The sequence below is a fragment of the Paenibacillus woosongensis genome (genome assembly GCF_009725165.1).
GTDB classification, from domain to species: Bacteria; Bacillota; Bacilli; order Paenibacillales; family Paenibacillaceae; genus Fontibacillus; species Fontibacillus woosongensis.
Genome location: NZ_WNZW01000009.1, coordinates 115,343 through 166,078 on the forward strand (window position 1 = coordinate 115,343; position 50,736 = coordinate 166,078).

Sequence of the window (50,736 nt, forward strand, 5' to 3'; positions counted from 1 at the left end):
GAGTGCTACAGGTCTTGGAGCTGCCATTTATTGCGCCCCCTCGACCAGTTGAATATACGAAGCAGGCTGCAGGCTGGCACCGCCGACAAGCGCGCCGTCGATGTCGCTTTCGCCCATATATTCCTTCACATTCTCAGGTTTTACGCTGCCGCCGTATTGAATACGGATTTTGCCGGCAACCTCTTCATTGTACAAATCTTTAATAAGGCTGCGGATGTAGGAAATCACTTCATTCGCAGCCTGAGCCGTAGAAGATTTGCCCGTTCCGATCGCCCAGATTGGCTCGTAAGCGATAACCACTTGTGCGGCCTGCTCTGCGGACAATCCTCCCAGCGCCGCTTCGGTCTGCACCTTAACGACTTCCTTCGTTTGGCCAGCCTCGCGCTCTTCCAGCTTCTCGCCGACGCAAGGAATCGGAGTCAAGCCATGCTTGAATGCAGCATGAACTTTCTTATTCACGATTTCATCCGTCTCCCCGAAGTAAGCCCGGCGTTCGGAATGCCCGATAATGACATAATCGACGCCCAGATCCTTCAGCATTCCACCGCTGATTTCACCGGTAAATGCACCTTCATCTTCGAAATGCAGGTTTTGAGCACCAATTTTGATTTTCGTTCCTTTAGCCGCTTCGACCAAAGCTGGCAGATTCGTAAAAGGAGCGCAAATTACGCTCTCAACGCCGTCTACCTCCGCTTTGCCTTTCACCGCTTCGAAGAAAGCTTTTGCTTCAGGAACGGTTTTGAACATCTTCCAGTTCCCTGCAATGATCGGTGTTCTCATGCGGTTCACTCCTTATCTTTCACTGATAGTGTTACTTGTCGTTCAGAGCCACAACGCCTGGAAGCGCCTTGCCTTCCATGAATTCCAAGGAAGCGCCGCCGCCCGTGGAGATGTGGTCCATTTTATCCGCCAGGTTGAATTTCTCAGTTGCCGCTGCCGAGTCGCCACCGCCGATAATCGTGTAGCCTTCCGTCGAAGCGCAAGCTTCTGCTACCTCACGAGTACCGTTTGCGAAAATATCAATTTCAAATACGCCCATCGGTCCGTTCCATACAACCAGCTTGGAGTTTTTGATAATTTCCGCATATTTGGCGCGCGTCTTCGGCCCGATGTCCACGCCTTCCCAATCTGCAGGAATGCTGTCGATATCGACGACTTTATGGTTGGCATCCGCGCTGAAGTCATCCGCAACAACGATGTCTACCGGAAGCTCGAAGTTTTTACCCAGCTTTTTGGCTTTCTCGATGAATTCGAGGGAAACATCCAGCTTGCTCTCATCCAGCAGGGATTTACCGATTTCATAACCTTGCGCTTTGAAGAAGGTATAAGTCAGTCCTCCGCCGATCAATACGTTGTCGGCAATGTTAAGCAGGTTGTCGATCACATCGATTTTGTCCTTAACCTTAGAACCGCCAATAATCGCTGTGAAAGGACGATCCGGATTGGACAATGCTTTGCCAAGAACAGCAAGCTCTTTCTCCATCAGCAGGCCGGATACGGCTGGCAGATGATGAGCGATGCCTTCCGTCGAAGCATGGGCACGGTGAGCCGCGCCAAACGCGTCATTGACGAATAGATCAGCCAGCTCGGCGAATTGCTTTGCAAGCTCAGGATCGTTTTTCTCTTCGCCTGGATAGAAGCGCACATTCTCCAGTACAAGTACATCGCCATTGTTCAGGGCAGCTACTTGTGCTTTAACTGCTTCGCCGACAGCTTCGTCAGCTTTCGCTACTTTTTTGCCGAGCAATTCGGACAGGCGTTCCGCAGCCAGGTTCAGGCGCAGCGATTCAACCACTTGGCCTTTCGGGCGTCCCATATGGCTGGCAAGGATTACTTTCGCGCCTTTCTCCACCAAATAGTTAATGGTAGGCAGCGTCTCACGAATACGAGTATCATCAGAAATTTTACCATCCTGAACTGGGACGTTAAAATCGACGCGGACAAACACGCGTTTGCCAGTTACTTCCACATCACGTACACTTTTCTTGTTCATCTCCACGTTCCTCCTAAGGTATGCGGCTATGGCTTCTAGGCCACTATACGCCACGGGTTCTCTTGAATGATTTCTCTCCTAAGCGGTGCTTGTATCTCTATAATTTGTGTGTGTGAATGTCGATTCTATAACTTCATGAACCAAAGAGGAGTCCTGCAGCCAGGTCGCTCCTCTTTGGTATATAAGCTGTTATATAACGGGATTACTGAGCTTTTTTAGCGAAGTACTCCAGCGTACGAACAAGTTGTGCTGTGTAGGACATTTCGTTGTCATACCAAGCTACAGTTTTAACCAGCTGCTTGTCGCCAACGGTAAGAACTTTAGTTTGCGTAGCATCGAACAGGGAACCGAAAGTGATTCCTTGGATGTCGGAAGATACGATTTCATCTTCAGTGTAGCCATAAGTTTCTGGATCAGAAGCAGCTTTCATTGCTTCGTTGATCTCTGCAGCTGTTACGCTCTTCTCAAGAACAGTTACAAGCTCAGTCAGGGAACCTGTAGCTACAGGCACGCGTTGTGCTGCGCCGTCAAGTTTGCCTTGCAGTTCAGGGATAACCAGACCGATAGCTTTAGCCGCACCAGTCGTGTTAGGAATGATGTTCTCAGCAGCTGCGCGAGCACGACGGAAGTCGCCTTTCGCATGAGGAGCATCAAGTGTGTTTTGGTCGCCTGTGTAAGCGTGGATTGTCGTCATCAAGCCTTCAACGATACCGAACTTGTCATTCAGAACCTTAGCCATTGGAGCCAAGCAGTTCGTCGTACAGGAAGCGCCGGAAATAACCGTCTCGGAGCCGTCAAGGATTTCATGGTTAACGTTGTAAACAACAGTTTTCATGTCGCCTGTAGCTGGAGCGGAGATAACAACTTTCTTCGCGCCGCCTTTCAAGTGAAGCTCAGCTTTTTCTTTCGTTGTGAAGAAGCCAGTGCACTCCAGAACGATGTCCACGCCAAGCTCGCCCCAAGGAAGCTCTTCAGGGTTGCGGTTAGCCAGAACTTTAACTTCTTTGCCGTTCACTTTGAAGAAGCCGTCGTGAACTTCTACATCGCCTTCGAATCTGCCTTGAGTTGTATCATATTTCAACAGATGAGCCAACATTTTAGCGTCGGTCAAGTCATTAATCGCTACTACTTCGATGCCTTCTACGTTTTGAATACGACGGAAAGCAAGACGTCCAATACGTCCAAAACCGTTAATACCTACTTTTACACTCATTGATAGTTCCTCCCAGTGTGTTTGTTTTTTATTATTCAAGACTGGCCTGATAAGGCAGTCATGAGTAAATAAGGTTAAACGATCAAATAACGCTGTTCTGCTGTTTTTCTTTTTGCTCCAGTTCGCTCACGATGTCCATTGCCGCGGCTTCGTCCGTGACAAGAATGTCTTCATGTCCGAACTGCAGCACCGCGTGTATAGCTTTGGCCTTGCTTTTGCCGCCCGCGATTCCAATCACCGTGTCCGTCTTCCTGATGTCTTCCAGACGGAGTCCCAGGGTCAGCATTTTGTGAACAACTACGCCTTCTTTATCGAAATAGTATCCAAATGATTCTGCAACCGCGCCATCCTTCTGCAAGTCCTCGATCATTGCTGTATCGAGCTTGCGGCGGCGGGCCATCTCCGTAGCATCCCCGATGCCGTGCACCACAATCCGCGCCTGGCGAATCGTGCTTACGATATCCTGAATATTCGGGTCGTGCACCAGTGACTGATACGCCTCCTTGCCGAGCAAATCGGGCACATGCAGCAGCCGGTAACCTGCTCCAACCCGCTTAGCCATGCCGGAAGCAATCGTATTCGCCTGGATTTCCAGGCTCTCGCCGAGCCCACCTCGCGCCGGAACGAACCAGTTCTGCTTGAACGCTGCATTCGCCGGCGGATTCAGCTGCTCCGCTACCTCGGCCATCGTTGTACCGCCTGTGACCGCTACGACGTCTCCGCCGCGCATGGCCCCTAGCAGCGCTTTGGCACCTGCCAGACCGAGCTCCCGCTTCGTCAGCGGAGAGGTCTCCCAGTCTCCAGGAATGACCACAACCTTGCGCAATCCAAAGGCTTTGCGAATCTTCTCCTCCAAATTAGCGAGGCCGAATATTTCCTTTACGATCGGCTCCATATCTTCTAGCAGTTTCCTGCCCGAATCGCTAATCCTCATGCCTATATTCTCGATTTCAATCAGGCCTTGAGCCTTCAGGAGATCTGTTTCGGCACGCAGTACACGTTCCGTCATGTTTAGCGAAAGCGCCAAGGTTCTGCGACCAATCACATCCGATAACATGATCTGGTGAAGTATGGTATGCCTTTTCTTGAGAATTTCCATGAGATCTGGAAGAAGCTGCTTCTGCATTTCTAAAATATTTCGCATGCTTTCCACTCCTGCAAGCTTCGTCTTCCTCTCCATCTCCCTTGGCCTTAAAATGTCCCGGGTTAACGTTTTAAGTCCCACTGATATTTTAACCAATTTTGGTCCCTGTTGCAAGTGTGATGTCCCTATATTTCTCTATCTTCTGAAGGCTTATTCAATAATCTTCGATGAAATTCGCCAAGACATGAAAAACGGCGTTTTTATGACTTTTCCCGCCATTCCGGCAGCAACATGCTAGACAATCTAGTTTGATGATTTACAAATAGTAGAGACGGGGGTATACTCAAATTGGCATCTAATTACATTTTTGGGAAATGTGGTGTAATCATTGCGTGTTCGGACAACATATATTCTTATCATTTGCCTGTTTTTTATAACCGGATGTACGGGTCAGCCCTCCCCTTCCGAATTGAACGACAGCGAACTCACCCTAAACATCGGCTACTTCTCAGAGAAACAGTTTGAGAATAGATATTCATCCTTGCTGTCGATTGAATATCCGAAACTAAATTACAATGTAATACCGACAAGCGACTTAATAACGGAGAGGATATCCGTACAAGAATGGACTGCTGAGAACGCTGTGGACCTAATCTACCTTCCGCCGGCTTATCTGCAATCTTTGGCAAATAACGGACTGCTCCAGGAGCTTGATCCATACATACAAAAAACCTCCTTCTCTCTGGATGCTTTCGTACCGAGCGCCGTAGAGCTCATGAAGCAATATGGAGATGGCAAGCTGTACGGGCTGGCTCCAACCTTCTATAGCCGGGCACTTGTATACAACTCTCGTTTATTTGACCAATATGGCGTTCCATATCCCAAGGATCAAATGACGTGGGAAGAAATTATTGATTTAGCCCATCAATTCCCCAAAGGGCTGACGCATTCTTACCCGTCGAACGCCCACTTTTTAATTAACATAGGGCAAACCGAGAACCTCCAAGCCTACAATGAGGATACGAAGCAAATCACTTTGGACAGCTCCTCATGGGCAGATTTGCTGGAGCTTACCCTTGAGCCGCTAAGAACAGGCAACATTGCCCTTCATGATTTAAATGACAATTTATTTTTAACAGGCGAATATGCCCTGGGCATTATCACTTACGAAGAATTGATTCAGCTGGAGCAGCAAGGCTCGGATCTGGAATGGAAGCTGGTAACCATGCCAACCCATCCAGCGGAGCCGGATTTAAGCCACCACTATGTGTTAGACGGCATGTGGGCGATCCCTGCCAGTTCGACCGAAAGCGATGCAGCCTGGGAATTAATCCGTTTCTTTATGTCAGATCAAACTGCCAAGTGGTCGTATCGTTCCGTTTATGGCTTTTCTTCACTCAATGCTTACACTTCCATGGGGCAGAGCACGTCAGATATAGAGGCCTTCTACAAGCTTAGACCTGCATATCGTACAAGCCCGGTTCCAAGCACCATTTATGAGCTTCTAAATGAAGCGATAGAACAGGCCATCTCCGGTAATGCAAGCGCAGAACAGGCTTTAGCTGAAATCGCGAAGAAAGAAATTCAATAACTGTATCCACTCTGCAATTAGGTTGATGTAATCGGGGCAATCCTGTTCCGTTTACATATAAGCATCCAGACTCGCACTTCAGCATTATGCCGAGAGAGGAGGGTTTGGTTCTTACCTTTTTACAGGATTCGTGTTGACTTTCAATAATAATAAAATGAAGCAGGGAGCGTGTTTAAATGAAAAAGGTAACATTAGCTGCTGCAGCCACTTCGCTTTTTTTGGCAATCGCTATCCCAACATTTGCTGCGGACATCGATACGCCAGATCCAAATGTAACAACGGATGCCTTCATCGGTACGAGCCAGTATTACGCCAACACGGTTAGGGGTAAGTCTTATGCACTTACTTCGAATACTAAAATGACCAGTCTAAATGTTCAAGGAACCTTTTATCAATCTTCAACCCAGAAAGAAACCGGCACTGCTACTACGACCAGCAGAAATACCGAAGCCGCCTGGTTTACAAAAGACGGCGTATACTCCAGCAATGGATCCTACACTTTAAATACGGCATCAAGAACTTATTTCTCTGGAGGCAAATACGCCCAGGATTATGCGTCGGATAGCTGGTAATAAATAGGGCGGGTCAATCCCGCCCTATTCTTCACTTACAAGGAGGAACATACATATGCCCATAAGACGCGGACTGCTCATGATCTTACTTCTTATCATCGTCTTTCCGTCACTTGCAGGATGCCAGAGGCCCCAGCAGGTTAAACCGGTTACGATCAAAGTCAGCTATCCGTCAGCACAACAGTTCTATAAAATGTTCGGCTTTGCTTTTCAGAAATCGCACCCCCATATTGAAATCCAGGTCATCCAGGATGAACCCGGAACGGACGCTGGCAGCTTCGATACAGAGGCTGATGTAATCTATATAAACGGAATGGATCAATACAAAGCAGCAATAGAACAAGGTAAGCTTCGACAGATCCCTCCGCCCCTATTAAATCCATCAACGAACGAAGGAGATCTCTCGCCAATCGTTACCGCACTACTTAGCTCAGCTTCCGAGGACGGCCGCTACTATGCGCTAGCTCCTACTTTTCATAGCGAAGCGCTATATTTCAACAAGAAGCTGTTTGATGAATATAACATCACTTATCCGTACGACGGAATGAGCTGGAGCGATGTATTTGCTCTGGCGCAGCGATTTCCTGCGGAAGATAAAGAAGGCAACCGTTTGTACGGCATCCAAATGAATTATTACAAGAACGTGACGATGAACTATATCCTTAAAGCCGGGGAGACTGAGAACTTGTCTTATTTCGATCCCCATACCATGAAAGTGACAATGAATACCGAACACTGGAAATCGATCTGGTCCGACGCGGTTCAGGCTTTCCGTGCAGGTGTCGTTTATGACCTAGGAGAAGAGCTTGATTCAATGAAGCATCCGGCATTCTTGACAGAGGATGCGGCAATGACTGTGAGCTCCAATGTTCTCGCTTATAACTTCGAGCCCTTTTCCCATTTTGAAGGCGGTACAATGCTTGACTGGGGAGTGGTTAGCGCGCCTATAGACCCGTTGAATCCTGATACCTCCAACTTTTATGAGATCTTTGACTTTTTTGGCGTCTCTTCAATTTCAGAGCATCCGGAAGAAGCGCTTGAACTCGTCAAATTCATTGCTGGCGATGCTCTTAACAGCCGTCTGCTGGCTCAGAAACAGCCCAATTACGGCTTGCCGGCCGTAACTGAATATGTCCACCCGGTAGGCGAGCGTGATCTCTCTCCCCTTTATTCGCTTCAGGCCAACCCCGATTACATCGACCCGTATACCCAGGTCGACGCCAATGTGCTGGATGCTTTTCAATCTGCCGCGCAATCCGTGCTGGATCGGCTCCTGCAAAATGAGCTGACGCTGGAAGAAGCACTCGCGGAGGCGGAGCTGCGTGGCCAAGAAGCGGTCGATACGACACTTGCTGAGCTTGAGCTGAAGCAGTAATGCTCAAAATAAATTACAGGCCGCCAACACGTTTCGGCCGGTTTGTCCCAAGGTTGTTTTTCAGCCCGCAGTATGGTTCTCGGGGGCAGACGGACATGCCGTCCATACACGTGTTGGCGCATAATAAAATTTGCCACTTGAAATTTGCCCCCCGATGCCATATAATCATTTTTGTTACGCTAAATTTGCGCCCGTGGTCCAATGGATATGACGTAGGCCTCCGGAGCCTGAGATCGAGGTTCGATTCCTCGCGGGCGCGCCATCTAAATTTCAACCTTCAAACGCACAAAGCCTTATATAAGGCTTTTTTTATTTTTCGACACGCAAGCAGCGTTCTTGTTACTGTCAGAACCGGAACGGATCATGGATGCACCAGACCAAGTGGTGCTTTTTCTTTTTTTATAGTTTGACCATCTTTGACTTTCTGCTTAAAATTGTTTATGATGAGGTTAATAATTCTCGATTTCGTCAATTATGAGATTGATTGAATCGATACATGAATCTATATTACAATGGAGGCTATACTGCTCGCTTCGCGATTGGCCCGGCCTTTATCGAAGAGACGCTAGTAGGAGCTCGAACCAATCTAAGGAGGTTTTATCGGTGAGTTATATTCCAATGGTCGTTGAACAAAGCAACCGCGGAGAACGCGCATACGACATTTATTCCAGACTGCTGAAAGACCGTATTATCTTCCTTGGTAGCGGAGTGAATGACGTCGTTGCCAACTCCATCATCGCGCAAATGCTGTTCCTGGATGCAGAAGACCCAGGCAAAGATATTCATTTGTACATTAATAGCCCTGGCGGCTCAATTACCGCAGGCATGGCGATTTATGATACGATGCAATTTATCAAATCGGACGTATCGACGATTTGTGTCGGACTGGCTGCTTCCATGGGCGCATTCCTGCTGAACGCAGGCACCAAAGGCAAGCGTTATGCGCTGCCTAACAGCGAGATCATGATCCATCAGCCGCTAGGCGGTGCGGAAGGACAAGCGACGGACATCGAAATCCGGGCTCGCCGCATCCTGAAAATGCGCGATAAACTGAATCATATTCTTGCGGAGCGTACTGGACAGCCGCTGGAGCGGATTGAGAAGGATACGGACCGCGATTACTTTATGAGCGCTGCCGAAGCAATGGAATATGGCATCGTGGACAAAGTAATTGAGAAAGTCACTCCTGCTGGAGTGTAACGATTGTAAATAAGGCTGTCCTCCAAGCATTGTTTGGAGGACAGTCTTTCTTGCAATTAGGGTGCTAGGTGTAAAGGAGACCAGAGAAATGAGCCATAACCGAACGAACAAACAATATGACGTCAGCCACAGTCTGGGCCAGGTTGCCATGGGGGCAGAGCCTGCCGATCTGGTCGTCACTAACGGTACGCTGGTGAACGTATACACCGGCGAACTGATCGAGAACACGGATGTAGCCATCAAGCATGGCCGCATTGCTTATGTAGGCCATGCCTTACATACAATAGGAGCTAGTACGCAGGTGATCGACGCTGCTGGAAGGTATATTTCACCAGGTCTGCTGGATGGACATATGCACGTAGAAAGTACGATGCTGTCTGTCACCGAATTCTCCAAAGCGGCGCTAGCCAAAGGAACCACTGCAATATTTATGGATCCGCATGAAATCGCCAACGTATTCGGAACGGAAGGGGTCCGCCTCATGCATGAAGAAGGCCGCGGTCTGCCGCTGAAGGTATACACCACCTTCCCTTCCTGTGTTCCGTCCACGACGGATTTGGAGGATGCCGGCGCCGAGCTGCATGTCGGCGATATCGCAGAGGGCATGACCTGGGACGGTGTTGCAGGCTTGGGCGAGGTGATGAATTTCCCCGGCGTTGTGCATGGGGAACCGAAAATGACCGGGGAAATCAAAGCCACAATGGAAGCCGGCAAAGCGGTCACCGGCCACTTCCCTAGCGATGACCAGCAGCAGCTTCAGGCCTACATTGCCGCGGGTGTGACCTCCTGTCACGAGACGGTTACAAGAGAGCAAGGCTTGGCCAAGCTAAGACTCGGCATGCATCTGATGATCCGCGAGGGCTCCGCCTGGCATGACGTCAAAGAAGTTATCAAAGTTGTCACTGAAGATCGTGTAAGAACCGACAACATTATGCTTGTTACCGATGACGTCTACCCCGAGACGCTGGTTGAGAAGGGACATCTCAACCATGTTGTCCGCCGCGCTATAGAGGAAGGTGTCGACCCGGTTACCGCTATTCAGATGGGGACGATCAACACAGCTCGCTACTTCAAGCTCGATGGCGATATCGGCGGAATCGCCCCGGGCAAATGCGCCGATCTGCTGCTTATCGATGATTTGCGGCAAATGGAGCCTTCCAGCGTTATTACGAACGGCGAACTGGTCTATGATCGCGGCAGACTGTTAGCTCAGTTCCCCAGCTATGTCTATCCGGAGAAAATACGGCAATCGGTTCATTTAGCCCGCCCGCTTACTGCAGCGGACTTCCTGCTGAGCAGCCGAAGCCAGGGAACAAGCACCAAGGTGCATCTCATCCAAGCAATTGAGAACAGCGCCCGCACAGCGAAGGCAACAGCGACGCTGCAGGTCTCCGGCGGCATTATCCAGCCTAACCCTAAGCAGGATATCGTTCAGCTGGCGTGCATTGAGCGTCATCATGGCACCGGACAAATCTCTCTGGCTTTCGCCCAGGGCTTCCAATTGAGAAGCGGAGCAGTTGCTTCTACAGTGGCCCATGACAGCCACAACCTGCTCGTCATGGGAACGAATGCAGAAGATATGGCTCTCGCAGCCAATGAGCTAGCCCGGCTAGGCGGCGGCATGATAGCTGTGGAGAACGGCCAAGTTCTCGCCACGGTGCCTATGGTCATCGCCGGCTTGATGTCCGATCAGCCGCTGGAGACTGTAACCAGGGAAGTGAAGCAGCTTGCTGCGGCCTGGCAGCAGTTGGGCTGTCGATTGAACGCACCATTCATGACCTTCTCGCTGATCGCCCTGCCGGTCATTCCAGAGATTCGCATTTCAAATCGCGGTCTGGTTGACGTCACCGAGTTCAAGCTCATTCCTGTAGAAATCATCGAATGATAGAAGAATAAACTTAAGGAGGCAATCCCATGAAAGTAGATATATGGTCAGACTTTGCTTGCCCATTCTGCTATATCGGCAAACGCAAATTCGAAGCAGCCTTGAAGCAATTCCCTCATGGCGATCAAGTCCAAGTTGGCTTTCGCAGCTTCGAGCTCGCGCCCGATGCCGAGAAGAAGACCGGCAAGGATATTAACACGGTGCTAGCCGAGAAATACGGCATGCCCTACGAACGAGCCAAACAAATGAATGAGCAAGTCACTATGCAAGCCGCTGAAGTCGGGCTGGAGTACCACATGGATAACGTCATCCCAACGAACACCCATGATGCCCATCAATTGACGCAGTTCGCCAAACAGCATGGCAAAGGAAACGAGCTGGCCGAACGGTTGTTCAAAGCTTATTTCACGGAAGGGCTTGATCTCAGCGACCATCCTACGCTTGCCCGGCTATCGGCCGAAGTAGGCCTCAACGAACAGGAGGCTCTTCGCGTTCTTGAGGAAGGCGCCTTCGATTCCGCGGTGATCGGCGAACTCCAGCAGGGCGCACGCCTTGGAATTACCGGCGTTCCTTTTTTTGTCTTCAACGATAAATACGCCGTATCCGGTGCGCAGCCAAGCGGAACATTCCTGGAAGTGCTTGAGCAGGTGTGGCAGGAAGAACAGCAGCAGCCATTGCAAGTGATTTCGGGCCAGGCTGGCGGAAATTCGGACACAGGCCCGAATTCCGACCCCTCCTGCTCGGACGGATCTTGCTCCGTTTAGGAGCTCACCCAGAACTGACGATAGCTCCCCTCATCGAAGGCAGGTTAAAAACCCGTCCTTATGAGGGGAGCTATTTTGTAACCTTAGAATTGTTCCACTATCGCAAAGCATAAACAATATTATTTGTGTCTCGTAAAATCAAACGGATTCGCACCCGCTGGCAGCAGCTGCGAGAAAGGAAAGTAGAACTCCGGAAATCCGTTCACATAAGGCAGATACTCATACAACGGGAAAAAGATGACGACACCCTCGTCCTTGACATAATACGACGGATTCGGGCCAATCGTCTTGAAATTGCCAAAATAGCCCTGCGTCTGCTGCATTTGCTGAGCAATGGCAGGATCAACGATTTCGCGATAATTCGGATTCGCCCGCAGCAGCTCGTCAAGCGTTAGCAGCTTGCCGTCCTTCAGCCGAAAGGTCAGACCTTCCCGGTAGCTGTTCCCATGTGCTCCCCCGGTGTAAGCATAGGTCTGTTCATAGAGGCTCAGAATGCAATTCTTGTTATAGGTGACCGTATAGCTGCCCAAAAATTCATACTTATGCCCGCTTGGGGAAGGTTGGTTCTGCTTTGCTTCCTTGACGGATTTCTTCACGAAATCCTCCGCGCGGGCTTTGAAGTGCGAATTAAGCTTCCGTTGGACGGATTTGCTCTTCAAACCGCTTATATGGGGATATTCCGCTTTAATCGATGCCCCTGGCAAGGACTTCGTTATCGTTCGCGTCTCGACTTTAACCCCTTGTTCAGCAGCTGCTGTTGCTTGGGCTGTCCCGGCGAATGATGCCTGCTCGGCTTGAACTCCACTTCCCAGAGCTGCATCCTCTGCACTAACGTTTCCCTCAAGCATTATTCCCGCCGATAACAATACGGCCGCGAGCAGGCATAACCCAATCCGGCAAATCCTCCACATCATCATCTTTGCCTCACCTCTTTCCTTGGATAGTCGAATTATGTCCCTCTTCCAGCAAAATCATGCCAACATTCGATCAAAGCGTCCGAGGCAAAAAAAAGCGAAGCGCAAATGCGCCTCGCTGTTGTAAATTATTGTTGCCATCGATGGCAGTTATTCCCGTCCGCTCTTCAGCTCTGTCCAGTAACGGTCATAGAGCTGCAGCTTATCCCCAACGTCGCCAAGCCATTCTGTGCGGGACAGTTCATCCGCAGAAAGGTTGATCATCGTATCGGCATTATATTCGTCGCTATGGAACTCCTTCGCCTTGATATTCGGATCGCTATAGCCGATCGACTCGTAGTTCTTCGCGCTAACCTCAGGCTCCAGCATGTAGTTGATGAACTTCTCTGCCAGCTCCTTGTTCTTCGCATCCTGCGGAATCGCATAATTATCGGCCCAGATCGTACCACCTTCTTTAGGCACAACATATGCAACGTCTGGATTGTCACTGGCAATCACGGAAGCATCGCCCGACCAGACTGTGCCGATCCAGCCCTCTTCCTGGATCATTTTATTCTTAATATTATCTGTATCAAAAGCAAGAACGCTTGGCAGCAGCTGCTTCAAGTCGTCCACCGCAGCGCCGATTTCCGCTTCGTCTGTCGAACTGTTCGATTTGCCGGCTTTTTTCAGAGCCATCCCGATCACTTCGCGGTTATCGTCCAGCAGCAGCACCTTTCCTTTGTAAGCCGGGTTCCACAGATCTTCCCAGCTGTCGATCTCGTCCTTGATGTACTTCTTATTGTACGCAATTCCCGTCACGCCAGTCATATAAACGATGGAATACTTGTTGCCCGGATCGAACACAGGGTCCTTAAACGCAGGATCGATGTTCTCAAAGTTCGGGATGTTCTCCATGTTCAGCGGCGCCAGCAGCCCCTCTTTAATCATAGTGTCGACCATATAGTCGGAGGGCTGAATCAAGTCGTAACCGCTGCCTCCCGTTTTGATCTTAGCAAGCAGATCCTCGTTGTTGGCAAACACGTCATATACGATTTTTACGTTATATTCTTTTTCAAAATCAGCGAGTACGTCGGCGTCAAAGTTATCCGCCCAGCTGTATATGTTCAACGTTTCCTTGCCAGATGATCCGCATCCGGATAATAGGGAAATAACTAACATGCTCGCCAGCAGCACGCCGGCCCATCTCATTTTTTTCAATTCTTTGATCTCCTCTCTTGGTAATGGATGTAGGGCAAGTACGTAAAATGTTCCTGCGATCGCTGTTGTTCCCGGATTTCTTGGATTATATAAATTCATATATGGCAGAAATCCGATCATAAAGGCGACCACAAGCTTATGCTTCCGAGGCAGCTTTCCTTCAGAAAGCTTTCATTTCTTCGGAATCATCTTCCTCCCTTGCCTGCATCCCATTCTTTAATTAATCTTATTTACTTTAATCATGTTCAAAAATCAACTTTTCAGCGCACTACTTATTTTAGAATGGGAGGAGGGATTTTTTCTTTTGCCCTTTCCCCCGATTCAGCGCATATTGCGCCAGAAGAATCAATGTGACGCTGACGATGATCAGAATCGTACACAACGCATTAATTTCCGGGGAAATACCCCGTTTTACTTGCCCGTAAATATAGATCGGTAGCGTCGTCGAGCTAGGCCCGCTGACGAAGAAGCTCACCATAAAATCATCCAAGGACAACGTAAAGGCGATAAGCGCCCCAGCCACGATACCAGGCATGATTTGCGGAAATGTGACATAACGGAACGTCTGCCACGCATCCGCCCCCAGGTCGTTCGCCGCTTCCTCCAGCTGCTTGCCCATGTCCGCCAGCCTCGTGCTGACCACAACGTAAACATAGGACATGCTAAACGTAATATGGGCTAGAATAATCGTTAGCTTGCCCATCGGAATATGGAACTGAGTGAACAGAACAAGCAAGGATAATCCCATAATAATATCCGGAATGATGATTGGCAGGTAGAGCAGTCCCCCCATCCCGGCCCGCATCTTGCGGTTCAACTTTCTCATCGACAGCGCGGCCATCGTTCCCAGGATGGTAGATGCTGCGGTCGATACCGCGGCAACGATTAAGCTGTTGCTCAGCGCCTCGATGACCCGGCGGTTTTTAAACAAAGAGAAGTACCAGTCCAGCGTGAAGCCGCTCCAGTCGGCAGCTAGACGCGAACTATTAAAGGAATATGCAATTATAAAAGCGATCGGCACATAAATAAACACCATCATCAGCAGCGAATGAAAGCCGAGCAATGGATGCGTCTTCGTCTTCATCAGCGCCCCTCCTTTACTTTGAGGTGCCTGGAAGTCATTGCTTTGTTAAACAGCGCAATCATAATCAATGAAGTGATCACAAAAATGATCGACAGCGCCGAACCGAACGGCCAATCCCTCGCTCCCGAGAATTGCGCCTGAATGACGTTGCTGATCATCGCCGATTTCGCGCCGCCCAGAATGTCCGTTACGACGAACATTCCCGTGGTGGAGACATAGACCAGCACCGAACCTGTCATGATGCCGGATCTGGTCTGCGGCACCGTAATGTGCCAGAACGACTTCCATGGTGATGCGCCGAGGTCGCTAGCCGCCTCCAGCAGCTTTTTGTCCATTTGTTCCAGCGCAACATAGATCGGCAGCACCATAAAGGGAATAAACGTATAGACCATGCCAAGCAGAACGGCTCCCCGCGTATACAGCAGCTGCAGCGGCTCGTGAATCAGGCCGATATCGATCAGCAAATTGTTGACGACGCCCTGCGTGCGAAGCAGCAGAACCCAGGCATAGGTGCGAATCAGGAAGTTGATCCAGAACGGAATTGTCACCAGAATCAGTCCCCAGGTCTGTCTCTTCGGTCCAGCATTGGCGATATAATAAGCTAGCGGATAGCTCAGCAGCAGACAGATCACCGTCGTCATGACGGACAGCACGATCGTATCCCAATAAATCCCCAAATACAGCGGATCGAAAAAGCGGGCATAAGAGTCCAAGCTGAAACCGGCTACGACGCCGCCAACCTGGTCACGGCCCATAAACGACATGCCGACGACAATAAGCATCGGAATGAGCATAAAAACACCCAGCCATAACACCACCGGCAGTACCGACAGGCTCGATTTCCTCATGGCCCGATTACCACCTCGTCCTCGGAGTTCCAGTCCACTCCTACCTTGTCGCCAATGCTCCAAGGACGATCATCCGTAATATCAAATATGATGGACACCGTCATCGGCTCGTTGTCTAACTGAACGATCAGCTTGTGTATGCTGCCCAGGTAGAGAACATCCATGACCTCTCCGCTGCGCTTCGAACCTTCCACCTGCCTGCTCGCCCGCAATTTCTCCGGACGCACAGCAAATAGCCGCCCATCGCTGGAGAAAATGTTATTCTCTCCTACAAAGGTGGCGGAGAACAGGGTGGCTGGCTTAGCATAAATTTCACGCGGCGTGCCGATTTGTTCCACTTGTCCGTTATTCATAATCACGATCCGGTCGGACAGCATCATCGCTTCCTCCTGGTCGTGGGTGACGTATACAAACGTAATCCCCAAACTGCGCTGCAATTGCTTCAGCTCGGATTGCAGATTCTTGCGAAGCTGCAAATCAAGGGCGCTCAGCGGCTCGTCCAGCAGCAGGACCTTCGGCTTGTTCGCAATCGCCCGGGCGATTGCTACGCGCTGCTGCTGTCCGCCGGACAGCTGATGCGGATAACGCTTGATCAGCGGAGTCAGCTGGGTCATCGTGACCGCTTCCTCTACCCGCTGGCGCTGCTCCTTGGACGGTATTTTCTTCATTTTCAATCCAAATGCGATATTATCCTCTACCGTCATATGCGGGAATAATGCATAGTGCTGGAAGACCAGGTTCAAATCCCGGCGGTTCGGAGGCAGATTGGTCAAATCCTTGCCGTCCAGCATAATTTTGCCGCTTGTCGGATGCTCGAACCCGGCGATCATGCGTAAAATCGTCGTCTTGCCGCAGCCGCTCGGGCCCAGCAGGGTTAAGAACTCCCCCTCTTGTATGGTGAGCGAAAGCGGATGCACAACGACTTGTCCTGCAAAGCTTTTCTCAACTTCAGACAGTTCAATCATGTATGCACCAACTCCTTTAAGTCTACTAAGAAAAAAAAGCCATATCCATTGGTATGGCTTTTAACAGGTCAGTCGATTCATTTTTTGCATATTCACTATACCTTGTTTTGTCCCTAGATACAACACTTTTCTAGGCCGTTTGGCAGAACCAAAGGAAGTTTTGTGAAGGTTTTGCGTGAATTCGGCTCATCAAAAAAGCCGCGATGCCCCTGTCCTTGGACAGATTCCCGCATCACGGCCCTGGTACAAGGCCCTAGAGGCTTCCAGATTATTTCATCTCGTACATAACAGAGAGTGTTGTCTTTACACTGATTTCGCCCGGCTCGATGGCGGTTCCCTGATCCATGGATGCCTTCTCCGCTACGGCGAAGCTCATATTCATATAAGGCGCGTAATCGTTGCTGGCCTGAGTGACGCTCAGCACAACGCCGACCTGACGTTTGGCGGCCTTGGCAATTGCGGCGGCTTTCATGTCGGCATTAGCCATCGCCTTCGCGATCACCTGCTCCTGATATTGATCGGGATTTTCGGTAGAGAAACGGACATTGTCAATGCGGTTAGCCCCTGCCTTTGTAATCTCGTCCAGCAGCTGGCCTACCTTCTCCAGATCGCGGTAAGTAATCGACAATGTATGGTATGCGGAATAGCCCTTGACCTTCTGGCCTTCCTTCTCGGAATAACTGTAGTTCGGCTGGACGGAGAACTGGCCTGTCTTCATATCCTTTGCATCCAGCTTCCACGTATCCTTGAGCAGCGCATTCACCTTGGCCATCTTGGCTGCATTTTGGCTTTGCGCTTCCTTTGCCGTAGCCGCCTGTGTCTCTACCCCTACCGAAATATACGCTACGTCCGGCTTAATCATGATTTCACCACTGCCAGTGACATTGATGACATTGCGCTGCGCCTCATTGTCAGCGTATACAGGCTGCGCCATATCCAGTCCCCCGCCAATCCAAGTTCCTCCAACCACTAATGCACTTGCGATCACAACTGCGCCAATCGGCTTGAACCATTTTTTCATTAGTAATGACCTCCAATATAGGGTGAGTTTAACTACTAAACGACGGTTCATATACAAATGTTGCAGCAATGGATTCATTCTTTAGGAAAAATATGTCCTAGTCCATTTCAAATTTAAAAAGGGATGACTTCGCGGGAGGAACCCCGAAATCATCCCTTCAAGAACACTGGCATAAACCATATTACTGGTTTTCCAGCTCCTCTTTGCTAACCAGATTAATTAAAGCGTTTGCGGCTTGCTCCGCGTCTGCGCCATCCGCACTGATATAGATTTCCGTTCCGGTGCTAATGGCAAGGCTCATAATACCCATGATACTTTTAGCATTTACTTTTTTATCGTCTTTCTCAACAAATATTTCAGATGAGTATTTATTCGCTTCCTGGACGAAAAGCGCTGCCGGCCGAGCGTGTAGACCCGTTTTCAATCGAACAGTTACCGGGTGTTTGATCATGAAACCTTACCCCCTATTACGAATTCAATAGCATGTTGTAGAACTATGTGATCATGGTAAATTTATATCATTATATCATATACAGACTGTAACAGACTAGCTATAGGCCTGTACCCCCGCGAATTTTTTCCGCCAGCTCGTCGATTTTCCGCAGTCTGTGGTTAACGCCTGACTTGCTGACCTTGCCTTTGAGCAGCTCTCCGACCTCTTTGAGGTTCATATCGGGATGAGCGAGACGCACTTCCGCAACCTCGCGCAGCTTCTCCGGAAGGTTCTCAAGTCCCACTTCCTTCTCCAAGAGCCTAATATTTTCGATCTGCCTGACAGCCGCTCCGATCGTTTTATTCAAGTTCGCCGTTTCGCAGTTCACGATCCGGTTGACCGAGTTGCGCATATCGCGCATGATACGCACATCCTCGAATTTGAATAACGCCTGGTGAGCACCAATAATGTTCAGCAGCTCGATAATCTTCTCGCCCTCTTTGATGTAGAAAATAAAACCCTTCTTGCGTTCGATGCATCGCGCATTCAGATAAAATTCATTAGCGAGCTCCACCAGGGCCTTGCAGTGCTCCTCATACATGGAGGCGATCTCCAGATGATACGAGGAGCCCTCCGGGTTATTGACGGAGCCTCCCGCCATGAACGCCCCACGAAGGTAGGCCCGTTTACAACAGTTTTTCCGGGTCAACTCTGGATTAATCCCCGGCGTAAAAATAAAACCTTCAGACACGATGTTCAACGTCTCCAGTATTTCCTGAACCTTGGCCGGAATTCGTACGATATAGACGTTATTTTTCTTTAGCCGCATTTTCTTGCGTACAAGCAGTTCCGTATGAACCTGAAAGTGCTTCTTCAGTAAGGAATAAATTCGCCTTGCTATCGCGGCGTTTTCCGTAGAGATGTCCAGAACAACCTTCTTGTTCGAAACCTGTACCGAGCCATTCATCCGGATTAACGCGGACAGCTCGGCCTGCTCGCAGCAGGGTTCAGCCTCGACCATCGTTAGTTCCTTTTTGGTTTGCGCCGCAAACGACAAGGATCTCACCTCTTTCGTAAATTCCAGTTTTGCACCAATTGGTAAATATGCTGACTCAATTTGTCGGCATCATGGCGCAAATAGCGACGGAACAATACGAGCGTGTCGGCAATGACTTTGTAGCCACGGCCTGTAACCACATCCCAATCGACCTCGACCGGCTTGGCGCCTTGCTCGGCATAGAAATCCTGAACCTGAGTCGGAATTTCGCCGTCATTGACGATGACATAATCAAATAAATGATGGCCTACGTGATCGTAAATGGCCTGGAGATGGTCGCTTACCGTATAATTATCCGTCTCGCCAGGCTGGGTCATGACGTTGCAGACAAAAATTTTGATCGCGCTCTTGTTGGACAAAACCGCTTCCGTCAGCTTCGGAACAAGCAGGTTTGGAATAATGCTCGTGTATAGGCTGCCTGGGCCGATCAGAATGGCATCAGCCTCACGAATCGCCTCGCACGCCTCCGGCAGCGGCTCGACCTCCTCCGGCTCCAGGAAAATTCGCTTGATCTTCCCCCGGGCCTCGGGAATTTTCGATTCCCCGGTTACGATCGTCCCGTCCTCCATCTCCGCATGCAGCACCACCGCCTGATCGGCGGCGGGAAGCACGCGGCCGCGTACCGCGAACACGCGGCTCAGCTCCCGGACGGCCGTGACGAAATCTCCGGATATATCCGTAATTGCCGCTAGTATTAAATTGCCCAAACTATGCCCTGCTAGTCCAGAACCGTTGGAAAAACGGTAGCTAAGCATATTCGACAGCAACGGTTCTACGTCCGCAAGCGCGGTCAATACGTTACGAATGTCGCCGGGAGGCGGCATATGCAGCTCATTCCGGAGAATTCCGGAGCTCCCCCCATCATCGGCGACGGTAACAATGGCCGTGATATCGAGCGGTTTTTCCTTCAATCCGCGAAGCATGACGGATAGGCCGGTTCCACCGCCCATCACTACGATTCGCGGAACTTTTGTATCGTTAGCTCGATTCATCGTCTTGATTCACCCTCTTAATGCCGGTCTCGGCCCTCATCCCTATGGCTTACGCGAACCGTCTCCGTTTCACTAGTTCCGAGCATCCGGCCCAAATATTCGGCAATGGCGACCGAACGGTGCTTCCCTCCGGTACAGCCAATGGCGATAATGACCTGGCTTTTTCCCTCTTTATGATATTGAGGCAGCAGAAAATGCAGCATGTCTAACAGTTTTGTCAGGAAGGACTGTGTCTCCGGCCACTTCATAACATAATCATATACATCACTGTCTTGTCCGGTGTGTGGACGAAGCTGCTCAATATAATGAGGGTTTGGCAGAAACCGGACGTCGAAGACCAAATCGGCGTCGATCGGTATGCCGTATTTAAATCCGAAGGAAGTGATGTTTACGGATAAATGATTGCTCTCCAAATGAGAAAAGCGGGAAATGATCTTCTCTTTAAGCTGGGCAGGCTTGATATTGCTCGTATCAATGACCTGGGTGGCAGAAAGTTTCAACTCCTCTAGCATTTTTCGCTCTAGCCGGATGCCGTCGAGCGGCATGCCGTCCGGTGCAAGCGGGTGGCGGCGGCGGCTTTCCTTATAGCGCTGCACCAACACGGAATCAGTCGCATCCAGGAATAAAATTTCAGAATTAATTGTAAAATGATCTTTTACATAGCCAAGCGACTCAGATAGAGCAGTAAAAAACTCGCGGCCCCGCAGGTCGATGACCAGTGCCACCTTGGCGATTTTCCCATTCGATTGCTCGATCAGCTCAGCGAATTTGGGGATGAGTACTGGAGGCAAATTGTCCACGCAGAAGAATCCTAGATCTTCCAGGCTCCTAACGGCGAGCGACTTCCCTGCGCCCGACATGCCTGTAATGATAATCAAATTGGCTACTGAAGCTTTCTCCTTCTCTGACATGCATTTCCCTCCTCGTATAGTTCTCCTGTCTTCTTCTATCTATTATATATCTAAAATCGACACTATATATCGACAGAATTTAATAACAGACCCCCGATTGCCTACGAGCTTGCGAGCGTGACTTGTCGAACCCGAGTGTACACTATAGCCCGAAGGCTGCTGCCCCTGCAAGCATATCAGCTTGCCGTGATTTCTTAGGAACGCGTGAACAGGCCTGCTGCGCCAACCATTCCGGCATCATTGCCGAGCGTTGCAGGTACAATGCTTACCCCTCTTGCCGCTACTTCCGGCGTCAGTTTCTGGAACACGCTGCGCACCTCATTGAACAGGATGTCCCCCGCCTTGGACACGCCGCCGCCGATAATGAACACTTCCGGATTCAGCACGACAGCTACAGCCGCCAGCGCTTTGCCCAAATAGAATGCGGCGCGGTTCACGATGCGAATCGCTACTTCGTCCCCGGCTTTCGCCGCATCGAATACGTCCTTCGCCATAATTTTCTCTACTTGCGACAAGGCCGTGCGCTCTCCTCTGGATACTGCATCATTGGCCATCCGGATAATGCCCGTTGCCGAGGATACGGTCTCCAGGCAGCCGGTCTCGCCGCAGCCGCATTGAATCGCTTCCAGATCGGGAACGACAGACATATGACCTAGTTCGCCCGCAAATCCGGCGAAGCCTTGATAGATTTTACCATGAATAATAATGCCGGCGCCTACTCCCGTACCCAGCGTAGCGCAGACGCAATGATCGATGCCCTTGCCCGCGCCGCCCCAGGCTTCGCCCAGCGCTGCAACGTTGGCATCATTGTCTATTTTGACAGGCTTGCCAAGGCGGGCCTCCAGAATCTCGCGAATCGGAAGATCCCTCAAACCTACATTCGGTGCTAGAATGATGATTCCTTCGCGAACGTCCGTAAATCCGGCAACTCCAGCTCCGACGCCTGCTACCTGTTCCCAGTCAAAAGGAGATTGCTCCACGATATGACGGACATACTGCTCGATATTGCTTACAACGGCATCGGCACCTTTATCAGCTTCGGTTGGCCCCTCATAAGTATGAAGAAGCTGCCCCTCCTCATTACAGATGCCGACTTTGATCGCAGTCCCGCCAAGATCAACACCAATGTAGATTTTTTCAGACATTGTACAAGCCACCTTTTTCTTCAAATAAAATTGTTTATCCTACGTACCAACTATAAGCGAACCACACCGTTCGGTCAAGAGAAGCGAACAGCAGGAAATCCAGTAAATACAAGGCTTTCAGCGCAAATGATGAAATTCACAAGCGGTGTTTATATAGAGAATGCACCCGCTGCGGCAGCCCTCCTAATGCTGCCCAATCCTACAATTTCCCAGCAAAAAACCCCGTCGTAGACGGGGTTGCATATTATAGGCGATCATACCATATATACCAAGTTTAAGACATTATTCGCTTCTGACCCTCGAGTGCTTGTATCGGCGCGATATTTTGCGTGAATTCCAAGGTGCCCATGTATTGTCCCTCAGCGCTGCGAACCGCGAAATACCGGATATAAACGAACTTATCCTTAAACGGAATCCAGAAGTCCTCTGAGTCCTTCCGCCCGGCCTTGAAATCCGCCAGCAGCTCATTCACGACATGCACGCTTTGCGGAGGATGGCAGTTTTGCACCGTACGGCCGATGACGGCCTTGGTCCGGGCGAAAATGCGCTCCTTCCCATGCGAGAAATACCGGACAACATCCTGCTCATCAATGAACGTAAGATCGACAGGCAGATGATTCATAATCGCTTCCAGCTGCGCGGCGGTCAGAATTCCTGTCTCGAACCGGATCAGCCCCTCTGGAAGCTGGCCGTTCTCCGCTCCCTCCGTACCTTCGTTGTACGGGAGCGGCACACGCTCGGGAACCCACTTCTGTTCCGGGGCAGTCAGGCAATAGCCGATCTCATCGCTCTCGGCAGCTATTTTTACCCATTCGTCCTCCGTCAGCTTCCCCAAGGCCATCGGCAGCAAAATATTCTCTTCTTTAAAAATCATCTCGTTTACCTCAGTAATCACGCGCTCCAGATCGATGATGAGTATATCCTTATAGGCGCGGCCACCGTTGTAACTTAGCAGCTTCTCTTTCACTTCCTTGATCATTGCACGAATTGCATCGTCTACACCCCACATCACCTTGGTCGGGCCATAGATGCCGTATTTCTCTAAATACGGGAACAGCAAATTTTCCTTGCGGCTATAGTGCTTATCGAGATCCAGCAGCAGATTTAAATCCTCCACCAGCTTATAGACGATTTCCGTGCTGTCCTCCCGGCGGAATTTGTCCTTATGCAGCTCCAGTCTGAAATTGACATGCCGCTCAATCTCGCGATTCTCCAGCTTAAAGGTATGAACAGGATGCCCCGGCTGCTCCTCCGGCTTGGACGAACGGTGAATTTCCTCAATCGAGCCTTTAAAAATAGCCGTGTGCACAGAGCACAGGCGCTGCACCTCGGAGACCGGAATGCCCTCCTCCTCCATCAAGGCTTGCTCCATCGCTGATATTTCCGCTACTGTCACGCCCCCGACTGCTTCCTCAAACCGGGCCTTGACCTCCTCCACGCTCTTGCCTTCATGCAGCTCCTTAATGATCTCCTTCAACAGTTCTTGCCGGCGTCCTTGCTCCGGTACCGCACGCTCGCGATTGTTGATCATTTCGCTCATCCCCGTATCCTCCCTTTTATGATTAGAATCCTGCTATTCTATAAATATCCTAAGGACCCAAGCCGCTCGCGGCCTGAGCTCACTCCGTGATTTCATAGCCCCTGGCGCGGAACGCGTCCTTGATCGCATCGAGCTCCACCTTGCGCAGCCTGGCTCCCTGGGGGATCGTCATAAAGCGCCCCGCGCTCTGCAGCATCCCCGGCTTGGCCAGCTGCTCGAAGCCCAAGCCCACCATGATATCGATAATCTCAGGATCGGCCGTGCATAACTCGTAGACTGTTTTATGCAAATCGATCTTTTTCCCCATGAGTCCTCACCGCATTTCTTCAAATTTGAATGAAAACCATTCTCATATCCAAAGTAGCACAGGCCGGCCTGACAACTTGTGATTACAATCACAAGGTTGCAGGTGCTTTGCCGGCACAGTTTATTTTTTTATGCAGATTTGTCACAATAGGAGCTAAAGGAGGTATATTGACGATGAATTCCATTCATTTGCTATATATTGAAGACGATCCCGAGATCGGTAAGTGGGTACATGCCAATCTGCAGGACCGCGGCTACCGCATAACCTGGCTGACGAGCGGAGAGCAAGCCTTGGAACACGCCGAATCCTGCCGGCTTGCCATTCTCGATGTCATGCTGCCCGGCTTGGACGGCTTCACGGTCGGTCAGCGGCTCAAGAAGCAGTACCCAAAATTGCCCATATTGATGCTGTCGGCCAGAACCTCAATCGATGATAAGCTGCAAGGACTAGAATTCGCGGATGACTACCTGACGAAGCCTTTTCATCCGGATGAGCTCGCCGCCCGAATTGAAGTGCTGCTCCGCCGCAGCGGCAATGCTTCCCCCGAACCGCTCAGACTTCGGCATCTGCTCGTCCATGAACGCGAGAACCTCATTATCGACCAGGATACTGGAGAAGAGATTCTGCTTACGGGGAAGCAGTTCCACATCTTCCATTACCTGCTGCGCCACCTCGGTCAAATTATGACAAAGGAGCAAATTTATGAAGCCGTATGGGGAGAACCCTACCTGGAAGGCGATAAGACTCTGATGGTACATATTCGGCATTTGCGTGAAAAAATCGAGCGCGATCCCGCCGCCCCAGAAATTATTGAAACAATCCGCGGCATCGGATACAGGGTGCGGGCATGAGATTTATAAAACAAAGCCCTTTGCAGCGCCTTCGCACTTCCCTTTTATCGCGATATGTACTGATCATCGTCACGGCTCTCGTATTTATCCCCGTGCTGATTCCAGCCAGCTTCATGGCCTCCTGGGCCGTTAACCGGATGCTGATGCTGGGCGGGCAGGAAACTTATCAGCTGCCTTACGGCTCTGCCTATGAGCTGGAGAAAATGTGGCATAAGCACGCCAAGGCGCTGGCCGCAGCCTCCCCGGCGGAAATCGACGCCAGGCTCTCCGCGCTGAAGGAGAAATACCCCGATGCTGCACTGTTCTGGGTTGACGGTGCTGGGATCACGCAGCTTCAGCTGCCTGTACAGGCAACGCTGCCCAAGCAGTGGTCTGCGGAGGATACAATTGCCTTCATGAAGGCGGGAATCAATGCCGACCCTTACACCGTCGTGGCTTTAATTGGAGGAGACGAGCAGGCGAAGCAGGGATTCATGGTCTTTGAGCTGCCGCGCTCCTATCTGACGCCCCAAGGCCGTCCTAGCGATTCCCGGTTCTATGGCTTGTTCATGGCGCTGATCTTCGGCATCTTCATATTGCTGTCCTATTTGTTCTTCCGGGACATCCGCAAACGTCTTCTCCGGCTGGAAGCCGCCATGACACGTGTCGGAGAGAACGGGCTTCCGTCGCCTACGGAAGAAGGGCGCCCGGATGAAATCGGCAGGCTGGAGCAGGCCTTTAATCATATGGTGAACCAATTGGAAGAGGGCCGCAGGCGAGAGCGCAAGGAGGAGGAGCTGCGCAAGAATCTGATCGCCAACCTGTCCCATGATCTGCGTACGCCGCTGACCGTACTCGCCGGGCATCTCTTTTCCATGGGTAAAGAGCCTTTATCCGCGCAAGGACGGCAATCCTTGGCTTTGATGGAAACCAAGCTGGACGACCTCGACCACCTGATCGATCATTTATTGTCCTATAATTTGCTGACCAGCGGGAAATACGCCTTGTCCATGGAGCAGCAGGACGTACATCGCATCGTCAGGGAGAGCGCTGCCGCTTGGTACCCCATCTGGGAAAAGGCCGGCATGACCGTGGACATCGATCTGCCGGATGAACCCCTGAGGTGGGCGGTCGACATGCAGGGCTTTCGCCGCGTCCTGGATAACCTATTCCAGAACGTCGTCCGCCACGCCGGTTCAGGCAAGTATGTAGGCATCCATACAGCCCGCTGGAAGGGACGGCCAGCTCTTATTATTTCGGATCGCGGTCCAGGCCTTGATGCCGCCTCAGCAGCCAAAGGCGCAGGTCTGGGCCTGGCCATCGTAGAGCTGCTGCTGCGGGAGATGGGTCTTCGCCTCGACGCGGAATCCTCGGCCAGAGGTACCAGGTTCGTCATCTGTCCCGCTTCTTAACCTAAATTTAAACTTCATCCTCCGCTGCATTTAAACTTCGGAAGCTATGCTGGTTACCGAGGTGATTTATAGTGAGCGAACTGATTATTCAAACCAAGGGATTAACGAAGAAATACCGTGGCCGCCCGGCCGTTGATCAATTGAACCTGGAAATCTCCAAGGGAGATATTTACGGCTTCCTCGGACCCAACGGAGCGGGCAAGACGACGACGATCCGCATGCTGCTCGGACTAATTCAGCCGACGAGCGGTTCGATCTCCATTTTTGGACGAGAGCTCAAGCGGGACAAACTGAACATTCTGCGCCGGATCGGATCGCTTGTAGAATATCCGTCCTATTACGGACATTTAAGCGCCATCGACAATTTGGAAGCGATTCGCCGTATTCTGGATGTGCCGAAATCGCGAATCGCCGAGGTGCTGGAAATCGTCTCCTTAACGAAGGAAGCCAAGCGCCCGGTCAAGGGCTTCTCCCTCGGTATGAAGCAGCGGCTGGGCATTGCCGCTTCACTCCTCGGGAGTCCCGAGCTCCTGATTCTGGATGAACCAACCAACGGGCTCGACCCTTCCGGAATTCATGAAATGCGCGAGCTGATCAAGAATATGCCGCAGCAATACGGCATTACCGTGCTCGTCTCCAGTCACCTGCTAGGCGAAGTCGAGCAGATGGCCCATAAGGTCGGCATTATCCGCGAAGGGCAGCTGGTCTTTCAGGATACGATCGATCATTTGCGCCTCCAGGCGCAGCATGACATCGAGCTGGTCGTATCCGAGCCGGATTCCGCCATTTGGATCGCCCGCGACATGGGCCAAACGGGTATCCTCCAGGGTGGGATTATGACCTTCCCTGGCATGAAGGATGCTCAAGTCGCCCATCTCGTCAAGCGGCTCGTCGAGAACGGGCACGCCATTTACCGGGTTGAACAGAAGAAAAAATCTCTGGAGGATATCTTCATGCAAGTGATCGGGGAGGGAGCGCTATGATGATGCTGCGCTCGCTTCGCGCCGATTTCCTCAAAATCCGCCGCAAGGGCATCTGGTTTCTGGTGTTCCTCGCACCGACCGGCCTTGTCGCAATGCAGGGGCTCAATTTCGGACTGCGATTCGATTATTTATCCAAAGTATACAAAGACGATCTCTGGGGCGGATTAATCCACAATATCGAATTGTTCGTCCCGATGGCGCTGTTCCTCGGCTGTACCTTGATCAGCTCTCTGGTCGCCAACATAGAGCATCAGATGAGCTCGTGGAAGCAGCTTCTGGCCTTGCCGGTGTCGCGCAGCTCCGTATTCCTGGCCAAATTCACCCTGTGCGTAATCGTGTTGAGCATTTCCTGCCTGCTGCTCCCGGTCTTTACCGCAGGACTCGGCCTCCTGCTCGGATTTCAAACGCCGCTGCCGATAAGGGAATTATTAACCATGGGCTTCTACCCTTATTTGGCCGCTTGGCCGCTGCTGGCTCTGCAGCTCTGGCTGTCGCTGACGTTCCGCAATCAGGCCCTTCCGGTTTCGATCGGCATAGCCGCCGCGATACTCTCGCCTTTTACGCTGGATTTATCCGTATGGCTGCCGCTGAATTGGGCTACTTTGGCCATAAGTGACAATAGCCCGCTGGCCTATCTCCTTGGCGGCGTTTCACTGGGCCTCTTCATGCTAATGATCAGCCTGCTGCATTTTAACCGAAAGGATGTGGACTGACGATGCGAAATTTCCTGCGAATCCTGTCGGCGGAAACGCTGAAAATGTCCAGATCCGGCATTTGGCTGATTATTCTGGCCAGCCCGCTTCTCTCGCTGCTAATCGGCGCACTGGTGTCGATTCCCGCGGGCGCTGACCCATGGCCGATCATGCTCGGCAGCATGGTCATGCTGCACGGCATGCTGTTCCTGCCCATCATGGCCGGACTATTCGCCGCCTTCGTCTGCCGTTACGAGCATACCGGCGGAGGCTGGAAGCAGCTGCTTGTGCTGCCCGTATCGCGTACAGGCGTCTATCTCGCCAAATTCGCTGTCGTGGCCGGCCTGCTTGCGTTAAGTCAGCTCTTCTTCCTCCTGGCACTGATCGGTGCGGCGAAGTACCACGCCTTCCCAGGGGTCATGCCATGGGGCATGTTCCTGAAGAGCATACTAGGCGGCTGGGTTGCCTGCCTGCCGCTCGTTGCGCTGCAGCTGGGCGCATCGCTGAACTGGGCGAGCTTTGCAGCACCGCTGTCGCTGAATGTCTCGCTGACGATTCCGAACATGCTCATCGTCAACTCGGCCACCTACGGCCCGTTCTATCCCTGGGCCCAGCCAGTATTGGCGATGATGCCCAGCGGCGAAGCTGAATTTGGCGCCTTTAACCTGCCTTACCAAAGCCTGCTGATCACCGTGCTGGGCAGCTTCCTGCTGTTCTTCCTGGCTGGCCTGACCTACTTCCGCCGAAAAGAAATTTAGTGCCAGAATTTAACGCCGGCACATTAATTTATAGAGGGGCTGCCCTAAAGTCATCTTAGATGACTGAGGGACGCCCCTTTCTTTCAGGATGTCTTACGCTTCTGCGGAATCCACTTTTTTCCTTGCCTGCATCCCATTCTTTAGATGATTTTATATAAGCGGTCGGATACTTAGCTGGCGGATGCTAAGTAGAACACTAAGTCAAACACTAAGTCGACACTAACCTGCCATGGTACAAGCTGCGCCAACACTAAATGGAATTCATGTATCTAATAATGCTCTAAACGAACACTTCAAGGGATTAGATGGATTGTATGCATCTAAATCAAGAATCCAGCCCATAATCGCCTTCTCCCTTCTTCTAACGACATGAAATCCATTTAACGACGTACTGATTCTGCTGGGCTAATTCTTCTGTTCTTGTTCCTACTACCATCCACCTATATTCAAAAAAATAAAGGCTGTTCCTAGCGTCATCCATCGGAAGATGACCTAAGAACAGCCCTCAGCTTTTATTTCAGGAATTAAGCGTCTCGCTCCAGTCACGCACCATCGCGCCCTCCAGCAGCTTCTCACAGTCCATCGCCGCCATACAGCCTGAGCCTGCTGCTGTAATCGCCTGGCGATAACGCGTATCCTGCACATCGCCGCAAGCGAACACGCCTTCGACATTCGTGATCGTCGTTCCTGGCTTAACAAGGATGTAACCATGCTCGTCCGTCTCAATTTGTCCGCCAAGGAACTTCGTATTCGGCGTATGGCCAATCGCAACGAAGATGCCGTCTGCCGGAATCAGCTCTTCCCCATTCGTTGCATTGTTCCGGACCTTAAGGCCGATAACTGCGCCATGCTCGTCCGTCGATACCTCAAGCGGGGTACGATTCAGCGCCCATTCGATTTTCTCATTATTTCGAGCGCGATCCTGCATGATCTTTGAAGCACGAAGCTCGTCTCGCCGGTGCACGACGGTCACGCTGGTGGCAAAACGCGTCAGGAAGCTCGCTTCCTCCATCGCGGAGTCGCCGCCGCCGATCACGATAATTTTCTTGCCGCGGAAGAAGAAACCGTCACAAGTTGCACAGGTGCTTACTCCGCGCCCCACATTCTCCTTCTCGCCGGGAATGCCTAAATATTTGGCGGAAGCCCCCGTGGAAATGATGACGGTCTCTGCCTCCAGAAGTTCGCCGCCCTCTATAGTCAATTTGAACGGCCGCTGGCGAAGCTCCACCTCCTGTACCCATCCGCTGCGGAACTCGGCGCCGAAGCGTTCGGCCTGCTTCCGCATCTGATCCATTAGCTCCGGCCCCATAATACCCTGCGGGAAGCCGGGGAAGTTCTCGACTTCCGTAGTGGTCGTCAGCTGCCCTCCTGGCTGCATACCCTCGATCACGAGCGGATTCAAGTTGGCGCGGGCCAAGTATATCGCTGCCGTTAGACCCGCCGGCCCTGTTCCAATTACAATCGCTTTGTACATTAACCGAACCTCCCTGGTAGTCATTGTTCATCAAATCAATTCATAATTCGCCTATGTTACATTATGTAATTGATCCTATACACAAGTTTTACCCAAGAAAGGCCTGTCTTACCCTTCCGTCCGGCAATCGGCGGACGAACCGGCATAGTTATTATTGCACGAAGGGAAAGGTATCCGCCTTTTCCTTCCCATTATCCTGCACCTTGCAAACCTGATTCAACCGCCGGGCGTAACGGCTGGCCGTCGATGCGGAAATCCCGTATCGCTTCGCCACCTCCTCATAGGTGAGCGCTTTGCGGTGCATTTTTGCCGTCAGATAATCGAGCGCGGCTGCCCAGCCTTCGATATGGGCCATTGCCGGAATGTCCGGATATAAACGAGTCAAAAAATCTACCCATAACGTTTCGATATCATGCTGCAATCGCAGGTCCGAAGACTTGCCAATCCGCTTGATGGCCAAATCGACCACCGCCTGCCATTCGCTTCGCCATACTGGCAAGCCGGAGCCTATTTTGCTGGGATCGACCATGATCTTTGTCCCGTCTTTCCATACAGGCACCGGGTCTTTTACCCCAATAGACCGCAGCACCAGAACCGCCATGTCTTTTAAATATACATTCTCCTCTGGAACGAGCAAAAAGGCGAGCAGCGCCTCTTCTACTTCCCGGTCGGCAATCATGCCGAGGGCCTGAATGACTTGAAGCTTCGTACGGTGATCCCCATGGCGCAGCGCCCAGAAGAAGGAGGCACGGATGAGGGGATTATCCCGAATTTCCGGAGGGAAGCCGTTCTCCCATTTCTCCGGATGCTTCAGCTGCTCTTCAAAAGGAAGGTTATAATGATAGCTAATCGAAGGATTTTGCCCTTGCAGTTCATCATCATCCAGTCGATTCAAATAAAAAGAGGCGATGCCCGAACCGGGGTCCAGCTTGCTTAACTGCCGCCAAAGCGCACGCGCAGCCGGATAGCGTCCGGTATTGCAAGCCGCCGCCGCCGTATAATGATATAGAACAGGGTCGCGGTTCACCTCATGGTCTTTAAGCAGCCGCCTGAAGTGCGTATAAGCCGCCTCATGCTCTCCAAGTATCCCCATCGTCGTAGCCAGCTTGAACAAATGCTCCTGATGGAAAGGGACCACGGCCCGGAGCAGCCCCCGGAGCCTGTCCAATTCGGCAGCATGACCCTCACGCTGCAGAAATATAGCCAAGTTGCAAAGGCCGTGCAGATTGCCTGCGTCCCGCTCTAATACTCCGTTAATGGCCTCCATCGCCTGCGGGAACAACCCTAAATAATAATATCCTAATGCCAAATTGTTACGGGCGGCCAGAAAATCCGGATGCTGCTCGACAATCTCCTCCAGCAGCTTCACGGCCTGGGCGAATTTCCCTTCTTCCAGCAACTCGCGGGCCAATTCATGCTCGACCATGCCCTTACGCGCTTTGATGCGCTTCAGCTTCGCCGGACGCTCCAGCTCATATTGCAGCAAATCGAGCATCTCTTCAGCTTCGGCCAGAAATTGCCCGCCTTCATCCTCTTGCAGATACGTAATTAATGCCTCTTCCGCCGCTTCGAACTGCTCCATATTCGCATAATTATTAGCCATGTAGAAATAACATTCCGTCAAGGACGGATCAATGTCCCGTAAAATGGCAGACAATACGGCATTAGACGCCTCATAGTCGCCCATTTCCGACAGTATGCCCGCCATATTGCAATGATTCACCGGGTTGCCCGGCTCATATTCCACTGCTTTGCGAAAATATTTCAATGCCTTGTCATAGCGATTGCGGTCCAGCGATGAGACAGCTCTCTCAAAGAAAAAGTTCGCATCCATGGACAGCCGCAGCACATTCGCCTGCATGCCTTCCATTGGGATTCTGTTCTTCTTCACTCAAGGCACCTCCTTCTATCTCTATCTCTCCACACAGTATACCATAGAGGGAGCGGTCCTCCCACGGGAAATCGAAGAGGTAAAATACGGATTATCACCTGATTTAAAGGAAAAATTCAGCTTGTCCCGAAGTATAATAGGGATACAAAATTTTACAAATGGAGTGAGTTTGTTGACTGTTTTATGGGAGAACATCATCCTTACTTTGTTAGTTATCCTCGTCCCCCTCGCATTGATTGCCGGACTAGTTGTCTGGTTGATATTAGGAAAAAGCCGCCGCAAGCCCTGAAACCAAGAAAGAGCCGAAAATCCCCTTTGGAAGAAGATTTCCTGGCTCTTTTCTGTTCTGCTTACCTCTTGCCTCTTGACCAATAATTTAAATACCCCGATCCCTGAACAAGGCAGCGATTGATCCGCCTTCCGTAATAAGCTGGATTGCCTGGGACAGCATCGGCGCAACGGACAGCACCTTAAAATGGGCCGGCGGCTGCTCCGGCAGCTCGATCGAATCGGTCACCACGACTTCGCGGATGTTCTTATGATGCAGGCGCTCGACAGCCTGATCTGAGAACAAGCCGTGCGTCGCACAGACGTAGGCGTCATTGGCGCCGCGTTCCTTCAGCCCCTCCACAACGTTCACGATCGTGCTCCCGGTGTCGATCAAATCCTCGATAATGATCGGTGTATAACCCGCAACATCGCCAATGACATGCGTAATAACCGACTCATTATGGGCCGGCCGCTTCTTGATCATAATGGCGAAGGGGGAATCCAGCCCGCTGGCCAGCTTCTCCGCCATCGAAGCCCGCCCGGCATCGGGGGATACAACGACCGGATTCGGAATGTTCTGCGCCTTCAAATATTCAGTCATTAAATCAAGCGCGGTCAAATGATCGACAGGAATGTTAAAGAATCCTTGAATCGCAGGCGCATGCAAATCGATCGTCGCAACCCGGCTTGCCCCTGCAGTGGTCAGCACATCGGCCAGCAGCTTCGCGGAGATCGGTTCCCGCGGAGCTGATTTCCGCTCCTGCCGCGCATAACCGTAATAAGGCATAATGACATTAACCGTCCGCGCGGAAGCCCGTTTGGCTGCATCGATCATGACCAGCAGCTCGACGAACAGCTCATTGATCGGATGGGAAAGGGACTGCACCAGAAACACGTCGGAGTTGCGGATGCTCTCTTCATAGTGCACATAAATCTCTCCGCTTTTGAATCGGGACAGCTTGACCTTGCCTGGCTCAACCCCGAGCCGCTTGCATATATCCGCCGTCAATCTTGGATTCGATGAACCCGCAAATATTCTCAGCTTGGATCCCATAACTGCCTCCTGGATCATTATTGTAGTCGTTTATGTGGGTTATTCATTGCTCTCCTAATCCTGCTCCAGTGGAATCATTCTGCGCTGCCGTTCCGTGAACGTCGCCAGCTCCCGGACTCCCAATCCGTACAGCGTGGCCCGCGCCTTATCCAAGTGTTCGCTAAGCTTCAGAGGATTATGGGCATCGGAGCCTACCGTCAGCGGTATTCCCAATTGGATCGCCGACTTTAAGATTCGATTCGCCGGGAACATTTCAGCACAAGGCTTGGATAACCCCGAAGCATTGAGCTCCATTGCGATTCCGGATTCGGCGATAGCCGCCAAAGCCCCCTGCTCCAAAGCCTTTGTCTCTGCTTCCCGTTCCATGCCCGGGACTTGACCAAAGCGCTTGATGACGTCAAAATGCCCAATGATGTCATAGAAACCCGTCTTGGCGGCTTGGCCTACTGCTTTATAATAACGCTCATACACGGCAAAGACGTCTTGGCCGTCCCAGTTATGTACCTGGCGGTAGTCGGAAACATCCCACTCCCCCAGGAAATGCACTGATCCGATGACATAATCCCACGGATAGGCCTGAATGATCTTCTCGATATCGGCTTCCCAGCCCTCGATATAGTCCCCTTCCAGACCGACCTTCACTTCGATCTGGCCGCGGTACTTCTCCTTAAGGGCAAAGGCCTCTTCCACATAACGCGGCAGTTCGTCCATGAGCATAGCCATTTCAGGGTAGTAAGTCTCCGGGTCTACATGCAAAAGCGGCATATGATCGGATAAGCCGATTTCGGACAGGCCGATCTCGATGCCCCGGACGACATATTCCTCCAGACTGCCTACGGCATGGCCGCAGCGGGCATGATGCGTATGATAGTCTATCCAATAATTCGTCTTCTTTGCCATTTATAATCCCTCGCTTGCGCCTTATTAATCACGGCGCGGCCGTTCATGACGCCGCTCCAGCTCCTGCATAATGTCGTCGAGCGGCAGATTCCGCTCGCGCAGCAGTACAAGCAAATGATAGATTAAATCGCTGACCTCGTAACGCAGCTCGTCATTATCCCCGTTTTTGGCGGCGATGATTGACTCCGCTGTTTCCTCGCCGACCTTCTTCAGGATTTTATCGATCCCTTTGTCGAAAAGATAGGTCGTATATGCTCCCTCTGGACGATCCTTGTACCGCTCGGCAATCAGCTGCTCGAGCTCGGCCAGAACGGCAAATCGGCCGCTTGCCGTGCCGCCATTCGCAGCGCCGGCCCCTGCAGCCTGATCTTCAGCCGCAGCAGCCGTGCGATAAAAGCAGCTGTCCTCCCCTGTATGACAGGCCGGGCCTTGCCGATGCACCTCAACGAGCAAGGTATCGCCGTCGCAATCATAGCGAAGGGACACAATTTGCTGCGTATTGCCCGAGGTAGCCCCCTTGTTCCACAGCTCGGCGCGCGAGCGGCTCCAGAACCAGGTCTGCCCGGTCTCCAGAGACATCTTCAGGGATTCCCGGTTCATGTAGGCCAGCATCAGTACTTCCTTGGAGGCGGCGTCCTGCACGATGGCCGGCACAAGGCCGCTCTCGTCCCATTGAATGGCCTCTTCCAGCTGATTCAGGGGAAGCTGCTGCTTAAGTTGCTGAGTCATCGTATCTCCACTCCTCTGGATATCAGATCCTTTTTCAAATCCGGGATCGCAATCTCTTTATAATGAAAAATCGTTGCCGCCAGAGCAGCATCCGCCTCTCCTTCGGTAAACACGTCATAGAAATGGGACACTTTGCCCGCACCGCCGGAAGCAATGACCGGAATGCCTGCCGCACGGCTGATCGCCTTTGTCAAGGACAGGTCGAAGCCATCCTTGGTACCGTCAGCGTCCATGCTCGTCAGCAGAATTTCGCCCGCGCCTCTCGATTCGGCCTCCAGCGCCCACTGGACCGCGCTCATTCCCGTCGCCTTCCGTCCCCCGTGGGTGTAGACCTCCCAATCCTTCAGCTCCTCGTTATATTTCGCGTCGATCGCGACAACGATACATTGGGAGCCGAAGCGCTTCGCTCCATCAGAGATCAGATCGGGATTCAGCACGGCTGCGGTGTTAATGCCGATTTTGTCCGCACCCGCCCGAAGAATTCGCTTCATATCCTCCACTTGGGAAATGCCCCCGCCTACGGTGAACGGAATGGAAATCTCTCCGGCAGTTTGCTTCACGACTTCAACCATCGTCGCCCGCCCTTCGTTCGAAGCGGAGATGTCCAAGAAGACTAACTCATCCGCGCCTTCCCGGTCATACAACGCCGCGAGCTCAACCGGATCCCCTGCATCCCGCAGGTTTACAAAATTTACACCTTTCACGACCCGCCCGTCCTTGACGTCAAGGCAGGGAATAATTCGTTTTGCGAGCATGATGGATCAATCCTTCCTAGAATAGTTTCCTTCGGCCATAAGCTGCCGCATTCTGCTTTAAGCGCCCCTTTGAGGACCCTGATCTTGATCCTGACCGCCTAACCCTAGCCTTGGATCGCCTTAATTGCCGCTGCGAGGTCGATGCTGCCGGTGTACAGCGCCTTGCCGACGATCGCGCCGCCTACGCCCTCCTGGGCATGTGCCGCAAGCTTGAGCAGGTCATCCTGAACCGTTACGCCGCCCGAGGCGATAACCGTGCGTCCCGAAGCCTTCGCCAAAGCGACAATGGCCTCCACATTCGGCCCCTGCATCATCCCGTCGCGGGAAATGTCCGTAAAAATAAAGGTCTCCGCGCCCTTGACCGCCAGCTCCTTGGCGAGCACCTCCGCCTGCACCTCCGAGGTCTCCAGCCAGCCGCGCGTAGCAACGAAGCCGTTGCGGGCATCGATGCCGATAGCAACTTTGTCGCCGTAGGTGCCAAGTACGGATTCTGTGAACTGGCGATCCTCGATGGCAGCCGTTCCGAGAATGACCCTGCTGACGCCCAGCGACAGCAGGCGCTTCACATCCTCCAGCGTCCGCAGGCCGCCGCCTACTTGTACTGGAACCTGGACGCTGCGGGCGATTTCCCCGATCAGCTCATCGTTGACCGGATGGCCTGCCTTCGCTCCGTCCAAATCGACGAGGTGAATGAACGTGCCGCCTTGCGCTTCCCACGACTTGGCGACCTCCACCGGATTGTCGTTGTATACCGTTTCGCGACCATAATCGCCCTGGACCAGGCGAACGCACTTGCCTCCCCGGATATCAATCGCCGGGTAGATGATAAATGAAGACATAGCCCCTCGTTCCTCCACTCTATACTTTTCCTCAATCTGAATAAGTGATTTCGATTTCACGCTATCTTTTGCTTGATGCCTTTTTCATTCTGGACAGACCATGCATGCCGCCGCAGCCTAAAACCGCAACCGCTGCTTCTCCTACGCGCTGCCTTTCGCCTCTGCCAAAGCCAGAAAATTGCGCAGCAGAGCCATACCCAGCTCTCCGCTCTTCTCAGGGTGGAACTGCATGCCGTATACGTTGTCACGGCCTACGATCGCCGTCACCGGATGACCGTAGTCGGTCACGGCGATCAGATCGCTCTTCGCTTGCGGCTCGACATGGTAGGAGTGGACGAAGTACACATGCCCTTCCTCCAGCCCCGCAAGCAGCGGGTTGTCCGGCTGCAGGAACGACAGCCGGTTCCAGCCCATGTGCGGCACCTTGTATTCGCCGCCCGCAAAGCGCACCGCCCTGCCCGGCAAAATGCCGAGTCCCTCGTTGCGCCCATGCTCTTCGCTCTCGCCGAAGAGCAGCTGCATGCCGAGGCAGATGCCGAGCAGCGGTGTGCCGCCGGCGGCCGCCTGCCGCACGACGGCGTCAAGCCCGGTGCCGCGCAGATGCGCCATGGCGTCGCCGAAGGCGCCCACGCCCGGCAGCAGCACGCCATCGGCACCGAGGATCTCCGCAGCGTCGCCGGTGACGATCCCCTCGTAGCCGAGGCGCTCGACGGCTTTGCTGACGCTGTGCAAATTGCCCATTCCGTAATCTACGATGGCAATGGCCAAAGTTAGAGCACTCCCTTCGTAGACGGAACGCCGCTAACGCGCGGATCAATGCTTGTAGCTTCATCGATGGCACGTCCGAGTGCCTTGAACACGGCTTCGATCATATGGTGTGTGTTCTGCCCGTAATGGACGATGACATGCAGCGTAATTCGTGCCTCCAGAGCCAGCTTCCACAAGAACTCATGCACCAGTTCAACATCGAAGCTGCCCACCCGACCCGATGGATACTCCGCACGATACTCGAAATGCGGACGGTTACTGCAGTCAATGACCACTTGCGCAAGGGCTTCGTCCATCGGCACAAAGACGCTCGCATAACGCTTGATGCCTCTTTTATCACCCAATGCCTCTCGCAGGCACTGCCCTAGGCAAATCCCGATATCCTCGACGGTATGGTGATCATCGATTTCGATATCGCCATGCGCTTCTACCGTCAGATCAAAATGGCCATGCTTCGTAAACAGGTCGAGCATATGATCGAGAAACGGCACATCGGTCCGTAGATTGGACTGTCCGCTGCCGTCCACGGAGAAGCTCAATTTAATATCCGTCTCGTTCGTCCTGCGGCTAACGCTTGCACTCCGCTCTCTTGCCTCTTCATAATTTGTTGTCATCAACATTCCCTGCCTTTCCTTCTTTACGCATCCGTATTTCGATCGCCCGCGCATGGCCTTCGAGACCTTCGCGGCGCGCCAGCTCCATAATCGTCTCGCCGTTCTTAAGCAATGCTTCCTTGCTATAATAAATCAGGCTTGATTTCTTGATGAAATCATCCACATCGACCGGGGAGGAATAACGTGCGGTTCCATTCGTCGGGATAATATGATTCGGACCCGCGAAATAATCTCCCACTGGCTCTGAGCTGTATGGTCCAAGGAAGATCGCCCCGGCGTTCTCAACCAGGCCAAGGTATGCCATCGGCTCTTCTACCATCAGCTCGAAGTGCTCCGGCGCCAGTTGATTAATCACGCCGATTCCTTCTTCAATGGAATCGACAAGAAGAATGACGCCGTAATTCTCGATCGAGGCCGCGGCAATGTCACGCCGAGGCAGAACCGCCAGCTGGCGCTGAACTTCCTCCTGACATGCTTTGGCGAAGGCCTCCGAGGTCGTTACGAGAATAGCTGATGCCATCTCATCATGCTCGGCTTGTGACAGCAGATCGGCAGCGACGTAAGCCGGGTCAGCACTGTCATCGGCCAGCACGGCGATTTCGCTTGGCCCCGCGATGCTGTCGATGTCGACCGCTCCGTACACTTCCCGCTTCGCCAAAGCGACATAGATATTGCCCGGCCCGCAGATTTTATCGACAGGCGCGATAGTCTCCGTGCCGTAAGCAAGTGCGGCGATGGCCTGCGCTCCGCCGACCCGGTAAATTTCATTCACGCCGGCTTCCGCAGCAGCCACAAGGATATACGGGTCGATTCCTTCCTTCCCGCTCGTGGCTGGCGGCGTCACCATAACGATCTCCGGCACGCCCGCCACCTGGGCTGGGATGACATTCATCAGCACCGAGGAGGGATAAGAGGCTTTACCGCCAGGTACGTATACGCCAACTCGCTTAAGCGGGCGAATGATCTGGCCCAGCATGCTGCCGTCAGGCTGCAAGTCCATCCAGGAATTACGCTTCTGCCTGGCGTGGTAGGCGCGGATATTCGCAGCCGCGGCCGATATCGCCGCTACAAAGGAGGGTTCGACCTTATCGTAAGCGGATCGCATTTCCTCCTCCGTCACTCGAAGCGTTTCCGGCGACAGCTTCATGCCATCGAGCTTCTCCGTATATTTAAGAAGCGCGGCGTCCCCTTCATTTTTTACAGCACTTACAATCGTCTTGACGACTGCATTCTGTTCCGGCGAACCGTAGTCTACCTCCCGCTTCAGCTGAAATTGTCCCGCCGATACGATTCTCATCCCTGATTGCCCCCCATCACTGGATATGTTCTTTCCGTTTCTTGCGTTTTTTCTTCCTAGTCCATTCCTAGCTCTCGATTCCTGACCCTTGAATCACCCGGTTCAGAGCGTCGCATACCGCCTGGATTTCACTGTTCTTCATCCGGTAGCTGACCCGGTTCGCCACCAAGCGGCTCGTGATTTCAAAAAGACTCTCCATCTCCACAAGACCGTTTTCCCTTAACGTCCGGCCGGTTTCTACCATATCGACGATGCGGTCTGCGAGGCCGATCAACGGCGCCAGCTCGATGGAGCCGTTCAGCTTGATGACCTCGACCTGCTGCCCCTGCTCGCGGAAATACTGTGAAGCAACATTCGGGTACTTCGTCGCTACGCGCTGATGAATGCCGGGCTTCCATTCCGGCAGTGCGATAACCGACATGCGGCAGCGGGCGATTCCCAAATCAAGCAGTTCATACACATCGCGGTTCTCTTCCATTAGCACATCCTTGCCTACGATGCCGATATCCGCTACCCCGTACTCCACATAAGTCGGCACGTCCACCGGTTTGGCCATAATAAATTCCATGCCGATCTCCGGCAAAGGAATGACGAGCTTGCGCGACTCATCCACATCGTTCGGAATATATAATCCCGCTTCGCGGAACATAGCCGCCGCCTGTTTATATATACGCCCCTTGGGCATTGCTACCTTAATGATCTCTCCCAAAGCCAAAGCCCTCCCTTCTTAACTGATGTAGGTCAGAAACTGACGAAGCTGAGAATCTCGCCGTATGCCGGGCCTAGCGGGCCGCTGCGCATGTTTCTGGCCACGGTCTCAGATAATAGGTCCTCCGGTCCGTCGGTGTGCTTCATCACCACGCTGCGCCCTTCCGCCCGAAGACGGGCCGCCTCAGCAAAAGCAAGCTTGCGGTTCTCTGCATCATATTGCAGCAGAATAGGAAGCTCACGCTCCACCTGCATACCGTCCACGCCATCCAGTATCCGATTGGTTTTCAAGGAGAATCCCGTTGCTGGAGCTGGCCGGCCAAACTGCTGAAGCAAGTTGTCATAACGCCCCCCGCTGCAAACCGGGAAGCCCAGCTCCGCCGCGTATCCTTCAAAGGTCATTCCCGTGTAATACGAGAAATCGCCGATCATTGTCAAATCGATCATCACATGCTGAGCAACGCCGTAATCCTCAAGCGCATCCCATACTTGGCCAAGATGTTCTATCGAAGCCTGGGCAAGTGCATTGCTGCTCAGTTCAAGAGCCTGATGGCATATTTCCTTTCCTCCACGCAGCTTAAGAACGCCTTCCAGCTCACTTTTCTGCGCTTCGGTCAAGGACAGCTTTGCCAGCGTCTCGCGGTATCCCACGTAATCGCGATGCATGAGTACTTCCTTCAGCGTGTCCCTAACTTCCTCGCTATCAGGAATTGCATCCTCTAGCAATCCGTTCAGGAAGCCGACATGACCCAAGGCGATCTTGAACGTTGTAACGCCCGCCGCCTGCAGCGAAGATACCGCCAGGGCAACCACCTCGGCATCCGCCTCTGGAGAGTCGTCCCCGACGAGCTCCACGCCTGTCTGGAAGAACTCCGCTTCCTTCCCCGCTTCCTCCTCGATCGCCCGGAACACGTTCGCATGGTAAGATAATCTAAGCGGCAATGGCTCCTCCCTTAATAATGAAGAGACCACCCTCGCAATAGGAGCAGGCATGTCTGAACGAAGCACCATCGTCGTTCCCCGGCTATTTAGCAGCTTGAACAGCTTCTGATCGGACGTTGAACTCGCTACGCCGACCGTATCGTAATATTCCAGTGTAGGCGTCATGATTTGTCGGTAACCCCAACTGGACATGCAATCCAGTACGCTGCGCTCAATAGCCCGCAGCTTCTCTACCGCAAAGGGCAGGTAATCGCGCACACCAGCGGGTTTTTCAAATCCTTTCGGTTTAGACAAGACTTTCACCTCTCAGCAGATTAACTATATAATATCACTTGCTTTATCATATTAAAGTGCTACCATACTACCAAATTAAAGGGTATGGCATATTTTATCACACTTGCTTCCGAATCGTCAACGCACAGCTACATGGCTGCATGTGACAGCAAAAATACCAGCTATTACAACTTTAACATACCTGCGCTTATTTGACAGGGAATCGGATAAAACCGTTTACGGCTCACTAGCGTCTTAACTATATAAATGTAATGGCCTGCTTATTTACGCCAGGCTTCAGGCACGAACGAACAGCCAGCCACACACAGAGAGGAGCCGGAAAGTGCAAGAAAAAGAATGGGCGGCAGCCGCATGCCTCGGAGATGAAGATGCCTTCTACATGCTGGTGTCTTCCCAGAAAAGAAAATTATTCGGCATCGCCCACAGCTACTTAAAAAACGAGGCCGATGCCTTGGATGCAGTCCAAGAAGCAGTCTGCCGCGCCTGGATCAAATGCCGGAAGCTGCGGGATCCTGATGCCTTTGTGCCATGGCTCATCCGCATTCTGATCAACTGTTGTCACGATGAATTAAAATACCGCAAAAGAACATGGCCGCATCCTGCCGAGGCAGCCCAGGAGAAAACAGAAATGATCAGCGTTTATAAACTGGATCTTGAACTGGCGCTTGAGCGCCTGAAGCCCAAGTATCGCGACGTACTAATGCTTAAGTATTATCAGGATATGACTCTGACCGAAATCTCACGCGTCCTCCAGCGGCCGGAAGGCACGGTGAAGACCTGGCTGCATCAAGGATTGAAGCAAGTACGGGAGCATATAAGAAAAGGAGGCGAAGGGTATGCCGGGGAAGCTTGATTTTCATCGAGAGGAAGAACTGCTGACGGATTATTATAAATCCAACAATGCCGCTGCTGAGCAAATCCATGAAGAGAAATTAGACCAGGCATTGCTTGCCGGGATCACCTCAGGCCATTCTCGCTATAAACGCTTCGCTCATCATTTCCCCTGGAAGCTTACGGGCGCAGTGCTTGCCTGCTGCCTCTTGCTGTTCGGCGGCTGGCAGATGTGGACACTGGACAACTTAGGCCATCCTGCTTTTCACGCATCCCGCTCGGATATCCCAAGTTTTGTATATGACAGCATGACGCCCAAGCTCAAGGATGCTGCCAACCATGGTCTATACCAGCCCATTAACGAAACCATCACACAGGGCAATTACCAGGTAACGATTAACGGGGTTCTTGCTGACCGTACCGAGATGGTTGTATTCTATACAGCGGTTAATTTGCTGGGGAATGCCCCCATTTTTCCCCGGGACGCCAAGTTCTTAGATACCCGAGGAAATAGCCTGAATGCAATGATAGAATATCCATCTTCTAAAGTTAATCCGGGTACGCCAACGAATGAGCAGCATGGTGAATTCAAGCTTTCTTTTCCGAAGAACGATGTCCCTGCTCATTTCAACTTCTCCGCAAGATGGGGTTATCCCCAATCGTCGGATGAGGCCCATGAGCTCATTGAGTTTCCTATCCAACTGGATGCTAGTAAATATGCCGGATTGGAGCACAGAATCGAGGTTAACCGTTTTGCAAAGATTGGATCCTATACTTTAACCGTTACAGATGTTATCTTGAATCCATTAAGTACAAGGGTCTATCTCCAAATTGAATCCGCCGAGGAGAATTTATATCAGAGTCTCATCGATCCTGTTCTATGGATCACGCAAGAAGGCTCACGAAACTCCCTTACGATGCAAATGTCTACAATGGATGCCGGGCCAAATGAACTTCTTATCCAATATGACAGCCTATATTATGCCAAGTGGCAGGATCTATCCTTTGGTGCCTCGGGAATGGAAGAAGCGCTGGGGAAAGACTTAGAGCTTGTACTTGATACGGAGAAACAGAAAATCGTCTATGCTCCGGATGATTCCATTCGGCTTAGCCGCGTGGTTCCAAGCGAAGAATCTATAGACATTTACTTTGAATTGGATCACGCTTCCAATCAAAGAGCTTTATATTTTGACTTGGATGAGACATTTACAGATGGCGAAGGAGAGAAGCATGCTCTAATGACGGGACGGTCCACCTCCCGATCCGGTGATGATCTATTTCAGACGATTCACTACAAGCTTAAGCGGGAAAACTATACCCAGCCGTTAACCTTTAAGCTTCTGTCCTATCCCGGAACAGACATCAACGAGCCTATTGAACTTCCGCTTTTCTTTGGAAACAATCCTGCCAAGCAGCCGTAACCACCGTTTTTAAAAATAAGACCTCACCGCTAACAAAAAAGGATCGCCTTTAGGCGATCCTCTTTTACTGTTCGTTTGCTGTGTCAGCCTCAAGGCCTGTTCGTTCCGGCGTTTTCCGCTCAATAACACGAAGCGGATTGCCGCCAACGAATGCTCCCGGGGCTACGTCTTTATGCACGACAGATCCGGCGGCGACGATGGCCCCATCTCCAATCGTAACTCCGGGAAGGATCGTCGTGTTTGCGCCAATCATGACTTCATTTCCGATGTGGACCTCGCCCAGGCGATATTCCTTGATCAAATATTCATGAGCCAGTATCGTCGAATTGTAGCCGATGACCGAGTTTCGTCCAATCGTGATCAGCTCGGGAAAGAAGACGTCCACCATTACCATGAGGCCAAAAGCGGTATGCTCCCCGACCTTCATGCCGAGAATGCGGCGATAAATCCAGTTTTTTAGCGGCAGCACCGGGCAATACCTGGCCAATTGAATGAAGATGAAATTTTTGACGCCCTTCCATGGACTTACCGTCCGGTATAACTGCCACAGCGCATTTGGCCCTTCTACTGGATAACGCTGCACTCTTCTCACTTCTTCACAAGCTCCCATCCTAGAATTCCGTACAAATCAAGCATATCCTCCAGAATATAATCTGGATTATACTTCTTCAGCTCCTCCGCTCCTTTAAGCGACCAAGCCACTGCTGCGGAGAGCGCTCCGGCAGCCTGTGCCGACTTAATGTCCGCAGGGCTGTCTCCCACCATCAGGGTGCGCTTCGGATCGGCATTGAGCTGCTGTATTGCTGTCAGCACCGGCTCTGGATGCGGCTTGGGATGCGTAACATCCTGAACGGTTACAATCGCGTCCATATATTTCAGCAAGTCAAACATTTCCAATACGCGCATCGTCGAAGGCCTGATCTTGGTCGTCACAATTCCAAGCTTCATTCCTTTCTCTTTCAAGGTGGAGATGACTTCATCAACATGCGGAAATCCTTTTACCATCGTATCGTGGTGCATGGTGTTAAACGAGCGGTAATCGGTCACAAGTTCCGCGACATCCTCCCAGCCTGAAAAAGCCTGAAACTGCTGCTCCAGCGTCATCCCCATATAAGGTATGATCTGCTCCCGGGTACGGGGCTGCTTATGCTTGTCCAATACGTGCTGGAACGATGCAATTATCAGTTCGTTGGTATCTACGATCGTTCCGTCTAAATCGAATAACACGGTGTCTATATTCAAATTGAGCTACTCCTTTTTCGATTCCTCATCTTGTTCTGGCGCAGGAGTATCCGCTTCATTTGTCTTGTCTGTATCTACAGCCTTTCTGCTCAGGACAGCGGCGCTGGCGCTTGATCCACTCTCGATCTCCTGATTTCTAGTAGAAATGATCGGATCGCTGTACCGCGGCAAATTAGTGACTGTTCTGCGGCGAACGATGATAAGGATAATTGCAATAACGATAATAAGCAAAGCCAACAGCTGGGATATGCGTACATTGCCATAGTTAGGATCCAAATACCCCTGCTCGAATCCAAGCCAAACCATCGGAGACCAGAGTCCGTCTACGAAAGATGCCAGCCACGCCGGCCCTTGAAACGCCAGACTGTCCGTACGCAGTGCTTCGATAAAGAATCGGCCGATGGAATACCAAATAAAATAGGAGAAAAACAACTCTCCTGCCCGCAGGAATTTCTGTCTCCGAAGTACGAACAACAGCAGCAAGCCAACCAGATTCCATAGCGATTCATAGAGGAACGTCGGATGACGAAACACGCCCTCCACGTTCATCTGATTTACGATGAAGGACGGTAAATGCAGGTAATCCTGCAAAAAGGCTTCACTCGTAGGACCACCGTAGGCTTCCTGGTTCACAAAGTTCCCCCAGCGGCCGATCATTTGGCCAGCGATCAGCGAAGGCGCGCAAATATCGGCGATACGCCAGAAATTATAGCCCCGTCTGCGCACCATAATGACCGCGCATATAATCGCGCCGATAAGCGCGCCGTATATCGCTATGCCGCCTTCCCAAATTTTGAAGATGTCCCATAAATTATTCTTGTATTGATCCCATGTAAAAGCGACAAAGTAAATTCTGGCCCCGATAATGGCCGAGGGAACGCCTAGCAGCAATAGGTCCATAAAGAACTCTTGCGGAATCGCAAAACGCTTCCCCTCTCGAATGGCCAGAAGCAAACCAACCAAAGCGCCCGTTCCGAGAATTAAGCCATACCAGCGTACGGCGATACTTCCGATAGAAAAAGCTATTGGATCCAATAACAAAGTGCCCATCATTCACGCTCCTAGTCCAAATCGTCAATATCTTCGGCAATCGTCTCGGTGAGCTTTGTCGTAAACTGCAATGCCGCGTTATACCCCATTCGCTTCAGGCGGAAGTTCATCGCTGCCACTTCAATGATGACAGCCAGGTTCCGTCCAGGCCGAACCGGAATTGTAGCGAGCGGCACATCGGTGTCAATGATTCGCGTCGTTTCTTCATCGAGCCCTAGTCTGTCATATTGCTTCTCTTGCTGCCAGGCCTCGAGTCGAACAACGAGGGAAATCCGCTTATTGTTGCGGATGGCGCCTGCGCCAAACAGCGTCATGACGTTGATGATGCCGACGCCCCGAATTTCAAGCAAATGGCGAATTAGCTCTGGCGCGGTTCCATGAAGCTGAAAATCGGAGGTCTGACGAATTTCTACGGCATCGTCGGCGATAAGACGGTGTCCGCGCTTAACGAGCTCCAGCGCGGTCTCGCTTTTACCTATGCCGCTAGAGCCGGTAATAAGCATACCTACCCCATACACGTCGACAAGGACGCCATGAATGGTTGCCGTAGGAGCAAGCTTCTTCTCCAAGAAGCTCGTAATGCGGCTGGACAAAATCGTTGTAGCCATACTGCTCCGCAGGACGGGAATATTCTTGACCGAGCTGATGTTGATCAGCTCTTGCGGTACCTCCCATGATCTCGTCACGATAATACAAGGAGTATCATCGCTGGAGCAAAGACGCTCCATGCGATCACGCCGCTCTTCAGACGGCAGCATCTCGAAGAATGCCAACTCCGTCTTCCCTAAAATCTGTACCCGCTCTGGCGGATGGTACTCGAAATAACCGGCCATTTCCAGGCCAGGACGGTATAAGTCATCGACGGTAATAATCCGTTTCAACCCTTGTTCTCCCGACACAACCTCAAGTCCGAACTGGTTGACCAATTCTGATACTTTTACTTTTTTAGCCATGGTGTTCTCCTTCTCCAAGCCACTCATCCGGAATTATCCGTATAACGAAAGAGCAGCCTGCAATATGTAAATAGAAATCAGCGGCAACTGCATTCATTTCATTGTATTCATCGTAAAGGAAAATACGACGTAAATCAATTGTCAGCGATTTATAAGCCAAAAACCGCCCCGTAGGGCGGTTTTGTCATCTAGCTAAGATTAGCCGAAAAATACGTTTTGCTCCGTTTCTTTATCGAAAATATGAATTTTGTTCATATCGATAGCAAGCTTCACATTGTCGCCTTCACGAGTGTTGGAACGTCCATCTACGCGGGCGATCAGCGGAGAGTTGCTGCTCAAGTACAAGAGCATTTCGTGACCAAGGTTTTCAGTAACGTCTACGCTTGCCGTAAACACAGTATTTGGGGATCCTTCCAGGAAGATTGGCTCTTCATGAATATCTTCAGGACGTACGCCCATGATAACTTCCTTGCCGCCTACATATCCTTTTTCCTTCAGAGTAACAGCTTTACCTTGAGGTACTTCAACTTTGAGCGAATCGGATTGGAAGTATACAGCACCGTTTTGCTCTACAATTTTACCGTTGATGAAGTTCATTGTAGGGGAACCGATAAATCCAGCAACGAAGATATTCGTTGGTTGGTTGTACAGCTCTTCAGGAGAAGCCGCTTGTTGAATGATACCGTCCTGCATAACAACGATACGGTCACCCATCGTCATAGCCTCTGTTTGGTCATGCGTTACATAAATACAAGTCGTTTCAAGACGTTTAACGAGCTTCGTAATTTCCGCACGCATTTGACCGCGAAGCTTAGCATCCAAGTTGGAAAGCGGTTCGTCCATGAGGAAGACTTGCGGATCGCGGACAATTGCGCGTCCCAAGGCAACCCGTTGACGCTGACCACCGGAGAGTGCCTTCGGTTTGCGGTCAAGCAAGTGCTCGATATCGAGGATTCTTGCTGCCTCGCGTACACGTTGGTCAATTTCTTCTTTTTTCACTTTGCGAAGCTTAAGACCGAATGCCATGTTTTGATACACGTTCATATGCGGATACAAAGCGTAGGATTGGAAAACCATCGCGATGTCGCGGTCTTTAGGAGCTACGTCGTTAACGACGCGGTCGCCGATGTACAATTTACCTTCAGTGATTTCCTCCAAACCAGCAATCATCCGAAGAGTTGTAGATTTACCGCAACCGGATGGTCCAACCAATACGAGGAATTCTTTATCTGCAATGTCTAGGTTAACGTCGATAACGGTTGCCTTGTCAGCACCTGGGTATTTCTTGAAAATGTGTTCTAAGCGTACGCCTGCCATGAGTTCTGCCTCCTAGAATTAAATTAGTATTATAGATTAATCCAAATGTAATCGGATTCATTTCGTATCTTTATATTAACCTACCTGGGCAATAAAGCGCTATCCACAAAATGCACAAAAAACCTATTCCCTATTTGTCACTTTATACAATAGCATCCCCAGCTTGACTATGACCGCATCATGGAATCTGCGCACATCAAGACCAGTCTCCTGCTTGAATTTATCCAGCCGGTACAGCAGTGTATTGCGATGAATATATAATCGCTTGGCAGTCTCGCTCACATTGCAATCCAAATGAAAAAAGGTATCCAGTGTGGATAAAATCTCTTCATCCTGCATCAAGCTGATCTGGCTTCCGGTATCCTCAATGAATCTTTGCCGCTGGGCATCTGGAATGCTATAGACGAGACGTTCCAGACGCAGCTCCCAGGACAGATGAATTTGTTCCGTCACATGGAACAGCCGGCCTAGCGTCAATGTCTCCCGGAGCAGCAGCGCCGTCGAGACTAACGCCTGCTCTGGTGCAATCGGATCGCCTACCGCCAAATGGAATCCGCCTCCGCCCCATTCATTGGCGACGAGCTCATACATGCCTTGACTGAGTGCAACAAGCATATCCCTCTCGGTATCCAAGCCTTCATCGTTCTCGTCGCGAAGATCAGCCAGCAATTTCTCGCCGACAAGCACATACCACTCTTCCTTAAGCGGCAGCAGTACGATATCGCCGCCAAAATAACTGCGCAGCAGTTTATTTAACCTCGCATACGAAATATCTGTAATCGAATGAGTTTCCCAGCCCAGCAAAAAAGGAATCATTACCCCATCCATCTTGGTTGTTAAAGTTAATGACTCAGGGATAGTCGCCTTATCTTCGCCCTGCTCTAACTGTTCTTGAATCCATGCGCCTAGCTGACGGCTTCGATGCTCGTCATCCTTCTTCGTTCCTGCTGCCGGCAACGATGCCTCCCCTACGACAGCTGCCATTAAAAGCTCGATCAGCTTCACTTCCGCTTCCGACAGGTTGGACGTATCCGCTTCAAGCACTTGAACCATTTGCTGATCAACGCCGCCCAACCACAGTGAGCGATCCTTCAGCACCGCAGAGCGAGCGATCCTTGCTCCCTTGGATTTATGATCATTCGTCAATCTTTCCCACTCCTGCATATCCATGTTCGACAAATGAACAGGAGCCTTAACTATAAGTTCAAGCTGTTTCTTGAGTAAGTTGATCTCCATAAGATGGCCTTTCCGGACAATCCCCGTTTTTTATTGACTATAGTCCATATTGTATCATGTTCCCCGGAATAAAATAAAATTTGCCTCGCTCACAAAAATTCGTACAACAACAAAAAAGCCGTCAATCTAAGATTGACGACTTTTAGGATGAGCCATGAAGGACTCGAACCTTCGACACCCTGATTAAAAGTCAGGTGCTCTACCAACTGAGCTAATGGCTCGTACTGGTGGAGGCTGATGGATTCGAACCACCGAACTCGTACGAGAACAGATTTACAGTCTGCTGCGTTTGGCCACTTCGCTAAGCCTCCAGATTTCATGCTAGATCAGGGCGTTGCCTGAGAGCATAAAAGTGGCTCGGGACGGAATCGAACCGCCGACACGAGGATTTTCAGTCCTCTGCTCTACCGACTGAGCTACCGAGCCATATTAAATTTGGTCAAAAAAATAAAGCGGTTAAGTTTATAACTTTCCCACTTTTGTGGAAACACTATTTTGATTCTGCGAACCCTTTGACGGGCCCTCATTCCCTTTAAGGAAATAATGGCGGAGCCGACGGGATTCGAACCCGCGGTCTCCTGCGTGACAGGCAGGCATGTTAGGCCTCTACACCACGGCTCCGCAATAATAGCTCCATAAAAAATGGTGCCGGCGAGAGGACTTGAACCCCCAACCTACTGATTACAAGTCAGTTGCTCTACCAATTGAGCTACACCGGCATAGGTGATTTAAATAAATATGGTGGAGGCTAACGGGATCGAACCGCTGACCCTCTGCTTGTAAGGCAGATGCTCTCCCAGCTGAGCTAAGCCTCCGAAAATTATGGTAGCGGCGGAGGGGATCGAACCCCCGACCTCACGGGTATGAACCGTACGCTCTAGCCAGCTGAGCTACGCCGCCAAACATATATACTTGTACAAAATGGCGGAGAGGGAGGGATTCGAACCCTCGCACCGCTTACGCAGTCTAACCCCTTAGCAGAGGGTCCCCTTATAGCCACTTGGGTACCTCTCCAAGCCATAAATCCAAGGAAATTAATCCTTGAAAACTGGATACGAAACTTCATTTGCGTGTTAGCCCTTACTTGGTTCACCGGGGCCCCCGAAAAGTATTCGGTATACTCTTCGAAGCCTCCGCTTCACTTTTTGGGGTAATATTTGGATAAGCCCTCGACCGATTAGTACCTGTCAGCTCCATACATTGCTGCACTTCCACCTCAGGCCTATCAACCTCGTCGTCTTCAAGGGGTCTTACTAATTGGGAAATCTCATCTTGAGGAGGGCTTCACGCTTAGATGCTTTCAGCGTTTATCCCATCCGCACGTAGCTACCCAGCTATGCTCCTGGCGGAACAACTGGTGCACCAGCGGTGCGTCCATCCCG

The 50,736-nt window shown here is 51.4% G+C and carries 50 protein-coding genes, 9 tRNA genes and 1 rRNA gene (1 of these 60 running past the window's edge); 14 read left to right on the forward strand and 46 right to left on the reverse strand.

Features of this window, described 5'->3' with window-relative positions; all coding sequences use genetic code 11:
• The 5 genes from gpmI to GNP95_RS19055 all read right to left on the reverse strand — a co-directional run.
• Positions 1 to 27, reverse strand: partial view of a 2,3-bisphosphoglycerate-independent phosphoglycerate mutase gene (gene gpmI / locus GNP95_RS19035; RefSeq protein WP_155612440.1) — the start only. 1,521 nt of this gene lie to the left of the window's left edge; only the first 27 of its 1,548 coding nucleotides appear in the window; the start codon lies at positions 25 to 27; its stop codon lies off the left edge, out of view.
• Complete coding sequence (gene tpiA, locus GNP95_RS19040) at positions 28 to 780, reverse strand: triose-phosphate isomerase (RefSeq protein ID WP_155612441.1); 753 nt, start codon at positions 778 to 780, stop codon at positions 28 to 30. It abuts the gene before it with no gap.
• A gap of 31 nt (positions 781 to 811) precedes the next feature.
• Positions 812 to 1,993 (reverse strand): phosphoglycerate kinase, encoded by a 1,182-nt coding sequence (locus GNP95_RS19045; RefSeq protein WP_155612442.1) that lies wholly within the window; start codon positions 1,991 to 1,993, stop codon positions 812 to 814.
• 202 nt (positions 1,994 to 2,195) lie between these two features.
• Positions 2,196 to 3,206, reverse strand: coding sequence for a type I glyceraldehyde-3-phosphate dehydrogenase (gap, locus tag GNP95_RS19050; RefSeq protein ID WP_155612443.1), 1,011 nt, complete (start codon positions 3,204 to 3,206; stop codon positions 2,196 to 2,198).
• An 82-nt stretch (positions 3,207 to 3,288) separates the two neighbouring features.
• A complete protein-coding gene (locus GNP95_RS19055) occupies positions 3,289 to 4,350 on the reverse strand; it encodes a sugar-binding transcriptional regulator (protein ID WP_155612444.1) in 1,062 nt (353 codons plus the stop codon).
• A 481-nt stretch (positions 4,351 to 4,831) separates the two neighbouring features.
• Here GNP95_RS19055 and GNP95_RS19060 point away from each other — a divergent pair, with 481 nt between their 5' ends.
• The 7 genes from GNP95_RS19060 (at position 4,832) to GNP95_RS19090 (ending at position 11,677) form a co-directional block, all read left to right on the forward strand.
• A complete protein-coding gene (locus GNP95_RS19060) occupies positions 4,832 to 5,881 on the forward strand; it encodes an extracellular solute-binding protein (RefSeq protein ID WP_230873915.1) in 1,050 nt (349 codons plus the stop codon).
• A 176-nt stretch (positions 5,882 to 6,057) separates the two neighbouring features.
• On the forward strand, positions 6,058 to 6,453 hold the full coding sequence (locus GNP95_RS19065; RefSeq protein ID WP_155612446.1) for a hypothetical protein: 396 nt from the start codon (positions 6,058 to 6,060) through the stop codon (positions 6,451 to 6,453).
• A gap of 55 nt (positions 6,454 to 6,508) precedes the next feature.
• On the forward strand, positions 6,509 to 7,828 hold the full coding sequence (locus GNP95_RS19070; protein WP_155612447.1) for an ABC transporter substrate-binding protein: 1,320 nt from the start codon (positions 6,509 to 6,511) through the stop codon (positions 7,826 to 7,828).
• Between the two features lie 187 nt (positions 7,829 to 8,015).
• A tRNA-Arg gene (locus GNP95_RS19075) sits at positions 8,016 to 8,090 on the forward strand.
• Positions 8,091 to 8,431: 341 nt separating this feature from the next.
• Positions 8,432 to 9,028 carry an ATP-dependent Clp endopeptidase proteolytic subunit ClpP gene (gene clpP / locus GNP95_RS19080; protein WP_330163514.1) on the forward strand — a complete coding sequence of 199 codons (597 nt, stop codon included), beginning with the start codon at positions 8,432 to 8,434 and terminating at the stop codon, positions 9,026 to 9,028.
• A gap of 88 nt (positions 9,029 to 9,116) precedes the next feature.
• A complete protein-coding gene (gene ade, locus GNP95_RS19085; RefSeq protein WP_155612448.1) occupies positions 9,117 to 10,913 on the forward strand; it encodes an adenine deaminase in 1,797 nt (598 codons plus the stop codon).
• Positions 10,914 to 10,942: 29 nt separating this feature from the next.
• Entirely contained in the window at positions 10,943 to 11,677 is a 735-nt protein-coding gene (locus GNP95_RS19090; RefSeq protein WP_155612449.1) for a DsbA family oxidoreductase, read from the forward strand.
• Between the two features lie 119 nt (positions 11,678 to 11,796).
• Here the strand turns inward: GNP95_RS19090 and GNP95_RS19095 are convergent, their stop codons facing one another.
• The 13 genes from GNP95_RS19095 to GNP95_RS19155 all read right to left on the reverse strand — a co-directional run bounded on the left by GNP95_RS19095 (position 11,797) and on the right by GNP95_RS19155 (position 24,094).
• Positions 11,797 to 12,594: a DUF3298 and DUF4163 domain-containing protein gene (locus tag GNP95_RS19095; protein WP_155612450.1), complete on the reverse strand. Its 798-nt coding sequence runs from the start codon at positions 12,592 to 12,594 to the stop codon at positions 11,797 to 11,799.
• A gap of 147 nt (positions 12,595 to 12,741) precedes the next feature.
• A complete protein-coding gene (locus GNP95_RS19100; protein ID WP_155612451.1) occupies positions 12,742 to 13,791 on the reverse strand; it encodes an ABC transporter substrate-binding protein in 1,050 nt (349 codons plus the stop codon).
• Positions 13,792 to 14,068: 277 nt separating this feature from the next.
• Complete coding sequence (locus GNP95_RS19105; RefSeq protein ID WP_155612452.1) at positions 14,069 to 14,875, reverse strand: ABC transporter permease; 807 nt, start codon at positions 14,873 to 14,875, stop codon at positions 14,069 to 14,071.
• Positions 14,875 to 15,723, reverse strand: a complete 849-nt coding sequence (locus GNP95_RS19110; protein ID WP_155612453.1) for an ABC transporter permease — start codon at positions 15,721 to 15,723, stop codon at positions 14,875 to 14,877. The genes GNP95_RS19105 and GNP95_RS19110 overlap by 1 nt, the downstream gene beginning before the upstream one ends.
• On the reverse strand, positions 15,720 to 16,688 hold the full coding sequence (locus tag GNP95_RS19115) for an ABC transporter ATP-binding protein (RefSeq protein WP_155612454.1): 969 nt from the start codon (positions 16,686 to 16,688) through the stop codon (positions 15,720 to 15,722). The genes GNP95_RS19110 and GNP95_RS19115 overlap by 4 nt, the downstream gene beginning before the upstream one ends.
• Positions 16,689 to 16,956: 268 nt before the next feature.
• Positions 16,957 to 17,709, reverse strand: a complete 753-nt coding sequence (locus GNP95_RS19120; protein WP_155612455.1) for an SIMPL domain-containing protein — start codon at positions 17,707 to 17,709, stop codon at positions 16,957 to 16,959.
• A gap of 181 nt (positions 17,710 to 17,890) precedes the next feature.
• Positions 17,891 to 18,160, reverse strand: coding sequence for an HPr family phosphocarrier protein (locus tag GNP95_RS19125; protein ID WP_019640181.1), 270 nt, complete (start codon positions 18,158 to 18,160; stop codon positions 17,891 to 17,893).
• Between the two features lie 100 nt (positions 18,161 to 18,260).
• Positions 18,261 to 19,199 (reverse strand): DNA-binding protein WhiA, encoded by a 939-nt coding sequence (whiA, locus tag GNP95_RS19130; RefSeq protein ID WP_155612456.1) that lies wholly within the window; start codon positions 19,197 to 19,199, stop codon positions 18,261 to 18,263.
• Positions 19,200 to 19,204: 5 nt separating this feature from the next.
• Complete coding sequence (locus GNP95_RS19135; protein WP_155612457.1) at positions 19,205 to 20,191, reverse strand: gluconeogenesis factor YvcK family protein; 987 nt, start codon at positions 20,189 to 20,191, stop codon at positions 19,205 to 19,207.
• A gap of 17 nt (positions 20,192 to 20,208) precedes the next feature.
• On the reverse strand, positions 20,209 to 21,102 hold the full coding sequence (gene rapZ, locus GNP95_RS19140; protein WP_155612458.1) for an RNase adapter RapZ: 894 nt from the start codon (positions 21,100 to 21,102) through the stop codon (positions 20,209 to 20,211).
• A 194-nt stretch (positions 21,103 to 21,296) separates the two neighbouring features.
• Entirely contained in the window at positions 21,297 to 22,247 is a 951-nt protein-coding gene (locus GNP95_RS19145) for an ROK family glucokinase (RefSeq protein WP_155612459.1), read from the reverse strand.
• A gap of 274 nt (positions 22,248 to 22,521) precedes the next feature.
• Positions 22,522 to 23,787, reverse strand: coding sequence for a DUF438 domain-containing protein (locus GNP95_RS19150; protein ID WP_155612460.1), 1,266 nt, complete (start codon positions 23,785 to 23,787; stop codon positions 22,522 to 22,524).
• Positions 23,788 to 23,866: 79 nt separating this feature from the next.
• A complete protein-coding gene (locus tag GNP95_RS19155; RefSeq protein ID WP_155612461.1) occupies positions 23,867 to 24,094 on the reverse strand; it encodes a DUF1858 domain-containing protein in 228 nt (75 codons plus the stop codon).
• Positions 24,095 to 24,267: 173 nt separating this feature from the next.
• Between GNP95_RS19155 and GNP95_RS19160 the strand changes: the two genes are divergently transcribed.
• The 5 genes from GNP95_RS19160 (at position 24,268) to GNP95_RS19180 (ending at position 28,769) form a co-directional block, all read left to right on the forward strand.
• Positions 24,268 to 24,945: a response regulator transcription factor gene (locus tag GNP95_RS19160; RefSeq protein ID WP_155612462.1), complete on the forward strand. Its 678-nt coding sequence runs from the start codon at positions 24,268 to 24,270 to the stop codon at positions 24,943 to 24,945.
• Positions 24,942 to 26,336, forward strand: coding sequence for a HAMP domain-containing sensor histidine kinase (locus GNP95_RS19165; RefSeq protein ID WP_155612463.1), 1,395 nt, complete (start codon positions 24,942 to 24,944; stop codon positions 26,334 to 26,336). The genes GNP95_RS19160 and GNP95_RS19165 overlap by 4 nt, the downstream gene beginning before the upstream one ends.
• Positions 26,337 to 26,407: 71 nt before the next feature.
• On the forward strand, positions 26,408 to 27,319 hold the full coding sequence (locus GNP95_RS19170; RefSeq protein ID WP_330163515.1) for an ABC transporter ATP-binding protein: 912 nt from the start codon (positions 26,408 to 26,410) through the stop codon (positions 27,317 to 27,319).
• Positions 27,319 to 28,032 (forward strand): ABC transporter permease, encoded by a 714-nt coding sequence (locus tag GNP95_RS19175; RefSeq protein ID WP_155612490.1) that lies wholly within the window; start codon positions 27,319 to 27,321, stop codon positions 28,030 to 28,032. The genes GNP95_RS19170 and GNP95_RS19175 overlap by 1 nt, the downstream gene beginning before the upstream one ends.
• A gap of 2 nt (positions 28,033 to 28,034) precedes the next feature.
• A complete protein-coding gene (locus GNP95_RS19180) occupies positions 28,035 to 28,769 on the forward strand; it encodes an ABC transporter permease (RefSeq protein WP_155612464.1) in 735 nt (244 codons plus the stop codon).
• Positions 28,770 to 29,286: 517 nt separating this feature from the next.
• Here the strand turns inward: GNP95_RS19180 and trxB are convergent.
• From trxB to GNP95_RS19240, 12 genes are all read right to left on the reverse strand, one after another.
• Complete coding sequence (gene trxB, locus GNP95_RS19185) at positions 29,287 to 30,243, reverse strand: thioredoxin-disulfide reductase (protein WP_155612465.1); 957 nt, start codon at positions 30,241 to 30,243, stop codon at positions 29,287 to 29,289.
• Between the two features lie 151 nt (positions 30,244 to 30,394).
• Entirely contained in the window at positions 30,395 to 32,134 is a 1,740-nt protein-coding gene (locus GNP95_RS19190; RefSeq protein ID WP_413773765.1) for a tetratricopeptide repeat protein, read from the reverse strand.
• Positions 32,135 to 32,510: 376 nt separating this feature from the next.
• Positions 32,511 to 33,458, reverse strand: a complete 948-nt coding sequence (locus GNP95_RS19195) for a ribose-phosphate diphosphokinase (protein ID WP_155612466.1) — start codon at positions 33,456 to 33,458, stop codon at positions 32,511 to 32,513.
• Positions 33,459 to 33,512: 54 nt separating this feature from the next.
• Entirely contained in the window at positions 33,513 to 34,358 is an 846-nt protein-coding gene (gene hisJ, locus GNP95_RS19200; protein ID WP_155612467.1) for a histidinol-phosphatase HisJ, read from the reverse strand.
• 24 nt (positions 34,359 to 34,382) lie between these two features.
• Positions 34,383 to 35,087: a bifunctional phosphoribosyl-AMP cyclohydrolase/phosphoribosyl-ATP diphosphatase HisIE gene (gene hisIE, locus GNP95_RS19205; RefSeq protein ID WP_155612468.1), complete on the reverse strand. Its 705-nt coding sequence runs from the start codon at positions 35,085 to 35,087 to the stop codon at positions 34,383 to 34,385.
• Entirely contained in the window at positions 35,084 to 35,842 is a 759-nt protein-coding gene (hisF, locus tag GNP95_RS19210; RefSeq protein WP_155612469.1) for an imidazole glycerol phosphate synthase subunit HisF, read from the reverse strand. The genes hisIE and hisF overlap by 4 nt, the downstream gene beginning before the upstream one ends.
• 104 nt (positions 35,843 to 35,946) lie before the next feature.
• Positions 35,947 to 36,681: a 1-(5-phosphoribosyl)-5-[(5-phosphoribosylamino)methylideneamino]imidazole-4-carboxamide isomerase gene (gene hisA, locus GNP95_RS19215; protein ID WP_155612470.1), complete on the reverse strand. Its 735-nt coding sequence runs from the start codon at positions 36,679 to 36,681 to the stop codon at positions 35,947 to 35,949.
• A gap of 141 nt (positions 36,682 to 36,822) precedes the next feature.
• Complete coding sequence (hisH, locus tag GNP95_RS19220) at positions 36,823 to 37,449, reverse strand: imidazole glycerol phosphate synthase subunit HisH (RefSeq protein ID WP_155612471.1); 627 nt, start codon at positions 37,447 to 37,449, stop codon at positions 36,823 to 36,825.
• Positions 37,450 to 37,451: 2 nt separating this feature from the next.
• Positions 37,452 to 38,063 (reverse strand): imidazoleglycerol-phosphate dehydratase HisB, encoded by a 612-nt coding sequence (gene hisB / locus GNP95_RS19225; RefSeq protein WP_155612472.1) that lies wholly within the window; start codon positions 38,061 to 38,063, stop codon positions 37,452 to 37,454.
• Complete coding sequence (hisD, locus tag GNP95_RS19230; protein ID WP_155612473.1) at positions 38,047 to 39,360, reverse strand: histidinol dehydrogenase; 1,314 nt, start codon at positions 39,358 to 39,360, stop codon at positions 38,047 to 38,049. The genes hisB and hisD overlap by 17 nt, the downstream gene beginning before the upstream one ends.
• A 67-nt stretch (positions 39,361 to 39,427) precedes the next feature.
• On the reverse strand, positions 39,428 to 40,069 hold the full coding sequence (gene hisG / locus GNP95_RS19235; protein ID WP_155612474.1) for an ATP phosphoribosyltransferase: 642 nt from the start codon (positions 40,067 to 40,069) through the stop codon (positions 39,428 to 39,430).
• 32 nt (positions 40,070 to 40,101) lie between these two features.
• Positions 40,102 to 41,304, reverse strand: coding sequence for an ATP phosphoribosyltransferase regulatory subunit (locus tag GNP95_RS19240; protein ID WP_155612475.1), 1,203 nt, complete (start codon positions 41,302 to 41,304; stop codon positions 40,102 to 40,104).
• A 322-nt stretch (positions 41,305 to 41,626) separates the two neighbouring features.
• Here GNP95_RS19240 and GNP95_RS19245 point away from each other — a divergent pair, with 322 nt between their 5' ends.
• Entirely contained in the window at positions 41,627 to 42,157 is a 531-nt protein-coding gene (locus GNP95_RS19245; protein WP_330163518.1) for a sigma-70 family RNA polymerase sigma factor, read from the forward strand.
• Positions 42,141 to 43,556 carry a DUF4179 domain-containing protein gene (locus GNP95_RS19250; protein WP_155612476.1) on the forward strand — a complete coding sequence of 472 codons (1,416 nt, stop codon included), beginning with the start codon at positions 42,141 to 42,143 and terminating at the stop codon, positions 43,554 to 43,556. The genes GNP95_RS19245 and GNP95_RS19250 overlap by 17 nt, the downstream gene beginning before the upstream one ends.
• Positions 43,557 to 43,620: 64 nt before the next feature.
• Here GNP95_RS19250 and GNP95_RS19255 read toward each other — a convergent pair whose 3' ends face one another.
• The 16 genes from GNP95_RS19255 to GNP95_RS19330 all read right to left on the reverse strand — a co-directional run.
• Positions 43,621 to 44,148 carry an acyltransferase gene (locus GNP95_RS19255; protein ID WP_330163519.1) on the reverse strand — a complete coding sequence of 176 codons (528 nt, stop codon included), beginning with the start codon at positions 44,146 to 44,148 and terminating at the stop codon, positions 43,621 to 43,623.
• Positions 44,145 to 44,798, reverse strand: a complete 654-nt coding sequence (gene ppaX / locus GNP95_RS19260; RefSeq protein ID WP_155612478.1) for a pyrophosphatase PpaX — start codon at positions 44,796 to 44,798, stop codon at positions 44,145 to 44,147. Before ppaX ends, GNP95_RS19255 begins: the two co-directional genes overlap by 4 nt.
• A 6-nt stretch (positions 44,799 to 44,804) precedes the next feature.
• On the reverse strand, positions 44,805 to 45,848 hold the full coding sequence (gene lgt, locus GNP95_RS19265) for a prolipoprotein diacylglyceryl transferase (protein WP_155612479.1): 1,044 nt from the start codon (positions 45,846 to 45,848) through the stop codon (positions 44,805 to 44,807).
• Between the two features lie 11 nt (positions 45,849 to 45,859).
• Positions 45,860 to 46,801, reverse strand: a complete 942-nt coding sequence (gene hprK / locus GNP95_RS19270) for an HPr(Ser) kinase/phosphatase (protein ID WP_155612480.1) — start codon at positions 46,799 to 46,801, stop codon at positions 45,860 to 45,862.
• The gene (locus GNP95_RS19275) at positions 46,794 to 46,961 is read right to left on the reverse strand and encodes a hypothetical protein (RefSeq protein WP_155612481.1); all 168 of its coding nucleotides are present in this window, start codon (positions 46,959 to 46,961) and stop codon (positions 46,794 to 46,796) included. Before GNP95_RS19275 ends, hprK begins: the two co-directional genes overlap by 8 nt.
• A 38-nt stretch (positions 46,962 to 46,999) precedes the next feature.
• Positions 47,000 to 48,118: an ABC transporter ATP-binding protein gene (locus GNP95_RS19280; RefSeq protein ID WP_155612482.1), complete on the reverse strand. Its 1,119-nt coding sequence runs from the start codon at positions 48,116 to 48,118 to the stop codon at positions 47,000 to 47,002.
• A gap of 123 nt (positions 48,119 to 48,241) precedes the next feature.
• Positions 48,242 to 49,354: a PucR family transcriptional regulator gene (locus GNP95_RS19285; protein ID WP_155612483.1), complete on the reverse strand. Its 1,113-nt coding sequence runs from the start codon at positions 49,352 to 49,354 to the stop codon at positions 48,242 to 48,244.
• Positions 49,355 to 49,502: 148 nt separating this feature from the next.
• Positions 49,503 to 49,575: transfer RNA gene (locus GNP95_RS19290), tRNA-Lys, on the reverse strand.
• A gap of 4 nt (positions 49,576 to 49,579) precedes the next feature.
• A tRNA-Tyr gene (locus GNP95_RS19295) sits at positions 49,580 to 49,665 on the reverse strand.
• A gap of 42 nt (positions 49,666 to 49,707) precedes the next feature.
• Positions 49,708 to 49,780: transfer RNA gene (locus GNP95_RS19300), tRNA-Phe, on the reverse strand.
• A 118-nt stretch (positions 49,781 to 49,898) separates the two neighbouring features.
• Positions 49,899 to 49,975, reverse strand: a tRNA-Asp gene (locus tag GNP95_RS19305).
• Between the two features lie 22 nt (positions 49,976 to 49,997).
• A tRNA-Thr gene (locus tag GNP95_RS19310) sits at positions 49,998 to 50,073 on the reverse strand.
• A gap of 20 nt (positions 50,074 to 50,093) precedes the next feature.
• Positions 50,094 to 50,169 (reverse strand) — tRNA-Val (locus GNP95_RS19315).
• A gap of 8 nt (positions 50,170 to 50,177) precedes the next feature.
• Positions 50,178 to 50,254 (reverse strand) — tRNA-Met (locus tag GNP95_RS19320).
• Positions 50,255 to 50,276: 22 nt separating this feature from the next.
• Positions 50,277 to 50,368 (reverse strand) — tRNA-Ser (locus tag GNP95_RS19325).
• Positions 50,369 to 50,511: 143 nt separating this feature from the next.
• Positions 50,512 to 50,736: ribosomal RNA gene (locus GNP95_RS19330) — 23S ribosomal RNA — on the reverse strand; the annotation flags it as partial.

Coding starts and splice junctions, on each gene's coding strand:
- tpiA (WP_155612441.1), bottom strand. CDS start 780: ATGAGAACACCGATCATTGCAGGGAACTGGAAGATGTTCAAAACCGTT.
- GNP95_RS19045 (WP_155612442.1), bottom strand. CDS start 1,993: ATGAACAAGAAAAGTGTACGTGATGTGGAAGTAACTGGCAAACGCGTG.
- gap (WP_155612443.1), bottom strand. CDS start 3,206: ATGAGTGTAAAAGTAGGTATTAACGGTTTTGGACGTATTGGACGTCTT.
- GNP95_RS19055 (WP_155612444.1), bottom strand. CDS start 4,350: ATGCGAAATATTTTAGAAATGCAGAAGCAGCTTCTTCCAGATCTCATG.
- GNP95_RS19065 (WP_155612446.1), top strand. CDS start 6,058: ATGAAAAAGGTAACATTAGCTGCTGCAGCCACTTCGCTTTTTTTGGCA.
- GNP95_RS19070 (WP_155612447.1), top strand. CDS start 6,509: ATGCCCATAAGACGCGGACTGCTCATGATCTTACTTCTTATCATCGTC.
- ade (WP_155612448.1), top strand. CDS start 9,117: ATGAGCCATAACCGAACGAACAAACAATATGACGTCAGCCACAGTCTG.
- GNP95_RS19090 (WP_155612449.1), top strand. CDS start 10,943: ATGAAAGTAGATATATGGTCAGACTTTGCTTGCCCATTCTGCTATATC.
- GNP95_RS19095 (WP_155612450.1), bottom strand. CDS start 12,594: ATGATGATGTGGAGGATTTGCCGGATTGGGTTATGCCTGCTCGCGGCC.
- GNP95_RS19105 (WP_155612452.1), bottom strand. CDS start 14,875: ATGAAGACGAAGACGCATCCATTGCTCGGCTTTCATTCGCTGCTGATG.
- GNP95_RS19110 (WP_155612453.1), bottom strand. CDS start 15,723: ATGAGGAAATCGAGCCTGTCGGTACTGCCGGTGGTGTTATGGCTGGGT.
- GNP95_RS19115 (WP_155612454.1), bottom strand. CDS start 16,688: ATGATTGAACTGTCTGAAGTTGAGAAAAGCTTTGCAGGACAAGTCGTT.
- GNP95_RS19120 (WP_155612455.1), bottom strand. CDS start 17,709: ATGAAAAAATGGTTCAAGCCGATTGGCGCAGTTGTGATCGCAAGTGCA.
- GNP95_RS19125 (WP_019640181.1), bottom strand. CDS start 18,160: ATGATCAAACACCCGGTAACTGTTCGATTGAAAACGGGTCTACACGCT.
- GNP95_RS19135 (WP_155612457.1), bottom strand. CDS start 20,191: ATGAATCGAGCTAACGATACAAAAGTTCCGCGAATCGTAGTGATGGGC.
- rapZ (WP_155612458.1), bottom strand. CDS start 21,102: ATGTCAGAGAAGGAGAAAGCTTCAGTAGCCAATTTGATTATCATTACA.
- GNP95_RS19145 (WP_155612459.1), bottom strand. CDS start 22,247: ATGTCTGAAAAAATCTACATTGGTGTTGATCTTGGCGGGACTGCGATC.
- GNP95_RS19150 (WP_155612460.1), bottom strand. CDS start 23,787: ATGAGCGAAATGATCAACAATCGCGAGCGTGCGGTACCGGAGCAAGGA.
- GNP95_RS19155 (WP_155612461.1), bottom strand. CDS start 24,094: ATGGGGAAAAAGATCGATTTGCATAAAACAGTCTACGAGTTATGCACG.
- GNP95_RS19160 (WP_155612462.1), top strand. CDS start 24,268: ATGAATTCCATTCATTTGCTATATATTGAAGACGATCCCGAGATCGGT.
- GNP95_RS19165 (WP_155612463.1), top strand. CDS start 24,942: ATGAGATTTATAAAACAAAGCCCTTTGCAGCGCCTTCGCACTTCCCTT.
- GNP95_RS19175 (WP_155612490.1), top strand. CDS start 27,319: ATGATGCTGCGCTCGCTTCGCGCCGATTTCCTCAAAATCCGCCGCAAG.
- GNP95_RS19180 (WP_155612464.1), top strand. CDS start 28,035: ATGCGAAATTTCCTGCGAATCCTGTCGGCGGAAACGCTGAAAATGTCC.
- trxB (WP_155612465.1), bottom strand. CDS start 30,243: ATGTACAAAGCGATTGTAATTGGAACAGGGCCGGCGGGTCTAACGGCA.
- GNP95_RS19195 (WP_155612466.1), bottom strand. CDS start 33,458: ATGGGATCCAAGCTGAGAATATTTGCGGGTTCATCGAATCCAAGATTG.
- hisJ (WP_155612467.1), bottom strand. CDS start 34,358: ATGGCAAAGAAGACGAATTATTGGATAGACTATCATACGCATCATGCC.
- hisIE (WP_155612468.1), bottom strand. CDS start 35,087: ATGACTCAGCAACTTAAGCAGCAGCTTCCCCTGAATCAGCTGGAAGAG.
- hisF (WP_155612469.1), bottom strand. CDS start 35,842: ATGCTCGCAAAACGAATTATTCCCTGCCTTGACGTCAAGGACGGGCGG.
- hisA (WP_155612470.1), bottom strand. CDS start 36,681: ATGTCTTCATTTATCATCTACCCGGCGATTGATATCCGGGGAGGCAAG.
- hisB (WP_155612472.1), bottom strand. CDS start 38,063: ATGACAACAAATTATGAAGAGGCAAGAGAGCGGAGTGCAAGCGTTAGC.
- hisD (WP_155612473.1), bottom strand. CDS start 39,360: ATGAGAATCGTATCGGCGGGACAATTTCAGCTGAAGCGGGAGGTAGAC.
- GNP95_RS19250 (WP_155612476.1), top strand. CDS start 42,141: ATGCCGGGGAAGCTTGATTTTCATCGAGAGGAAGAACTGCTGACGGAT.
- lgt (WP_155612479.1), bottom strand. CDS start 45,848: ATGGGCACTTTGTTATTGGATCCAATAGCTTTTTCTATCGGAAGTATC.
- hprK (WP_155612480.1), bottom strand. CDS start 46,801: ATGGCTAAAAAAGTAAAAGTATCAGAATTGGTCAACCAGTTCGGACTT.
- GNP95_RS19280 (WP_155612482.1), bottom strand. CDS start 48,118: ATGGCAGGCGTACGCTTAGAACACATTTTCAAGAAATACCCAGGTGCT.
- GNP95_RS19285 (WP_155612483.1), bottom strand. CDS start 49,354: ATGGAGATCAACTTACTCAAGAAACAGCTTGAACTTATAGTTAAGGCT.